Annotated in this window: 39 protein-coding genes (1 of these 39 running past the window's edge); 14 read left to right on the top strand and 25 right to left on the bottom strand. The window is 65.9% G+C overall.

Annotated features, from left to right (window positions below):
- Window positions 1–77: 77 nt before the first annotated feature.
- The 9 genes from KK141_RS09235 to KK141_RS09275 all read right to left on the bottom strand — a co-directional run bounded on the left by KK141_RS09235 (window position 78) and on the right by KK141_RS09275 (window position 6,023).
- Window positions 78–1,430 (bottom strand): hypothetical protein, encoded by a 1,353-nt coding sequence (locus tag KK141_RS09235; protein WP_214570671.1) that lies wholly within the window; start codon window positions 1,428–1,430, stop codon window positions 78–80.
- Between the two features lie 109 nt (window positions 1,431–1,539).
- The gene (locus KK141_RS09240) at window positions 1,540–1,764 is read right to left on the bottom strand and encodes a hypothetical protein (RefSeq protein ID WP_214570670.1); all 225 of its coding nucleotides are present in this window, start codon (window positions 1,762–1,764) and stop codon (window positions 1,540–1,542) included.
- Between the two features lie 278 nt (window positions 1,765–2,042).
- On the bottom strand, window positions 2,043–2,345 hold the full coding sequence (locus KK141_RS09245) for a hypothetical protein (RefSeq protein ID WP_214570669.1): 303 nt from the start codon (window positions 2,343–2,345) through the stop codon (window positions 2,043–2,045).
- On the bottom strand, window positions 2,342–3,415 hold the full coding sequence (locus tag KK141_RS09250) for a hypothetical protein (protein ID WP_214570668.1): 1,074 nt from the start codon (window positions 3,413–3,415) through the stop codon (window positions 2,342–2,344). The genes KK141_RS09245 and KK141_RS09250 overlap by 4 nt, the downstream gene beginning before the upstream one ends.
- Window positions 3,408–3,608 (bottom strand): hypothetical protein, encoded by a 201-nt coding sequence (locus KK141_RS09255; RefSeq protein WP_214570667.1) that lies wholly within the window; start codon window positions 3,606–3,608, stop codon window positions 3,408–3,410. Before KK141_RS09255 ends, KK141_RS09250 begins: the two co-directional genes overlap by 8 nt.
- The gene (locus KK141_RS09260; RefSeq protein ID WP_214570666.1) at window positions 3,592–3,828 is read right to left on the bottom strand and encodes a hypothetical protein; all 237 of its coding nucleotides are present in this window, start codon (window positions 3,826–3,828) and stop codon (window positions 3,592–3,594) included. The genes KK141_RS09255 and KK141_RS09260 overlap by 17 nt, the downstream gene beginning before the upstream one ends.
- 34 nt (window positions 3,829–3,862) lie before the next feature.
- A complete protein-coding gene (locus KK141_RS09265) occupies window positions 3,863–4,012 on the bottom strand; it encodes a hypothetical protein (RefSeq protein ID WP_214570665.1) in 150 nt (49 codons plus the stop codon).
- Window positions 4,012–4,170, bottom strand: coding sequence for a hypothetical protein (locus tag KK141_RS09270; RefSeq protein ID WP_214570664.1), 159 nt, complete (start codon window positions 4,168–4,170; stop codon window positions 4,012–4,014). Before KK141_RS09270 ends, KK141_RS09265 begins: the two co-directional genes overlap by 1 nt.
- Before the next feature lie 1,094 nt (window positions 4,171–5,264).
- A complete protein-coding gene (locus KK141_RS09275; protein ID WP_214570663.1) occupies window positions 5,265–6,023 on the bottom strand; it encodes a hypothetical protein in 759 nt (252 codons plus the stop codon).
- A 672-nt stretch (window positions 6,024–6,695) separates the two neighbouring features.
- Between KK141_RS09275 and KK141_RS09280 the strand changes: the two genes are divergently transcribed.
- From KK141_RS09280 to KK141_RS09325, 10 genes are all read left to right on the top strand, one after another.
- Complete coding sequence (locus KK141_RS09280) at window positions 6,696–6,914, top strand: MbtH family protein (protein WP_214570662.1); 219 nt, start codon at window positions 6,696–6,698, stop codon at window positions 6,912–6,914.
- 94 nt (window positions 6,915–7,008) lie between these two features.
- Window positions 7,009–10,083, top strand: a complete 3,075-nt coding sequence (locus tag KK141_RS09285; RefSeq protein ID WP_214570661.1) for an amino acid adenylation domain-containing protein — start codon at window positions 7,009–7,011, stop codon at window positions 10,081–10,083.
- Between the two features lie 5 nt (window positions 10,084–10,088).
- Window positions 10,089–13,259 (top strand): non-ribosomal peptide synthetase, encoded by a 3,171-nt coding sequence (locus KK141_RS09290; protein ID WP_214570660.1) that lies wholly within the window; start codon window positions 10,089–10,091, stop codon window positions 13,257–13,259.
- Window positions 13,256–18,373, top strand: coding sequence for a non-ribosomal peptide synthetase (locus tag KK141_RS09295; RefSeq protein WP_214570659.1), 5,118 nt, complete (start codon window positions 13,256–13,258; stop codon window positions 18,371–18,373). The genes KK141_RS09290 and KK141_RS09295 overlap by 4 nt, the downstream gene beginning before the upstream one ends.
- Before the next feature lie 104 nt (window positions 18,374–18,477).
- Window positions 18,478–19,365 carry a CoA ester lyase gene (locus KK141_RS09300; RefSeq protein WP_214570658.1) on the top strand — a complete coding sequence of 296 codons (888 nt, stop codon included), beginning with the start codon at window positions 18,478–18,480 and terminating at the stop codon, window positions 19,363–19,365.
- Window positions 19,362–20,690, top strand: coding sequence for an arginine deiminase family protein (locus KK141_RS09305; RefSeq protein WP_214570657.1), 1,329 nt, complete (start codon window positions 19,362–19,364; stop codon window positions 20,688–20,690). Before KK141_RS09300 ends, KK141_RS09305 begins: the two co-directional genes overlap by 4 nt.
- 82 nt (window positions 20,691–20,772) lie before the next feature.
- On the top strand, window positions 20,773–22,005 hold the full coding sequence (locus KK141_RS09310) for an aminotransferase class I/II-fold pyridoxal phosphate-dependent enzyme (protein ID WP_214570656.1): 1,233 nt from the start codon (window positions 20,773–20,775) through the stop codon (window positions 22,003–22,005).
- A 29-nt stretch (window positions 22,006–22,034) separates the two neighbouring features.
- A complete protein-coding gene (locus KK141_RS09315) occupies window positions 22,035–22,568 on the top strand; it encodes a MaoC family dehydratase (protein ID WP_214570655.1) in 534 nt (177 codons plus the stop codon).
- A 13-nt stretch (window positions 22,569–22,581) separates the two neighbouring features.
- The gene (locus KK141_RS09320) at window positions 22,582–23,577 is read left to right on the top strand and encodes an NAD(P)H-quinone oxidoreductase (RefSeq protein ID WP_214570654.1); all 996 of its coding nucleotides are present in this window, start codon (window positions 22,582–22,584) and stop codon (window positions 23,575–23,577) included.
- 82 nt (window positions 23,578–23,659) lie between these two features.
- A complete protein-coding gene (locus KK141_RS09325; RefSeq protein WP_214570653.1) occupies window positions 23,660–25,267 on the top strand; it encodes an MBL fold metallo-hydrolase in 1,608 nt (535 codons plus the stop codon).
- 308 nt (window positions 25,268–25,575) lie between these two features.
- Here KK141_RS09325 and KK141_RS09330 read toward each other — a convergent pair whose 3' ends face one another.
- From KK141_RS09330 to KK141_RS09340, 3 genes are all read right to left on the bottom strand, one after another.
- Window positions 25,576–27,705: a P-loop NTPase fold protein gene (locus KK141_RS09330; protein WP_214570652.1), complete on the bottom strand. Its 2,130-nt coding sequence runs from the start codon at window positions 27,703–27,705 to the stop codon at window positions 25,576–25,578.
- Between the two features lie 193 nt (window positions 27,706–27,898).
- Window positions 27,899–29,482, bottom strand: coding sequence for a Gfo/Idh/MocA family oxidoreductase (locus tag KK141_RS09335; protein ID WP_214570651.1), 1,584 nt, complete (start codon window positions 29,480–29,482; stop codon window positions 27,899–27,901).
- Between the two features lie 95 nt (window positions 29,483–29,577).
- Window positions 29,578–30,117, bottom strand: a complete 540-nt coding sequence (locus KK141_RS09340) for a hypothetical protein (protein ID WP_214570650.1) — start codon at window positions 30,115–30,117, stop codon at window positions 29,578–29,580.
- Window positions 30,118–30,398: 281 nt separating this feature from the next.
- Here KK141_RS09340 and KK141_RS09345 point away from each other — a divergent pair, with 281 nt between their 5' ends.
- Both KK141_RS09345 and KK141_RS09350 read left to right on the top strand, forming a co-directional pair.
- Complete coding sequence (locus tag KK141_RS09345) at window positions 30,399–30,521, top strand: tryptorubin family RiPP precursor (protein WP_214570649.1); 123 nt, start codon at window positions 30,399–30,401, stop codon at window positions 30,519–30,521.
- 122 nt (window positions 30,522–30,643) lie between these two features.
- A complete protein-coding gene (locus KK141_RS09350; RefSeq protein WP_214570648.1) occupies window positions 30,644–31,678 on the top strand; it encodes a cytochrome P450 in 1,035 nt (344 codons plus the stop codon).
- 37 nt (window positions 31,679–31,715) lie between these two features.
- Here the strand turns inward: KK141_RS09350 and KK141_RS09355 are convergent, their stop codons facing one another.
- From KK141_RS09355 to araD1, 13 genes are all read right to left on the bottom strand, one after another.
- The gene (locus KK141_RS09355; protein ID WP_214570687.1) at window positions 31,716–33,233 is read right to left on the bottom strand and encodes a beta-xylosidase; all 1,518 of its coding nucleotides are present in this window, start codon (window positions 33,231–33,233) and stop codon (window positions 31,716–31,718) included.
- Window positions 33,234–33,419: 186 nt separating this feature from the next.
- The gene (locus tag KK141_RS09360) at window positions 33,420–34,976 is read right to left on the bottom strand and encodes a glycoside hydrolase family 27 protein (RefSeq protein WP_214570647.1); all 1,557 of its coding nucleotides are present in this window, start codon (window positions 34,974–34,976) and stop codon (window positions 33,420–33,422) included.
- Window positions 34,977–34,998: 22 nt separating this feature from the next.
- Window positions 34,999–37,392, bottom strand: a complete 2,394-nt coding sequence (locus tag KK141_RS09365; protein ID WP_214570646.1) for a glycoside hydrolase family 127 protein — start codon at window positions 37,390–37,392, stop codon at window positions 34,999–35,001.
- 69 nt (window positions 37,393–37,461) lie between these two features.
- Window positions 37,462–39,003, bottom strand: coding sequence for a family 43 glycosylhydrolase (locus KK141_RS09370; protein ID WP_250901679.1), 1,542 nt, complete (start codon window positions 39,001–39,003; stop codon window positions 37,462–37,464).
- Window positions 39,004–39,043: 40 nt separating this feature from the next.
- Entirely contained in the window at window positions 39,044–43,240 is a 4,197-nt protein-coding gene (locus KK141_RS09375) for an Ig-like domain-containing protein (protein WP_250901680.1), read from the bottom strand.
- Between the two features lie 83 nt (window positions 43,241–43,323).
- On the bottom strand, window positions 43,324–46,101 hold the full coding sequence (locus KK141_RS22940) for a TonB-dependent receptor (protein WP_250901662.1): 2,778 nt from the start codon (window positions 46,099–46,101) through the stop codon (window positions 43,324–43,326).
- A 259-nt stretch (window positions 46,102–46,360) separates the two neighbouring features.
- A complete protein-coding gene (locus tag KK141_RS09380; protein ID WP_214570643.1) occupies window positions 46,361–48,325 on the bottom strand; it encodes a beta-L-arabinofuranosidase domain-containing protein in 1,965 nt (654 codons plus the stop codon).
- A complete protein-coding gene (locus tag KK141_RS09385) occupies window positions 48,322–49,722 on the bottom strand; it encodes an MFS transporter (RefSeq protein WP_214570642.1) in 1,401 nt (466 codons plus the stop codon). Before KK141_RS09385 ends, KK141_RS09380 begins: the two co-directional genes overlap by 4 nt.
- A 4-nt stretch (window positions 49,723–49,726) precedes the next feature.
- On the bottom strand, window positions 49,727–50,698 hold the full coding sequence (yjfF, locus tag KK141_RS09390; protein ID WP_250901681.1) for a galactofuranose ABC transporter, permease protein YjfF: 972 nt from the start codon (window positions 50,696–50,698) through the stop codon (window positions 49,727–49,729).
- Window positions 50,699–50,727: 29 nt separating this feature from the next.
- Window positions 50,728–51,774 (bottom strand): ABC transporter permease, encoded by a 1,047-nt coding sequence (locus KK141_RS09395; protein ID WP_214570686.1) that lies wholly within the window; start codon window positions 51,772–51,774, stop codon window positions 50,728–50,730.
- Window positions 51,775–51,800: 26 nt separating this feature from the next.
- The gene (locus tag KK141_RS09400; protein WP_214570640.1) at window positions 51,801–53,321 is read right to left on the bottom strand and encodes a sugar ABC transporter ATP-binding protein; all 1,521 of its coding nucleotides are present in this window, start codon (window positions 53,319–53,321) and stop codon (window positions 51,801–51,803) included.
- Window positions 53,321–54,280: an ABC transporter substrate-binding protein gene (locus tag KK141_RS09405; protein WP_214570639.1), complete on the bottom strand. Its 960-nt coding sequence runs from the start codon at window positions 54,278–54,280 to the stop codon at window positions 53,321–53,323. The genes KK141_RS09400 and KK141_RS09405 overlap by 1 nt, the downstream gene beginning before the upstream one ends.
- Before the next feature lie 38 nt (window positions 54,281–54,318).
- Window positions 54,319–55,326 (bottom strand): AraD1 family protein, encoded by a 1,008-nt coding sequence (gene araD1 / locus KK141_RS09410; protein ID WP_214570638.1) that lies wholly within the window; start codon window positions 55,324–55,326, stop codon window positions 54,319–54,321.
- A gap of 164 nt (window positions 55,327–55,490) precedes the next feature.
- Here araD1 and KK141_RS09415 point away from each other — a divergent pair, with 164 nt between their 5' ends.
- Together KK141_RS09415 and KK141_RS09420 are read left to right on the top strand one after the other, a co-directional pair.
- Window positions 55,491–56,429, top strand: coding sequence for a LysR family transcriptional regulator (locus KK141_RS09415; RefSeq protein ID WP_250901663.1), 939 nt, complete (start codon window positions 55,491–55,493; stop codon window positions 56,427–56,429).
- 364 nt (window positions 56,430–56,793) lie between these two features.
- A protein-coding gene (locus KK141_RS09420; protein WP_214570637.1) for an IlvD/Edd family dehydratase crosses the window boundary here: on the top strand, window positions 56,794–57,671 show its 5' portion. The gene runs 847 nt beyond the window's last position; the window shows 878 of its 1,725 coding nt (coding positions 1–878); the start codon lies at window positions 56,794–56,796; the stop codon falls past the right edge of the window.

Consider the following 57,671-nt stretch of genomic DNA (forward strand, 5'->3'; position numbering starts at 1 on the left):
TTTCAGCACCCACTGCCCGGCATAGGTTGAGACAAGCCAAAGCAGCATGCGGCCAAGCAAGGCAATAAGCGCAGGCATCATCGACTCCCAAGGGCGAGAATGGTCGCCGCTGCAATCGCACCAAAGACAAGAATCACCGCGCGCACCTTCGCGAGCCACGCGCAAAACAACATCGGATCAGCAGCGGTCCACTGCTGGCCGAACACTTCGGCGGTGCCGATGTCCGGGCACGAATTACCGGCCCAACTGGTTTGATCCACCTTGTCGAGCGTCACGTCCTTATCTTGAAACACGCTGCTCGGGTTGGTGTCCGTCGTGCCATAGCGCTCGCTGTCGGCGTCCGTCACCTCGGTCCAATCGGGCTGGCCATTGCCATTCTTATCAGCCTTGTCAGGCCCGCAGCGCGCAAGCCATTCCTGTCGCGCGATCATCGCGAGCGCAGCGTCGCCAGTCATGGCCGGCGGCGAACCGCAATCGCCGCCACCGGAAGCCGTGTTACTAGGCTTATTGCCCGCACTACTCGCCGGTGCTGGCCCCTTGTCACCGGCCTGCTGGCCGCTAGACGTCGGCGAATCCTGCGCACCGCCCACACCGTACGTGACAACGTTAATCGGGGTGACGATAGGAAGACCGCCACCCGTCGACGTCGTCTGTTGCGTGTAGTGATCGTTGCCCGTGACCTCGGTCGCTGGGTCCGTGATTTGCGTCAGCTGCGGCGGCGTAGGAAGCGGAGGTTTAGGGCCAGCACAGATCGCACCGTCAGCAGTGCCAGTACAACCACCGGGGCCAGTGGCTACAGGGCCGGGAACACACATGCCGTTGCCCGCCCTGTCTTTGGCGCAGACATCACCCGAGCCAGGCTTCATGCAGCTAGCAGTGCCACAAAGATTCGGAGGCTCAGGAGCACCGTCACCAAAGCCAGGAGAGGTACCGCTGCAATGCGCACCGGTGGGCTTCCACTTGCCGCTCATCACGCTCTGACCCTGGCCGTTGCTACTCCCATCACCCTCAATAAGCGCATAAGCGCACTGGCCATCACACGCCTGCGCGGTAGCCGTACCGTCATATTCCACATAGCCATAACGAGGCGCAGCCGTCTTACACGGATCGGGAGGATTAGGCTGCTCACCAGCAGCGCACGCAAACTGAGGGGTGTCACGACCCGCAATGCCCGGCGCAGTGTTGCCGTAGTGGTAATCGAGATAAGCCGTGCAACCACCGCCAGAATCGCATTGTCCACTCACATTGTCGCGGTGGTAATAGGGCCAGCCGGCCTGAATGTTCGCTTCATTGCGGGCAACCGCCTGCATCATGGCCGCGTAGCACGATGCATCATCAGCGCGCGCGCGCGTCGCACCCAAGAGGAACACCAAAAGCAGAAGCGCGCCCATGAGGACGCGCCGCTGAAAAAGTTGGGCGGCGCTGGTCATGACAGCATCAGCCACGCCGCCGGAAGAAACGCAAGCATCACCAGATAGCCTTCCATGTCGCCCTCCCGTTGAAAGAAAACCCGCCCGGTTGCCCAGGCGGGTTTGCACATCACTTCGCCGAACGCTTGGCCATCGCGATCAGCAGTGCGATCGCGCACAGCGTGAGCACGATGCCGCCGATGGTGTACAGCTGGCCCTTGCCGGCCGTCACTTCACCGCTGAACGCGGTGGTCATGTCGGTGGTCTGCGCGAACGCGCTGGAACTGATCGCGCCGAACAGGGCGAGACCGGCGGCGTTGTAGCCGTTGGCCACCTTCGAAATGAACTTCTTCATGTTGTTTCCTCCACAGTTTTTCGCATGCGCCGCACGAGAAAACCGATACCCCACACTCCGATGATGATTCCGGAGATAACGGAGCCTTCGGCCGCAGAAAGGGGCGGCAGTCCCCCCACGTAATTCACCCACTCCACGTGCGAGCAGGTGCCCGTGGTGGCGTCCACGTTCTCAGGTGCACACGTCGCAACAAGATTCGGCATGGCTCACCACCACAGCGGAATGCGTTAGATCAAAGTCGCAGGGGAAACGTCGGTTCCCCCTGCACCCCCCGGTGTTTAAACCTTGGCCTGCGCGGCCGGCGAAGAAGCCGAGGGCTTCACCACCGGAACGACCGGCAGGAGCTTCACGCGCGAAAGCCCGAGGCGGCCGTTGGTCACGGAGAAGCTGCGCGGGTCGATCACCGCCGCACCCGGCGGCAGCGGCTCGTCGCTGGAAAACTCGAACGAGGTGCGCAGACCATCAACCGTCAGCTCCGCCCACTGCGAGTAGTAGTGGCGCACCACGCCATCACGCTCGAACTTCTTGGGCTCCGGCTCGCGCCGCAGAATTTCAATCTGGAAATCGTCTTTGTTGCTCATTGCACTGTCTCCGTTAAGGGCGGCATCTCCCGCCATGCGAACACACGCCCCGATGGCGTGATCGTCACTTTCCACTCGGACCGCACGAACTCGCCTGTCTGCTTGTCCATGTAGCCGCCGAGAACCTTTCGAATGTCAGCTGCACCACCGAGCGCATCGCGCACGAAAACCGGCGCACGCCACCAACGAATCACACGCTTGCCTTCCTCGGTGGGGCCGCACACGCCGTACATGCGTGCGCCCTTAGGCACGCTCATGGCCTGCTGCACGCTGGCCTTGCTCGCGTACTTCGCCATGTAAGAGACCGGCCGGTTGATCGTCACCTTGCTGCTCAAGACGTGCGCGAAACCGTGTGGCCACCAACCGCGCTTGTGCGGGTTGGGAAAGTAGTCGCGGGCGCGCACCCAGATCATGCAGTGGTAGTGCACCGCACCGCGCTTCTGTAGCTCCAACACCCACACCATGCGCATGCGCGTGCCACCGCAGTGGCGCTTGAACCACTTGCGCACGAGACGCGTGAAGTCCCCTATGTGTCCCGGCTTCCAATCCTCAACACGGGCATAGGTCAACGTCACGAACAGTCGGCGCCAACGCACGTTCTGTTCATCGCAGTGCGCGGCACTGTCGAGAATGTGCGCAGAGTTGCGCACAGCTTTTTGAAGGCGCCGGATGCGTGTGGAATAGACGTCTATTTCGAGGACTTCGCGGGGGCGTGGCCCCTTTGTTTTATATGGGTCAAGTTCCGTGGGCGCGCCTGCGGCGCGCCCCTCGCTCGCTGCGCTCGCAAGGTCCACACCGCAGCCGCGCCCGGTGTCTTGGCCCTTGAAAAAGCGCTCACGCGCCATCTGCTGGAACGGGGCATCCATGGCGTTGAGCTGGTCGGCGTATTCGCGCACCTGGCGCGCGCCGATCGCACGAAGCGCCTGCATGGCAGGGCTCGCGTAGGAACGCGTTTTCCACGTCATGCGCGGTGGAGGTAGGTCGAGCGCAGATGAGCCGCGCGCGGCTCCCCTGCCCTCGCCCATCAGCGCGTACAGGTCGCGCTTGCCGTCCAGGGCAGAGTCAAACATCCACCACCCCGAAATCGAAACCGAGCTGGTCGGCATTAAGCTCAATGCCGTCCTCGAACGCCGCCTCAATGAGCATGAGGCGCGAGGCATGCATGGCACCCTCAACGTTGCGCTTGCCAAGAGCGGCCCACTCATCGGCCCAATCGCTGAGCTCCACAATCAGACCACTCAGTTGCTCACTCGCTGTAGGCATGCTCGCGCTCCAGGCAGGCGCGCAACCGCGCTTCCCACCGCTTGAGATAATCGATAAGGCGCTCGCGGCGCTGAAGCGCGGCCACGGCGAGGGAAAGACCGGCCACCACGCCCTCCGCGTACACGGTGGCCGCATGGCGGAGAACCAAGTCTTCGCCCTGCCCCATGCGGCCAGCGTGGTCAGCAAGACGGGCATCGAACGTGCCCGGCGCCTCGGACATCGAACGCACCGGGGCGTGCATGTCGTCGGAGAAATCAGGGGTCATAGCGGCGGCGGCGCAGCCAGACCGAAAACGGCCGCGCGAGAACCAGCGCGGTGCACGCAAGGAAGACGCCCATCGCCATCGGAAACATGAAGGCGTGCAGCAAGTAGTAGATGAAGGAGGCGCGATCGGCGCAGAACATCACAGCAACAACCCGTGCTTGCCGAACTGTTCTTCGAGCGTCTCGCGAAGCTCATCGGTCATGCCCACGTGGTCAGGCCAGCGCAACACCTCAACGAGGCGCGCGGCCTGCTCGGCGGTCAGCGTCAGAATCACGTCGGCTTGCAGAATCCGGTTCATGCCGTCACCCCTTCCAGGCTGCGGCGCTGGCGGGCGGTCAGATCGCGGAGGGTGAAAGCGGCGGCCAGCAGCCAGACGGCCGGGCAAAGCACGCAGAGAGCGGCTAGAGCGAGCATCCTTGGTCCCCTGTCGATGTTGACCACACGGTCAACACGGCGCACCGTATACTCGAGAGGAAACCAGTGTCAACTATGGAGTCAACATGACAGCCGCCGCGGACCTACTTGACAAGTACAAGAAAGCTCGCTCTCTGGCTTCAGACATGGCCGCAGCAGACTCGCTTGGCGTAACGCGAGCACTCGTGTCCAAGTGGAGGAATGGCGGACGCCAGCCGCAGGAGGCGGAAATCGAAACGATGTGCCGCGCAACGGGCGAAGACGAAGGCGTGTGGTTGACGCTTCTCGCAGCCGAGCGCGCCGAAACTCCGGCGGCCCGGACCAGCCTACTCAGGATGGTCGACCTGGCAAAAAAATATGGGCACGCCGCGTGCCTGATTCTGGCGCTCGGCGTGCCCACTCACGACGCTAACGCGCACGCCGTTTCACCAGCTATCACGGCCTCTCACGAAGCTGCGCATGTATACATTATGCGCAATCAAGGGTGGCGGCCGATTGGGCCGCCGCGCTCACATAAGAGATCAGCCTGTTCTTTGCATAGAAAACTCTACCTCCACGGCACAAACCCTAGGCAGATTGCGCTGACAAAGCTCTACAGCGGGGAACGTTGGCATAGAGACTTCCTCACTGCTTGCAGCCATGAAACTCGATCCATATTGGCCGACAACTTGATCCATTCGGGCCAACAAACTTGAGCCAACTGCTCCAACTGCCGAAGAATATGAGCCACTGCGCTCGTTGAGCCAACAAACTTAGGCCATCGATCTGGGCTGTCGCGGTCCTCTTAATTCAGTCGTCTATCTCGGTAATCGTGTGATGCCCGCTTAGTTGGTCATCTTTTGACGCGCGATTGCTTGTCGTTGGGGCGCGCTGGGGTTCTTTTCCTTTTGCTGGGCTCGGATGCCTTGGGCGTCGCTCGTGAGATTCGTTTGGGCGGTGCCGCGGCGTACGCCTCTGAAAGCGCCTTTTCCAAAGCGGTTATCTGGCCCACTTGGCGTGCAACTTCCTGTTCAAGGTGGCGTGCCTCGCTGCTGGTTCCGAGAGCCATTTACGCCCGCCGTTCATATTCTGGTTGACGGATCCTATGTGCCCGCCCGTCAGCAGCACGATGATCTTGTTGCCGAGCGAACCGATGGCGGGCCAGCCGCGGCTTTTCAGTTTCAAGCGAGGCGAGGCGCCTGGCGCACTGTTGATGTAACTCATAAGTTCGGCATAGGTGTAGCGATTCTGCGCTGGGATCGCCTTGCCGATGTACTCATCCAGCATGCCGACTTCGTCGCTCTTCCATGCGCTGGCTGGATCCCAGCTGGCTTTCATGTCCACGAAAACAAGCAGTGGCGTGGTATCGCCTGGATGGCTTGCCTTCCAGGCAAGGATCACATCCAGGCAATCTTTCAAGCGGGTTTGCTGGGCGGTCCCGCAATTGGCTTTCATGGGATTCAAGTCATGGGCCACATACGGGCCGCCAGCCTCGTTTTCCCAATTGCCGCGATCAATCACGTCGATTTCGACAGCGCGATAGCCCGCGTTGAGCCATTCGCTGAAATCCTTGCCGTGCATGTAGGTATTGTGCGGCTGCAAATAATAAAGCTGGTCAACCCGCGTTGCAGGCGTCGACTGTGCAGCTTTCAGGGGTGGTACAAAAGTCGTTTGAGCCGATGCTGGAAGTGCAAGCAGCACACCTAGAACGGCCGCGAACAGCGATGCGATGCGGACAACACGAGTAACGCTTTCCATGCCCCCTCCTTGACCTAGTTACTTCATCCCCATAGCAAGGTTTGTGTATCGACATCTTCCCTGATATGGAACCGTTGGTACTCGTGGCGGCCACTGATAACGCCGCCATGCGCATCTTAGCCGTACGGGGATGCCGGCAAGCTTTCCGGCCACGAAGGAATGACATGGCGAGCCGTCATCTCGATCGTTCTGCGAAGATCGAATTCTTTGGCAAGCGGAGAGGCGTCGCGTGCGGGCATATGCATTGATCGTCATTCCTTAGCTCTTATCGACCTTGCCGGTACCAGTCCATCGATGGCTGGTATCGGCTGGCTTTCTCCCCCGCGTACGACTAGCCGTCATGGCCATTAATGCATTCACGTCCGCACTACGTCGCGCGGTCACATTGATCGCCATTTTCAAACGGATGTATATCGGCGGAGCTACGCCTTTCCCGAAGGGGGCAACTGACGAGTCGACAGTGGTTGTAGGACGCGATCTGCAGATTCCTATTTAGTGGTCTCTCGGCTTCGGCGTATCGATTGACAGTCACATCTTGTCGGTAGATATTCGATCGCTATACCCGAGCACATCCGGGTCTGGGGAAGCGCCCACCGATTTCATATTTTCGTCACGCTGCCTGCAGCGTTTTTGAAGTTGATCGCGGCAAATGGTGCGAGGAGAAGGATTCTCATGAGCAACCCATTCGATGACGACAAGGGCACCTTTCTGGTGCTCGTCAACGACGAAGGCCAGCATTCGCTTTGGCCTGATTTTGCGGCCATTCCGGCGGGCTGGACGACGGCTTTCGGGCCGGAGGCGCGAGCAGCCTGCATGGACTATGTAGATCGCAGCTGGACCGATATGCGGCCCAAGAGCCTCATCGCAGCGATGGAGCATTCGACCGGCTAGCAAACGCAACTGGACGCCGATACCAGCAGCAACGCGTCGGCATACCGATTGAACCAAACCTGCCCGTCCTAGGGCGACAAGAGGTTCATGGGCCATGGAAGGGTTCTCGCTCGATGGCGCTTACATTGACGTGCCGAAGGCCCCGCAACCGGGCCTTCCCGACGTCAGTTTTGCCGCGCTGTTCGAGCGGCAGGTCGACCTGACCCCGCACGCCATTGCGCTGGTCTTTGGCGATGCCCGATTGAGCTATGGCGAGCTGGATACGCGCGCCAACCAGCTGGCCGCATGGCTGTCCGCAAAAGGCGTTCGACCGGAGGATATCGTCGCTATAGCGTTGCCGCGATCCTTCGAATCGATCGTGGCGATTCTGGCGACGCACAAAGTCGGCGCTGCCTACTTGCCGCTCGATCCGGATTATCCCGAGCAGCGGCTGAGCTACATGCTTGAAGAGGCGGCTCCGGCTTGCGTACTCGCTTTCCGGGAGACGGTCTTGAAGACGCCGCCTGCCCTGCCCGCCTATTTTCTGGACGATGCGGACCTTCGAGCCGAGATCGAGGCGCTACCGCCCTCCCACGTCGGGGTTCCGCACGACGCGAAAGCCGCGCAACGCGCCGCCTATGTGATCTACACCTCGGGTTCGACCGGCCAACCCAAAGGCGTGGTGGTGACTCATGCCGGCATCGCCGTGCTTGTCGCCACCTACCGCGAGCGGCTGTGCATCGAGCCGGAAAGCTGCGTATTGCAGTTTGCCTCGCTGTCCTTCGACGCCTCTTTCGCCGAGATCGCCATGGCGCTCGCACTCGGCGCGCGCTTGGTCATGGCGCCATCCGATGAACTGCTGCCCGGCCCGAACTTGACGGCGCTGTGCGAGCGGCAGCGCATCACCCACCTGGCCTTGCCCCCGAGCCTGCTGACATTGATGACGCCAGGCGATCTGCCGGGCGTGGAGACCTTGGTCGTCGGCGGCGAGGCCTGTCCTGCGGAGCTTGCAGTCAAATGGGCTCGCACGCATCGCCTGGTAAATTGCTATGGACCGACCGAGGCTACCGTCGATGCCTTGATTTCGGCGCCCATCGGTACCGAGACGAAGACCGCCGTGCCGATCGGAAGCCCCGTGTCTGGCGCAGCTGCGTATGTTCTCGATGCGACCTTACGGCGCGTGCCGCAAGGTGACGAAGGCGAACTGTATCTGGCTGGCCCCGGCCTGGCGCGCGGCTACTTGCACCGCCCTGGCTTGACGGCGGCCAGCTTTCATCCCGACCCGTTCGGTGCGCCGGGCAGCCGCATGTACCGGACCGGCGACATCGCGCGACAGCTGACGGATGGATCCTTGTGCTTCATCGGCCGCGCCGATCAGCAGGTCAAGCTCCATGGCCTGCGCATCGAACTCGATGAGATCGAAGCCTGGCTGAGGCGCGACACCAGCGTCGCGCAGGCGGCCGTGCTGATGCGCGAGGACCGTACCGGCCATCGGCAACTGGTCGGCTACGTCGTGCCCAAGCACGGGCAGCAGGAGGCGGCGCGGGATGCGAGCTACGAGGCGCAGCAGGTGGCGCAGTGGCAGGTGCTGCACGACGGCCTGTACAGCCAGCATGCGGAGCTGGCGGACGACGAGGATTTCGGCGGCTGGGACAGCAGCTACGATGGCGCTCCGATCCCGCTGGAAGAGATGCGCGAATGGCGGGATGCGATCGTCGGCAAGATCCTGGATCTGCGCCCGCAGCGGCTGTTGGAGATCGGCGTCGGCACCGGCCTGATCCTGTGGAAAGTGGCGCCGCATTGCGCCTTTTATTGCGGCACTGATTTTTCGCTGCCGGTCATCGATTCCCTGAAAGCAAGGATGGCAGGCCATCCGGAGCTGCGGGAGCGCGTGGATCTGCGCTGCCAGCCTGCGCATGAGATCGGCGACCTGCCGCAAGGCGGTTTCGACACCATCGTCATCAATTCGGTCGTGCAGTATTTTCCCGGCGCCGGCTACCTGACCGCGGTGCTGCGGCAGTGCGCAGCGCTGCTGGCCCCTGGCGGACGCGTGCTGATCGGCGATGTGCCCGATTTCCGCCTGATGCGCTGCTTCGCCACATCCGTCGCCTGGCACCGCGCCGGCGGCGGCGATGCGCGCGCCATTCGCCACGTAGCCGAAGAGGAAATGCGGCTGGAAAACGAGATGCTGGTCGATCCAGGCTATTTCTCGGCGCTGCCGCAACAGATCGAAGATCTGGCCGGTGTCGACATCCAGCTCAAGCGGGGACGCGCCCGCAACGAAATGGCGCGCTATCGCTACGACGTCGTGCTGCACAAGCGTGGCACGCGCCTCCGTTCCGCCGCCGCGCTCCCGATCCTGGCGTGGGGCCGCGACGTCGACACGATGGCATCGTTGCGTCAGCGCTTGTTGGCCGCGGGTTCCGAAGGCCTGCGGGTGAGCGCCATCGTCAACGCCCGATTGACGGGCGAGTTCGAGATTTCGCGCCGCGTTTGGGGCGGTCGCGAAGACGCGTCGGCGCCTGCCGTCGACCCCGAGGACTTGAAGACGCTCGGGGCCGAACTCGGCTACCAGGTTGCCGCCACCTGGTCGCCGGACCGCACCGGCCAGCATTTCGATGCCGTGTTCCTGCCCGCGTCCGATACGCATGGCGCCGCGCTCGACGACCTGTATCTCGCGCCGGCCATCGCCGCCGGCTCGCCGCTCTGCCACGACCCTGGCGCCATGCAGGACCATCGCGGCTACGTGGCGGCGCTGCGCGAACGCCTCGCCGAACATCTGCCCGCCTTCATGCTGCCCGGCTCGATCGTCGTTCTCGCCGAGCTGCCGCTTACCGCCAATGGCAAGCTCGATCGCCAGGCCTTGCCGGCGCCGACCGGCGCTGCCGTGCTGCGCCGCGCCTACGAGCCGCCGCAAGGCCAGGTCGAACAGCTGCTGGCGGAGCTGTGGGAGAACCTGCTCGGCGTCTGGCAGGTCGGACGCAGCGATCACTTTTTCGAACTCGGCGGCAATTCGCTGCTGGCGATCCAGCTCGCCAGCCGTATGCGCGATGCGCTCAACGTGGATGTTCCGATCCGCGCTCTGTTCGAGGCTCCCACCCTGTCTGCGCAAGCCGAGCAGCTGGCCCATGCGCGCCATTCCACCCGCCTGCGCTTGCGCCGCATGCAACCACGCGAGTCCGCCCAATGATTCCCATGTCCCTGGCCCAGCAGCGCCTATGGTTCCTGCACAAGCTCGAAGGTCCCAGCACTACCTTCAATGTGCCCTTGGCCTTGCATCTGGAAGGCGAGCTGGACGCGGACGCCTTGCACGCGGCCGTACGGGACGTGATGGTCCGGCACGAGGTTCTGCGCACCATCTTCCGTGAAGCGAACGGTGTGAGCGAACAGGTCGTGCTCGATCCCGCCGCGGTCGAACTGACCTTCGAGCGGATCGATACCTCCCAGGAAGCGTTGGCGCAGTCGGCAAGGGCATTCTCCGAATACCGCTTCGACCTGACCCGCGATATTCCGATACGCGCCGCGCTGTTCCGCGTGGCGCCGCATCGCCACACGCTGGTGCTGCTGGTCCAGCACATCGCCAGCGACGGCTGGTCGTGGGCGCCCTTGATGGAGGACTTGAGCGTCGCCTACACCGCCCGCTTCCGTCGCGAAGCGCCGGATCAACCGCCGTTGCCGGTGCAGTACGCCGACTACTCGCTGTGGCAGCAGGAATGGATGGCGCAGGAATCCGACCCCGACAGCGACATCGCGCGGCAGCTGGCGTTCTGGAAAGACAACCTGGTCGGGCTTCCCGAGCAGATCGGATTGGTGCCGGATCGCCCGCGCCCAGCCAAAACGGCCCACGCCGGCGACAGCGTCGAGGTCGACTTCGGCCCCAACGTGCTGCGCGACCTGCATGAGCTGGCGAGCCGGCACCGCTGCAGCCTGTTCATGGTCTTGCACGCGCTGGTCGCCGCGCTGTTGACCAAGCTGGGCGGCGGCACCGATCTGCCCATCGGCACCTCGGTGGCCGGGCGCCACGACGAGGCCTTGAACAACCTGGTGGGCTTCTTCGTCAACCTGCTGGTATTGCGCACCGACACGTCCGGCGATCCCTCCTTTCATCAACTGCTCGATCGCGTGCGCGAAACCGACCTGGCGATCTATTCGCACCAGGAGGTGCCGTTCGAGCGCCTGGTCAACATGGTCAATCCGTTACGCCAATCGTCGCAGCATCCGTTGTTCCAGGTGGCGATGGTGCTGCAGAACAACCGCAACGCCAGTCTTTCGATGCCGGGTCTGGCGGTGCGCACGGAATTCCTGCCGCTGGGCACCGCCAAGTACGACCTGACGTTCGAATTCGTCGAGCAGTCGGATCCGGACGGAACCCCGCGCGGACTTTCCTGCAACATCGAATACATGGTCGATCTCTACGACCGCGCCACGATCGAGGGCTTCACCGAAAAACTGGCGCGCCTGATCGGAACGGTGACGAAGCAGCCGGACCTGCCCCTGAGCCGTGTCGACCTGCTCGGCGAAGAAGAGCGCGATCGCCTGCTGAACCAGTGGAATGGCACTGCGCGATCCGTGCCGCCAGGCACCCTGCCCGACTTGTTCGCGGCGCAAGCGGCGCGCCATCCGGATGCCGTCGTCGCATCCGACGGCGAGCGCACGCTCAGCTACGGCCAGCTCGATCGCCGCGCCAACCAGCTCGCGCATTATCTGCAGGGCCTGGGCGTCGGTCCGGACGTACTGGTCGGGCTGTGCATGGAGCGCTCGCTTAACCTGCTGGTGGCCATGCTCGCCATCGTCAAGGCAGGCGGAGCCTATCTCTCACTGGACCCGGAACATCCCGCCGAACGGCTCGCCGCCATACTCAACGAAAGCATGGCGCCCATCGTGCTCACCGAGGCGGCGTTTCGCGATCGGCTGCCGGTGCACTGGGGCTTGATGCTGGTCCTGGATGAACAGGTGGCGGAGATCGACGCGCAACCGGACCTGGCGCCGCCGCATGGGCTGCAGGCCGAGCATCTGGCTTACGCCACCTACACCTCGGGATCGACCGGCGCCCCAAAGGGCATCGTTGTCACGCAGCGCAACGTGATCGACCTGGCCTTCGATCACCGCTGGCAGGAAAGCGACCAGCGGCGCCTGCTGCTGCATGCGCCCCTGGCGTTCGACGCTTCCACCTTCGAGATCTGGGTGCCGCTGCTGCGCGGCTGGCGGATCGTGATCGCTCCGCGCGGCAAGATCGGCGCGCGGGAGCTGGCGCACGCAGTCGTGGAAGGCGCGATCACCGATCTATGGGTCACCGCGGGCCTGTTCCACCTGATGGTCGACGATCACGTGGAATCCTTCGCCGGACTGCGGCGGGTCATCTCCGGAGGCGAAGTATTGTCGCCACCGCACGTCGCCAAACTGCTGGCAGCATGCCCGCAACTGACCATGTGCAACGCCTACGGTCCGACCGAAACCACGACCTTCGCCACCCTGCACCCCATGCGCGCCGGATCGCAACCGGCCGGCAGCCTGCCCATCGGCGCGCCGATAGACAACATGCGGGCCTACGTGCTCGACAGCGCCTTGCAACTGGCGTCGGTCGGCCAGGTGGGCGAGTTGTACCTCGGTGGATCCGGCCTGGCCCGCGGCTATCTCTCGCGTCCCGCGCTGACCGCGGAGCGCTTCGTGGCCGATCCGTTCCATGCCGGCGAGCGCCTGTACCGCACCGGCGACCTGGTGCGCTGGCGCGCGGATGGCACGCTGGATTTCGTCGCGCGCGCGGACCGGCAAGTGAAGCTGCGCGGTTTCCGCATCGAACCGGTGGAGATCGAAGCGGCCCTGCTTGCCCAGCCTGATGTGCGGCAGGCGGCGGTGGTCGTGCGGGAGGACCGGCCCGGACAAAAGCAATTGGTGGCCTACCTCGTTGGCGCGCCGGACCGGACACTGGACCCCGTCGCCTTGCGCCGCGTCCTCGGCGAGCGCCTGCCCGTCTACATGGTGCCGGCTGCGATCGTGCCGCTGCCGGCGCTGCCACTCACCGCCAACGGCAAGCTCGATCATCGCGCCCTGCCCGCGCCGGATTTCGACCGCACCCAGGTGCGCGCGCCACGCACGCCGCAGGAACAGGCGCTGGCTGGCCTGTTCGCCGAAGTGCTGGGCCTGAATCAGGTCGGCGTGGACGACAGCTTCTTCGAACTGGGCGGCCACTCTCTGCTGGCGGCGCGCCTGATTTCGCGCATCCGCAGCGTCATGAGCGCCGAGGTCCCGCTGGCCGATATTTTCGACGCGCCGACGGTCGCCGAACTGGCCGCGCGGATGGAGACGGCGCGCCGCCCTGCCCGAGCGCCGCTGCGCCCCATGCGCGCCACGGAATCCCCCTCATGATCCCTCTGTCCTACGCCCAGCAACGGCTCTGGTTCCTGCAGCAGCTGCAAGGCCCGAACACCTTGTTCAATGTGCCGCTGCTGCTGAAGCTGCGCGGCGCGCTGCGCGCAGACGCGCTGCAGGCGGCGCTGGACGACGTGGCGAAGCGGCATGAAAGCCTGCGCACCGTCTTCGCCGACGTCGAGGGTGTGGGCCGGCAGATCGTGCGCGAAGCCGCACAGGCCCGGGTGCCGTTCGAGCTTCGCGAAGTCGATGCCGGCGCGCTGGAAGCCGCACAGCGGGAGGCGTCCGAACACGTCTTCGATCTGGCGGTGGAAATACCCATCCGCGCCACCTTGTTCCGGCTGGGGCCGGATGAGCACGTCCTGTTGCTGTTGCTGCATCACATCGCCAGCGATGGCAGCTCGCTGGCGCCGCTCACCGGCGACCTGGCGACCGCCTACGCGGCGCGCTGCCGCGGTCAGGCGCCGGCCTGGGAACCGCTGCCGGTGCAGTACGCGGATTACAGCCTGTGGCAACGCGAATGGATGAACGAGGAGCGCGATCCGGACAGCAGCGTGGCGCACGAGATCGCCCATTGGACATCGACACTGGCCGGCCTGCCGGAACAGCTGACGATCGCCGCTGATCGGCCGCGTCCCGCGCATGCCAGCCACCGCGGGGCGAGCGTTGTCTTCAAGATTCCCGCGCCGGTGCACCGCCGTCTGCGCGAGCTGGCCCGCGAAACCCAGGCCAGCCTGTTCATGGCTTTGCACGCCGCGGTGGCGGCACTGTTGTCCTTGCATGGCGCGGGCGAGGATCTGCCGATCGGGACTTCCGTCGCCGGCCGCGACGACGAAGCGATGGAGGCGATGGTCGGCCTGTTCGTCAACTTGCTGGTGCTGCGCACGGACACCTCGGGCCAGCCGAGTTTCCGCGAACTGATCCGCCGCACACGCGCCGTCGATCTGGATGCTTTTTCCAACCAGGCGCTGCCCTTCGAGCGCGTCGTCGAGATAGTCAATCCGCAGCGCACCCAGGGCGCGCACCCGTTGTTCCAGGTCGCGCTGGTGCTCAACAACAATGCCGCTGCGGCGAGCGATTTCGCGGACTTGCAGTTGACCCTCGATTTCATGCACGTGGCCGTCGCCAAATACGACCTAGGGTTCGGCTTCGTCGAAGAAGTCGATGCCAATGGAGCGCCCGCGGGACTGGGCTGCGACCTGGAATACGCGCTCGACCTGTATGAGCCGGCTACCGCGCAACGCCTGGTCGACCGGTTTTTGCGGCTGCTCGCGGAAGCGACCGCGCAACCGGATCTGCCGCTGGACCGGATCGACCTGCTCGAAGCATCCGAGCGTCTTCATGTGCTGGAACACTGGAACGCAACGGCGCACGCCGTGCCCGCGGACAATCTGGCCGATGCTTTCGCCGCCGTCGCCACGCGCACGCCCGATGCCATCGCGATGCGCGCCGGCGATCGGACGGTGACGTATGGCGAGCTCGACGCGGACGCCAATCGTCTCGCGCACCATCTGCAGTCGCTGGGCGTAGGGCCGGATGTCCTGGTGGGCTTGTGCCTGGAGCGTTCGCCCGAACTGCTGACGGCCACCCTGGCCATCGTCAAGGCGGGCGCCGCCTATCTGCCGCTGGATCCGGATTACCCCGCCGAGCGCCTGGCGCAGATGCTGAGCGAGACCATGGCGCCGGTGCTGATCACGCAGGCGGATCTGGTCGACCGGCTGCCCACGCACTGGGGCGCCCTGGTCGTGCTGGAGGAAGAAGCCGAGGCGATTGCGCGGCAGCCGCGTACCGCTCCAAAGCACACCTTGCAGCCGGCCCATCTGGCCTATGCGATGTATACCTCCGGCTCGACCGGTTTGCCCAAGGGCATCGCGGTCACGCATCGCAATGTGCTGGATCTGGCCTTGGACCAGCGCTGGCAGGACGAGCGCCAACAGCGTGTGCTGCTGCACTCGCCGCAGGTCTTCGATGCGTCCACCTACGAAATCTGGGTGCCGTTGCTGGCCGGGCGCCAGATCGTGATCGCCCCGCCCGGCAAGACCGATATCGACGCATTGGCGCGAACGATCGTGGACGGACAGGTCACCGCGCTGTTCCTGACCACCGCGCTGTTTCGCCTCATCGCCGACATGCCGGAATGCCTGGCCGGCGTACGCACGTTATGGAGTGGCGGCGAAGCGGCATCGACACAAACCTTCGAGAAAGTGATGAAGGCTTGCCCGAACGCAACGGTCGTACACGTCTACGGTCCGACCGAGACCACGACGTTCGCGACCTGCCATCCGCTGCCGCCACTCTGGCAGGCTGATGGTGGCGTGCCGATCGGCGCTCCGATGGACAACACGCGCGCCTATGTGCTCGATCGCAAGCTGCGCCCGGTTCCGATCGGCGTGCCCGGAGAGCTCTACATCGCCGGCTCGGGGCTCGCGCGCGGCTATCTGCGGCGTCCCGCCTTGACGGCCGAACGCTTCGTGGCCGATCCCTATGGCCCGCCGGGCAGCCGCCTGTACCGCACCGGTGATCTGGTGCGCTGGCGCGCCGATGGCCAGCTCGTTTTCGTGGGCCGCATCGATCAGCAGGTCAAGATCCGCGGTTTCCGGATCGAGCCCGGCGAAATCGAGGCGGCGTTGCGCGAGCAGGCCGGCGTGGCTCAGGCGGTAGTCGTTGCACGCGAAGACCAGCCCGGGCACAAGCGCCTGGTCGGCTACGTGGTGGCCGCTGCGGACCACACTCCCGATCCCGCCGCGCTGCGCCGCCAGCTCGGCGCGCGGCTGCCCGACTACATGGTGCCGGTCGCGATCGTGCTGCTCGAAGCGCTGCCGCTCACCCACAACGGCAAGCTCGATCACAAGTCGCTGCCCGCGCCGGATTTCGTCCCGGCCGGACGCCGCGAGCCGCGCACCGCGCAGGAAGTTCTGCTGGCGCGGCTGTTCGCCGACATCCTGGGCTTGGAACAGGTCGGCATGGACGAAAGCTTCTTCGATCTGGGCGGTGATTCGATTCTGGCGATACAGCTCAAGGCGCGCGCGCAGAACGCGGGCGTCGCCTTCGATCTGGCACATCTTTTCGATCATCAGAGCGTCGCCAAGCTGGCGGCAATCGCCACCTTCTCGGTGGATGGGCGTGCCCGCCCGGTGGAGGCTTTCGAACTCATTGCCGAAGCGGATCGCCAGCTCGTTCCCGAACACATCGAGGACGCTTACCCGCTCAGCCGCGTGCAGGCGGGCATGGTGTTCTACAACCGCTACGACACCGCTTCGTCCCTGTATCACGTGGTCTTCTGCGCATCGATGCGCCTGCCTTTCGAAGAGACGGCGATGCGCGGCGTGCTCGACGATCTGGCCCTGCGTCATGAGGTGCTACGCACCAGCTACGACTTCGATCGCTACAGCGAGCCCCTGCAGCTGGTGCATCGATCCGCCCGCGTGCCTTTGGTGGTCGACGACTTGCGCGGCCTGGCCGAAGCGGAGCGGGAAGCGGCGTTCGACCGGTGGTGCGGACAGGAGGCGCGCAGCCCCTTCGACGTCCACCTGCCTCCCCTGCTGCGCGTCTTCGTGCATCGCATGACCGACGAGGAGTTCCGCTTTACCCTCAGCTTCAATCACGCCGTCCTGGACGGCTGGAGCGATGCCAGCCTGGTGACTGAGTTCATGCAGCGCTACCAGGCCAGGCTCGACGAACGCACGCTGCCCGCCGTGCCTCTGCCCATCAAGTATCGCGACTACATCGCGCTGGAGCAGCAGGCGATTGCATCAGAGGCTACGCAGCGCTTCTGGCGCGACATGCTGGCAGGCTATCGGCCGGCAGAGGCGCACCGCAGTATCTTGCCGGCGCGGGAAGGCGCATCCCACGCGCCGCCGGAACACTACGCCCTGATCGAGATATCGAACCGGACCTTCGAGGGCCTGATCGATCTGGCCCAGCAAAGCCAGGTTCCGCTCAAGACGATTTTGTTGTCCGCCCACATGGCCGCGTTGAGCGCGCTGACGGGAAGCCGCGACGTGGCGACGGCGATCGTCAGCCATGGCCGCCCCGAGGCCGTCGATGCCGAAAAGCTGATCGGCCTGTTCCTCAATGCGGTGTTCCTGCGCATGCGCATCGGCAGCACCAGCTGGCGAGGCCTGATCCGGGACGTGGTGGAGGCGGAGAGCCGCCTGTTCCCCCATCGGCGCTACCCGTTGCCTACGATCTTGCGCGACAGCGGCTTGAAGAACGGGATCGGCGTCATCTTCAACTACATCCACTTCCACGTTTACGACCAGTTGAACGAATTGGGCAAGAAGCTCGACGTAGGCAGCGGCGAGGGGCATTCGGCTTTTCCGCTGGGCATGGATTTCCAGCGCGATACGAACGGCATCACCGCCACGGTCACCGGCCATAGCCATCTCTACGACCCGGCCACGCTGCAGCGCTATGCGGATTGCTATGCCGGGGTACTGAAGACGATGGCCGAGGCGCCGGACGCGCCCGTCGGCGCGCGCAGCCTGCTCGACGACGAGGAGGCCGCCCGCATCCTAGGCGAATGGTCGGCCAACACACGCGCAATTCCCGGCGCTTCGATGCCGCCAGGCTTGCGCGCGGAGAAGGTTCACGCCTACATCCTCGACGGCACACTGCAGCCGGTGGCGGTGGGCGTGACCGGCGCGCTGTATCTCGCCGGAGACGGCATCGAAAGCCATCATGCAGGCTCGCCTGCGCTCGCCGCGCGCAGCTTCATCGCCCATCCGTTCGCCGATGGCCGCCGCCTGTATCGCACCGGCGATCTTGCCTCCTGGTCGGCGGACGGTGCGTTGATGCTCCACGCGCCCGCCGGGCGCTCGACGCAGGGCGCGGATGCCGCCATCGACATCGATCGGGTCGACGCCCTGCTGTGCGCGCATCCCGCGATCGCGCACGCATCGAGCGTGCTGCGCGAGGACGAGCCCGGACGCAAGCAACTGGTGTCGTACGTCATCGCCGGACCTGGCCAGTCCGTGGATGCGGAAGAGCTACGCGGCCACTTGAGTCAACTGCTTCCGGCTTACGTCGCTTCGACCCTCGTCATCACGGGGCCGCAGCAGCCCGCCGCACGTGGAACGCGCCTGGATCAGGAGACCTCCATGCTGTGGTAGCGGCGGCCTGGCGGCGGAGGTCGCAGGATGCGTTCCGGCTCTGCGCATACAGCACGGAGCCGGCATTTCAACTCGGAAAGAGTGTCAGCCGATGGGTGGTGAACATGAAAAAGTTCAGCCGTTATTGCCGATCGATCCTCTTCACGCCTGCGCTGGTGGCTGAGCGATCGGTCAAAGCGGATGCGACGGATGCCGATATCGCCTTGATCGACATCGAAGACTCCGTCGCCGCGATCCATAAGGCCGAGGCCAGGGCGCGCGCCGTGGCGTTCTTCTCCAGGCCGTCGATCACAGCGTGCCGGCGCGCGGTAAGGATCAACAATCTGGGCAGCGCCGATGGCCTGCTCGATCTGCTGGCGCTGTCCGGGTGTCCGTACAAGCCCGACGTGGTGATGGTGCCCAAGGTCGAATCGCCGCGCGATCTGGAGATCGCGAGCAGCCTGCTGGGGGATGGGGTCGAGCTGATGGCGATCATCGAGACGCCGTTGGGCATCGAGAACATCTCCGCCACGGTATCCACGCGGGCACGCCTGACCGCGACGATCTTCGGGGCCGCCGATTTCGCGCTCACCACCGGCATATCGATCGATTGGCAGTCGCAGCACTACGCGCGCTCGCGCCTGGTCACCGCTACGCGCGGCGCCGGTCTGCATCCCCTCGAATCGCCCTGGTTCGACGTGCGCGACACGGACGGCATGGTGACCGCGGCCAGGCGCGCCCGCGAACTTGGCTACGGCGGCATGGCCGCGGTGCATCCGTGCCAGGTGCCGGTCATCAACGAGATTTTCTCGCCGAGCCAGGATGACATCGATCGTGCAAAACGTTTGGTCGCCGCCAGCGCCATCGACGGCAGCGGCATCTGCCTGATCGATGGGGTCGCCGTCGGCGCGCCGTTCATCGAGTCCGCCCGGCGCCTGCTGCAGGAGTTCGACACGCCGCGGCCGATGGCCAAGGACTATCACGCGGAACCCGCGAAAATAGGCCTGGCATGAATCGCCCGATGCACGGGATGCCGTTGGAAGAAGCCGCCGCATCGGCGGTGCCGTATGTGGTTTCCGACATCGCGCCATTGCGGCGTGTGATCGTCAATGCGCCGTCGCCCGCCGATTATCATCTTGAGGTCGCCACCGGCAATTTCCTGCACTACAACCCGCCACCGGTAGAAGCCGCGCGACAGCACGCGCAACTCGAACGCCTGCTGGCGGCCTCCGGGGCGGAAGTGCTCTCGATGGAGCGGCTGCTGGACGAGGCCATCGAGGAGGCCCGCAGCAAAGGACAGTTCGCGACCTGGCTGCGCGCTTCCCTGCCCCGGCTCGCGCCCTGGGCCGGCTCGGCGACCGGTGCAACGCTGCTGGCCCGGGCCGGGCACGTGCAATTCCAGACCGATGCCGAGGGCGTCTACCGCCATATCGTCGACCACCGTCTCGGCCTCACCTTCACCCGCGACCTGGCCGTCATGACGCCGCGCGGATGGATACTCGGCAACTTCATCTCGCCTTCGCGGCGCGGCGAGGCTGCGCTGATGCGCTTCGCGGCGGAATTCTCGCCCTCGCTGCGCGAATACCCAGTGGTATTTGATGCCCTCGAGGCAGGGCTTTGCCTGGTGGGCGGCGACCTGCAGGTCGTCGACGAGCGGACCTTGATGATCGGGGTGGGTCATTGCACGGATCCGCGCGTTGCCCCGCTGCTGGCCAAGCGGCTCGACATGGATGTGATTGCCGTGCGGATGCGCGGCGACAGTACGGTGCGCTGGCAGCCGGACAGCAGCGTTCTGGCGCATATGTTCCTGCACCTGGACACCTGTTTCACCCGCGTGGACGCCAGGCTCGCGATCGCCCTGCCCTATTTCCTCGAAGCCGAATACGCGGACCGGGATCCGCTGACCCGCTTTCTGAAAGGCTTGCTGGTGGAGCCCACCGTGGACGCCAAACAGGCGGACGCCGCCATCGCCAGCCTGGCGGGCATCGGATGGGTGCGCCGCTACCGGGCCGGAAGCGGCGACGTGGATGACAGCTGCGAAGGCATGAAGCTGGTCGACCTGGTCCGCGCATGGGGTTGGCAGGTGGACTTCGTCGGCGGTGCCGCGGACGCACTCGACCTGGAGCATTTCTTCCGCGTCGTGCTCGCCGAGCACGACAAGCAAGCGTCGAATCTGGTGGCCACCGCGCCCGGCCGGGTGCTCGCGTATGCCGGTGCGCCGCGCACCCATGCGGCGCTGCAGGCGCGGGGCGTCGACGTGCAGGCCTTCGACGGCCGCGATCTGTGGCCGTGGTGGGGCGGACCGCACTGCCTGACCTTGCCGCTGGAGCGCGGATGAGCCGTCACGCGCGCCCTCTTTTCCCTTCGCATCGGCGCGCCGTCCGGGCGCATCGCCGACGCCTATCAGCCAGGAGACTCCCATGAACGAGCGCGACCCGAACGACATCGCCGGACCGCATCATTATCGGAATGCCGAAGCCATGCTCGCCCATGGCGAGCGGGTGTGGCTGCGTGCGGCCGACAGCGGATTGCTCAATATCCAGGTCGACCACGAGTCCAACGATCGCCTGATCGTGCGCGATACCGGGCATGAGTTCACCCTGCTGTGCTCGTGCTCCTACCTCGGTCTGAACCACCACCCGAAGATCATCGAGGGCGCGGTGTCCGCGCTGCGCAAGGCCGGGACCACGGGCCTGTCGATCGCGGAAGTGCGAGTCCGGCTGAAGCTGCTGGTCGAGCTGGAGGAAAGCCTGCGCGATCTCTACGGCGCGCCCGCGCTGCCCGGCGTGAGCTGCAGCGTGCTCACTGCCGGGATCCTGCCCCTGATCGCCTCCGGGCATATCGGCGGCGGCAGCGGACCGCGGGTGATGGTGTTCGACCGTTTCTGCCACTTCTCGATGGCCTATATCAAGCCGATCTGCGGCGACGAAGCCCTGGTGCTGAATTGCCCGCACAACGACCTGAACTATCTGGAAGACATCTGCAAGAAATACCCGCGCGTAGCCTATGTCGCCGACGGCGCCTATTCCATGGGCGGACGCACCGTGCTGGAGGGCTTGCTTGAATTGCAGGACCGCTACGGGCTGTTCCTCTATTTCGACGACTCCCACGCACTGTCGATCGACGGCAAGCATGGCGAGGGCTATGTCCGCTCCAGGATCGAAATGAATCCCTTGACCATGATCGTGGGATCGCTGGCCAAGGCGTTCGGTGCGTCGGGCGGCGTCGCCATGCTCGGCAGCGAACGCGATTTCCAGTTCCTCTATCGCAATGCGGGCCCGGTGACCTGGTCGCAAAACATGGACGTGGCCGCGGTAGGCGCCTGCCTGGCGAGCGCGGATCTGCACCGCACTCCTGAACTCGGCCAGCTGCAGGCGAAGCTGCAGCGGAACATCGAGGTCTTCGATCAGCGCTTCCCTACCCGCTTCGCGGGCAACGGCTTGCCGATCCGCCTGATCGACGTGGGCGACGAGGATCTGGCGGTGCGCCTGTCCGAACAACTTTATCTCGCGGGCTACTACTGCTCGGCGGTGTTCTTCCCGATCGTCGCGCGCGGTGCGGCCGGCGTGCGGGTGATGCTGCGTGCCGATCTGGAAGCCGATCGCCTGGATCATTTCTGCGATGCCGTCGAATCGCTGATGGCCAGCGCATGAGTGCCATACCATCAGGAGAGCAGCCGTACATGGATCGAGACGACCGTTTATGGGGTTACCGGGCTGTCGGTGAAAACCGCTATCGCGAAGTCATCGGCTTCTGTTACGACGACTTCCGCCCGGGCGATGTGTTCGAGCACCGTCCGGGACGCACGCTGGGCGAATCGGACAATCTGTTGATGGCCGGGTTCAGCATGAACCCTTCGCCGCTGCACATCGACGCCGAGTACTGCACGCATACGCCCTGGAAACGGCCGCTGATGTCCAGCCTGGTCACCTTCAGCATCGTCTGCGGCATGAGCGTGCGCAGCACCAGCGGCCGCGCGCTCGCCAACCTGGGCTGGGACAAGGTGCGCCTCACCCACCCCGTCTTCGCGGGCGACACCATCTATGCGGAGAGCGAGATCCTGGCCAAGCGGCTTTCGGAAACGCGGCCGGGCGCGGGGATCGTCAGTTGCCGGACGCGGGGGCTGCTGTCCACGGGCGAAGTCTTCCTCACTTTCGAGCGCAGCTTCCTGGTGCCGACGCGCGGCCATGAGACCGAAGACCATGCGGGGTACTGAGCGGATGCTGGCGATGGTTTACGAAGGCGCCGGCGGTCCCGAGGTGATCGCGCGGCGCGAACTACCCATGCCGGCATGCGGGCCGGACATGCTGCTGGTGAAAGTGCATGCCAGTGCCCTCAACCGGGCCGACGTGCTGCAACGCGAAGGGGAATACGAGATACCCGCCGGGCAGTCGACCATTCCCGGCGTGGAAATTGCGGGCACGGTGGAAGCCTGGGGCGACAACGTCTCCGGCTTCTCCCGCGGCCAGCGCGTCTACGGCGTGGTGGAAGGCGGCGGCTGCGCCGAGTTCTGCCTGCTGGACCGCCTTATGGCCAACCCGATTCCCGACGGGATCGGTTTCGAAGAGGCCGCGGCGACGGCCGAATCCTTTCTGACCTGCAACGAAACCCTGTTCGAACTCGGCGGACTGGCGCCGGGCGACAGTGTGCTTATCCATGCCGGTGCCAGCGGTATCGGCACCACCGCGCTGCGGATGGCCTTGCACGCTGGGGCGCGGCCGATCTGCACCGTCGGCTCCCCGGCCAAGGCCGAGGCGCTGCGCGAGCTCGGCGCCGCGGACGTCATCGAATACAGGAAACAGGATTTCCTCGCCGAGGTGCTGCGCCTGACCGGCGACGCGGGCGTGGCGCTGGTGCTGGATTTCGTCGGCGGCGCGTATCTGGACCGCAACCTTCGCGCGCTGCGCCTTGGCGGATGCATGGTGTCGGCGGGACTGCTGGACGGACTGTCCGCTGAAATCGACTTGCTGTTCCTGGTGGAGCGCCGCCTGCAGATCAAGGGTTCGTCGCTGCGGCTGCGCCCGATGGCCGAGAAGCGCGGCGTGAATGCGCGCTTCCGCCAGCGTTGGCTCAAATCCCTGCAGCAGGGCGAGATAAGGCCCGTCATCCACGCCACGTATCCCCTTGCCGATCTCGCGCTGGCCCAAGGCGAGATGGAGGAGAACCGGAACATCGGCAAGATCGTGCTGGCGGTGCGCGATACGGAAGGAACATCGCTGCTGTGAGTCACGCCATCCGTCGCACCCGATCCCGGCCTGCCGTTCGCCGCGCCCCTGCCTGCGATCCGATTTCTGTCATGGAGAAAGCATGAACGCCACCGACGCCGAACACGACCTGGTTTACCTTGCACCCGATACCAAGCTCGAGCCGCTGGTCTTCCGCTGGTATGCCTGGGGCCATCTGGTCGCGCCGGTGCAATTGGCCTTGTCGCTGGCCTTCCGCCATCTGCCGATGCTGAAATCGTTTATCGCCAATCCGGCGGTGCACGAGGCGGCGAGAAAGAACCCGAAAATGCTCGGCGGCTCTTTTCTGGAACTGAGCCAGCGTGACGTACCGGCCGTGCGCGCCTTGCAGCAGGACATCGCAACGCGCGGAGCGGAACTGCTCGGTTTCGCCGAAGACCTGATCAAGCTGGATCGCCAGCTGCAGAAGAGCGAAACCGGCTTCAGCCTCGACCACCATTACGACGCGCTGCCCGCATCGCTCGCGGGCCTGGTGGAGGCCAGCTACGACCTCAATCACCATCCTTCGCTGCGCGTGCTCGAAGAACTGATCTACCAGGGCGAACTGGCCGGCACCGCGGCGCAGGAGATCGCCTTCTGCAAGATGCCGGATGCGGAGCGCAACTTCTTTATCAATACGCCGCGGCTGGACGGCGAGGATCGCTTCGTCGTGCCGCTGCCGTTCGACAGCGCCTCGTACGATCTCGTCTCCCAAAGCCGGCTCTCGCCGGTCCCGTTCGGCGCCATCGCCGATGCACTGGGTGTCGCCGACGATGCCGCGCGCGCAAGGCTGCGCGGCTATTTCGCGCAAACGCCGCCGCCGCGCAACGAACCGAATTTCGCCGGCGAAGGCGTGCGCGTGCGCTACTTCGGACACGCCTGCGTGCTGCTGCAGAGTGCCGAGGTGTCGGTGCTGATCGATCCTTTCCTGGCCTGGGACGACGGCGACGACGGCCGGCTTACGTTCCACGACCTGCCGGACCGCATCGACTATGTGTTCCTTACCCACAACCACCAGGACCATTTCAGCGTCGAGACGCTGCTGCAGCTGCGCGGCCGTATCGGCACGATCCTGGTGCCACGCAATAACGCCAACAGCCTGGCCGACCCGTCGATGAAACTCGCGCTGCAGGCGATCGGCCAGCCGCGCGTGCAGGTGCTCGACGCGATGGAGCGCGTGGCGATTCCCGGCGGCCACCTTACCGCCTTGCCGTTCTACGGCGAGCACGCCGATCTGAGCATTGCCAGCAAGCACGGCTTGCACGTGGATCTGCAGGGCCGGACGCTGATGTTCCTGGCGGATTCCGATGGCAAGGATCGCGCGCTTTATCGGCGCATCGTGCAGCGGCTAGGCAAGGTCGATACTTTGTTTATTGGCATGGAGTGCGATGGCGCACCGCTCACCTGGCTCTACGGCCCTTATCTGAGCCAGCCGATCAGCCGCAAGGATGACGATTCGCGGCGTTTGTCAGGATCCGGCAGCGAGAATGCCTGGAGGATCGTGGAGGAAATTGGGTGCAGGACGGCTTATGTCTACGCTATGGGGCAGGAACCCTGGCTGCGATTCGTTGCTGGATTGGAATACACGCCGCAGAGCAAGCAGATTGTTGAGTCGGACAAGTTTATTGGTCGCTGCAGGGAGGCTGGGCTGGCGGCGGAGCGGCTGTGTGGGTCACGGACGATGCGGGTGTGAGAGCCGTCGACCAGGAAATGGCGATCCATATCGAGGCAAGTCGAACAGGGGCGCCATCGTCCAGGCAAGGCAAAGGGGCCCTCCCTGACCGAGCTATGAGGCGAGTGTTAGTTACCTTGCGTGCGTTCGTTGGTGATGAGTTGAGTACGCATTGTGTCGCTGTCTGCGCGGGAATCTCCGCGATAGTGCGCTCACTGCAGGGATCCCTCCCCGGCAATTGGCGTACACGCAATCTATTCAAATCATAGATTTAGTAAATTTATGTTTCGGTGCCAAGAACAAATCTTCTGCACAAACAGATCACGTGGCTACATCCTGGCGTCCGATCCATCCTTGCCATATAGGGCCTTTTCATCGACGACGGACCGCCATGCCGCACGCAATGGATACCCAACATCCGGATCGCTCAGCCGCTTCTTGGCGTGCTTGATCAGGGTCGCCACGCTCACGAAATTCCTCACTGCGGGATCGTCGGGGAGCGCGTAGCTCCGCCCACCATTGGAGCTGAATCCATGCCTCAGGAACGCGAGGGCGAACTCATCGAGATTCGGATTGCCCTTTTTGACCTCGGCAAATACTGACTTAGCTGAGCTGGGGGCAGCCCGCATAATTGTCCAAAGTATTCTGGCTGGATTGGCGCGCCCCCAGAATATCGAACCTTTTAAGGCAGCCCGGCTATTCTCGGCCAGCTTCCTGCCAGCCATCTTCTGCTTGGACTTGTCGCAGATGATCGCCCCCGGCTCATGGGCGCTCTGCAGGCCGTCCGTGAGGATTTCCGACGCAACAGTGAGCGAATCGGCATCGGTCGTGACCTTGTAGGCGATGACTTTTGCTTGGCTCGGTGCGCATGATGCGACAAGCCGACTAATTGCCTTGACGGCCAGAGTCTCCACCGGAATCACGAAAAATTGCCGTTGCATGTCAGAAGGCGAAATTGGAGCCTTATCCACCAGCCGTGCGATGGCTAGGCAAAGCCCCTCAAGATCTCCGACCTCACCGGTGGTAAGCGTATCGGCGACCTCCCCCAACATTTCCAGAAACCCGAGGCCGTTCTCGACACTGAGCTTGGCCTCAACCACCTCCCGCCGCGTAGGCTCAAGGATGTAGCGCTTGGCGTCCACGATGCTGACATCCGTCGCGCCGATCGCCATGCTCAGCGCAATGTTCAGGCGACTAGGTGCGGCAATATGACCTTGGACATCGACTTGTCCTCCGAGCGCAAATTTATTGCCTGCTTTAGCAGTGCTTGGGAACAAGAAGTGCACTAGCTCGCGAACCGCGTCTGGATTCTGAGTCCTGGCGTATATCCGTTCGAGCCTCTCTCGATGATTCTTCCTTTCGTCGTCATCGCCTGGCATCACCCCCTTGAAAGTTCTTGTGAAAAGCGACGGATTCCTGCGCAGTTCGCCATACACCCTGGGCGCACGCACCATCAAGCACGCAAGTCCGAGGATGTCCGCTAACACGATCTCGCCACGTAAGCCCGGCTCGATGACGGCCAATGTGTTGATCACGCGGGTTATGTCCCGTGGCTGCTCAAGCAATTCACGCAAGCCATGAAAGTATAGCGATTGCAGCCGTTCATCCTGCTTTGGGAAATGGCTGGCTAGCGCCTCTTCCGGCAACGAAACAATCGCGTCATTTAGTAGTTTCAAGCGCGAGTTCGTCGAAATTGCCGGAAGGGGGAGACGGACCTGGACAATCTTGTCGATGTAGGTCGAGGCACGCGGCACTGCGGCCGACTTCAAGGCGCGGCGTATGTATTCCGAATCCCAGGCAACGATGTAACCGATGTTTGGCAGTTGCCCAACCGCCTTGACGATCCGCACCATCTCAAAGACTTCCAATGGAAATAGGCGGTCGATGTCATCAATGAAAACAAAGATCTTTCTATCGAACTTCCGCAGCGCCTTCTCGAGTCGCTCTTTCTGGCCTTCGATATCCCTTTCCTTCTGATCGGCAACACCACCAGCCGCCTTGCCGGCGGATTCCATAACCCCCTTGACGATGCTGGCCCAGGGTTCCGCGCCTGGCACCCACTTTACGAAATCGAACACTCGGACGTAGTTTTGGATTTCCTTCGCGACCTTCTTCGCGTTGCCGGCATGATCTGTCAGCTCGATGGCGGATGCGATCGCGCCAAGGAACTGCCGCACTAGGGAATCCCGATCGCCAACTAGCCACGGATTGAAATGGACAATGATCGAACGATTGCTGTCCCCAGCGCGTATTAGCTGCTCCATCATCGATAGCGTGGACGTTTTCCCGCTGCCCCAAGGCCCCTCGATCGATAAGACGAAACCCGTTGTGGTTGAAACACGCTGCAAGGCGGCTACAGAGGCGGATGCGAGCCCCATTCGTTGCAGTTTGTCCTGCTTGATTGACTCATCCCCGGTCAACGGCTGATCGGGACTGATCGTGGGCACATCTTTAGTCATCGGCTGATCCTCTATCATTACGCCTCACGACATTATTTCCTTGGGGAATCGAGTCCTTTTAGGAAATCGCTCGCACGTCAACGAAGTGAGCAGCCCTAGCCCGAGCAAAGTGAGCAACCGTAATAAGCTCACGGCCAGTAGAGGATCACGACGTGCCGATCACCTGCGCTAGATCAGGGGCTGTTATATCGCTCTAGAGAACCCACCCCTTCCGATATTCACGCCGCAGAAACGCATTGGCTTCCGGCCTGTTGGTGACGCGCATATTCGCCGCGTCGTACTCGATCCTGCCGCCCGCGCGAAGAGACACAACACCCAACAACATGACCTCTGTCAGCTGGGCAGCGTACGGGAATGGCGACGACGCCTCCGCCCTGCCCTTGCAGGCGTCCACCCAGTTCATCTCGTGCGAGGTCTTGATGCGCGCGTACTTCTGCGGCGGCGTCCCCACCGAATCGTGCAAGGACTGCGGCAGCAGGCGCGGGTTCGCGCCGTAGGTTTCGTGGATCAGCGCGCCTTTGTCCCCGACGTACAGAACCCCGCCGTCCTTGCTTATCTGCACTGCCCCCAAGGCTTTCACCGCTGGCGGCAGCAAGGCGCCGTCGTACCAGGTGAGCTTCACCGGTGGCCTGCTGCCGCGTGCGGGGAAGTCGTAATAGGTCATCGTCGCCATGGGATACGAGGCCTCGTTGAATGGCGTCGAGACCGTCTCCACGGAGGTCGGAAAACCCAGGTCCAGCGACCAGAACGGGGAATCGATCAGATGCGCGCCCATGTCGCCGATGGCGCCCACGCCCCAATCCACCCAGCCGCGCCAGTTGAACGGGTGATACAGCGGGTGGTAGTCGACGTCGGGGCCGGGGCCAAGGAAAAGATCCCAGGCCAGCCCTTCCGGCTTCGGATAGTTGCCGGCCATGGCATTGGCGAGGCGGTCCATCACCGCGTCCTCGTTCCAGCTTGTATCGTCCGGTCGCGGCCTGGTCTGCGGGCGTGGAATGCCCTGCGGCCAGTAGGCCAGCGGGCGATTGGTCCAGGCGTGGACTTCGCGGACATCGCCGATCGCCCCGGCCGCGATGTACTCATTGATCAGGCGGGCATCGTCGCTCGAATGCCCCTGGTTGCCCATCTGCGTGGCGAGCTTGGGATTTTCCTTCGCTTTCCTGGACAGTTCGCGGGCTTCATAGATCGACCAGGTGAGCGGCTTCTGCAGATACACGTGCTTGCCGTGGCTCATCGCCGCGCTGGCGATCACCGCATGCAAATGATCTGGCGTTGCGATGACGACCGCGTCGATGTCCTTCTGCTGTTCGAGCATCCGGCGATAGTCGGTATAGCGCTTGGCCGCATTGAACTTGCCGGAAAGCAGCCGGGTCTGCTCGATTTCGTTCTGCAGCTCCAGGCGTTCCTTGGCGGTCCGGGCCTTGTCGAGGCGCGCCTGCACTTTTCCCAGGCCGCCGACCATCCCGTGAAAAGACTTCTCCGTATAAGCCCAGTCCACATCGCACAGCGCGACGATGTTCTCGCCGGCCAGGGCGCGCATATTGTGCAGGCCCATGCCGCCGACACCGATGCCGGCAATGTTCAGTCGATCGCTGGGCGCTATATGGCCGGGTCCGCCTAATACGTGGCGAGGCACGATCATCAGCCCGGCGGCGGCCATGGCTGTGCCTGCAAGGAATTCGCGGCGGGACATCTTGCCGCTCGCTTCCGCATTTGCGGAGCTTCCCCCGGTGCGGGAGTCCTGCTGCTCTTTCGCGACTTTCGATTCATCCGTCATGGGTGCTGCAACCCCGCGTGATATCGATATCCGATCCACAGCATTCTGGCTGCAACGCGATCAGAGGATCAAGGACGCACCGCACCCTTTGGCCATTACTGGCTTCGCCTGGCGTAATCCCCCGCCGCCGGACACGCATGCTGGACCACTTCGAGCCGCACGATGTCGTTACGTGCCAGCACCTCGTCGCGGACATAGCCGACCTTGACCCTGGAATCGGCATGGACGATGCCGCCGCCAGGTTCGGTCGCGTGATAGCCCAGCCGGATTTCGTCCGGCCCGTAATCGAACAGCTGCCCGCCCACGAACCATTGCTCTATGCCGAAATCGGCTTCGCTCGAGGAGGCCAGCCCTGGATGAAACTGGTCGAGGCAACCCTCGACGGTGGCATAGCGGCCGCTGAGCACCAGCGCCTTCACCGCGGCGGCATAGCGCACCTCGTGCAGCAGCTCCCAGCACGCGCCCACCGTGATGGCCAGGGTAATCAGGAGATAGAACCACGCGCCTTTTCGTCCGCTGCGGATCAGATACAGCATGAAGCAGCTGCCGCCTATACCCGCCACCACGAAGAGGAGGAAGAAGAAATAGGCCGGGCTGATCCGGTCGGGATGTTGGGCTAGATCGAAAACGTCCACGGACACGTCCTCTGTGCAGCGCCACACCATGACCGGACCGGGGCGAATCCGCAATGGCATCGGATCGGTCGAGCACCGCTACGGGTCATGCGATGGCCGTCCGGATGTTCGACTTATTCACGCGCTCGACACCCTGAGGTCACCGTTTTTCCGGCCCGGCCTCAAAAGACCAGAATCCCGGCCCCAAACCACATCCGCGCTTCACCCGACTGACATAGCTTCCCCGACGGCCGTCGATCTTCCCGATCTGCGGCCGCGCAAGGAACGCCATCATCGAATGGATGCCTATCGTCTGGATCCTCACTGAAAAGGTAGCTGACATGAAGAAGAGCCTCTTTGCCATCAAGAACCTGTTCGAGCGTGAGAAGAGCCTGAAGGACTACGCCTGGTACATCTGGTTCTGAAGGGCCGCGCTGCCTCGGTGCCGTAGCGAGCGCAGCGTCGTTTGATCCACCCGCGTCCGGCGGCGCCTCGGCACATCGGGGCGCCGCCGGATGCTCCGCCGACCATCGAGGCTCCCGACCGCATGTCACCGACCGCCAGGCACGTCCGCCCCACCGTCTTCGCTCCACGCCTCCAGGCACTGCTGCGCGATCACGCCGGCGACGATCTCTTCCGGCTGGATGCGAACACCGTCGGCGTCGCCGGTCCGGAGCTGATGGACCGCATCCTGAAGGCCAGGCCCGCGACCGAATCCGAGCGGCCGACCTTCAAGCCCTTGCTCGGACGTTCCATTGCGCGTCCGGATGCCTTGAAGTCGATGCAGGCGATCGGGCGCGACGTGCGCGCCGCGTTGAAGAAACCCGTGCCGGACGGTGTGGACCTCCGCGGCCCGTGGCCACACGTCGGGCATGTCTATCTGCGCGACCTGATCCTCGGCGGCGATCCGCGCCGCCTGCGCTTCCTGATGGATCGCATCCTGGAGCTGACGCCCAAGCTGACCTGGGCGGTGATTACCGCCGGTGCGCTGTGGCCGTTGCGCGCGGGGCCGCAAGCCTCAGCCATCGCCGCGGCGACGGCCGCGGCCGCCAGCTACCACGAACGCCGCCATGCCATGGGCATGTACCGGCGCACGGCGGCGCCGGTGTGCTTCACCATCTCGACCCTGGTCGCCAATGCGCTCTGGCTGGGCGCGCCGTTCGACGATGCGGTATCGAACCGGCATGTGCTGTACGAAGCGCTGCGGCTGCTGCCGCCGTCGTGGAACATCCTGCGCAAGGCCTCGCCCGAGTATCCGGCGATCGATGCACGCATCGGCCCCGATGACGACGTGCTCATCCTGCCGCTGGTCAGCCATCGCGCTCCCGCCCTGTGGAGCGATCCGGACGAGTTCCTGCCGGAGCGCTGGGAGCATCTGAATCCCGACGACCTGCCCGGCTATCTGCCGTTCGGCCACAAGTCCGAGCGGTGCTGGGGACAGCATATGGTGCTGCCGCTGGCCGAGATGTTCCTGGACACGCTGCGCAGGCAAGGTGCGACCGTCAGCCCGCAGCAGACGGCCGCCCACGTGCCGCTGGCTGGCCTGCTCGGTGTCGCCGAGGTCCAGGTCACGTCCATGTAGCGCCAATGCGCAGCCTCGATGGCGCAGAGGCGTGCGCTCAATCGCCGGGCGAAAGCTCGACCAGCACCACGTCGTTGTCGTGCATCGGAATCGCCAGCCTGCCCGTGCCGGCCTTGCCGACGTGCAAGGCGCTCATGGCCGGCCGGTCCGCGGTAAGGTCCCGCAGCTTCTGCAGCTGGGGCGCGTCCAGCGTCGGCGGCGCGCCCATGCGCAGATAGGCCGTGTAAGCATCGTTGGCGTCGAAACCGGTGCGGCGGATCGCCACGCGGTAATGGCCCGCACGCAGCCCTTTGAGATCGAGCTGGATCGTGGCCGCCGGCGCGGCGGGCTGGACGCGCCCGTAGAAGGAACGATTGCTCTGCGGCTGTTCCGGCAGATGCAACTGCCATATCAGCGCCTTGAGCGTGCTGCCGTCCCAGGTGGCGATGGTCTGGGCATCGCCGGTGGCGAGCTCCCGCTCGCCGAGCCGATGCAGGTATTTGTAGGCGAAGTAGGCGGGCTTGCGGATGCCCTGCGGATTGAGCAGGCCGAAACCGCCTTGGAACGGCGCGGTGGGCGGGCCGGGTTCTTCGAACAGGTCGCTGAAGGTCCAGTAGCTCATGCCCTGCGCCAGGCCATCCACCGCCTTGAGCTTGCCCAGGATGTAGGCCGCGCTCAGATAGGCATCGTGCACCGCGTCGCGGGGCGTGTAGCTGGTGCTCCACTCGGTGAAATACAGCGGCAGGCCAGGACGCGCGGAGGCCTGGATCTGCTGCCGCACGCGGCGTACGTCGCCGACGATGGCGTCGGGGGAGCGCGACAGCTTGGTGTCTTCCTTGCCCTGCTCGTCGAGAAAGCCGCCGTCGACGCCGTAGGTGTGCGTGGTGATGAAATCCAGCGGCACGTCGTCCTTGGCGGCGTGCGCGATGAACTCGGGCACCCAGGCTGCACCGGCCGTTGCCGGGCCGCCTACCCGCAGTTGCGGGTCCACCTGCTTGAGCGCACGGGCGGTGGCGTCGTACAGCGCGACATAGGCCGCCTGGTCCGCGCCTTCCCAGAAGCCGGCCAGATTGGGTTCGTTCCAGACCTCGAAGTACCAGCGACGGATCTCCTCGCGCCCATAGCGCTGTTCCAGGTGGCGCGTGAAAGCGTCGATCAACGCGCTCCACTTCGCCGGATCCGGATGCGAGGTGTTGCCCTTCCAGTAAAAGATGTGCTGGTCCGAGGTCTTCATCGCTTCGGGCGTGAAGCCCAGCTCGACGAAGGGGCGGATGCCCATGGCCAGCAGCCGGTCGTACAGCGCGTCGATCTTGGTCCAGTCGTAGCGCGGCTTGCCGCCTTCTTCGCGATACGTGCCGAGCACGTCGTGGAAGATGGCGTGGAAGCGGATATAGCGGAAACCCAGTTCGTCGCGGACGGTCCTGAGCTGGGACAGGCTGTCGTCGCGCAGCAAGGTGCCAGGATAGTCCGAGCCGATGGAGAAGGTTTCAAAGCCGCTGCGCGGCGTGGTCGGCCCCGCGACGTCGATGGCGATCGAGCGGACCGGTGTCTGCGCGTGCAGTGCGCCATGCAGCATCAGCACGATCGCCGCCGCGCATGCGATACGGCGCTTGCTCCATCCCGGCACGGGCCTTCTCCTCTTCGGCAGCGGTTCGCCGCATCCTATCGGCGCAGTGCGGAAACGAGAGGGAAAGCGGGCCCGGTCTGCCGCAAAACGTAATCTTCCGCGGCGGATATCGCAAAGCGGATCGGCGTGCCGATACTAAGGCGCCCCCTTGCCGGACAGGCGCAGCAGCACGACGCCATGAGGCGGCACCTTGAACGAACGCGTCGCCTGAACTGGTGTGCCGCGCCAGATATCGCGGACCGCGGCATCATCCGGCAGTCCCGCTTCCGCTGGCGAAAAGGCGATCTCTCGCTGCTCGGCGGTGCGATTGAACAAACCCACCGCCACCGCACCGCCGGCCAGCGGCTTGATCCAGACCTCGGCCGCGCCATCCTTGCGCACGGCCTTGCCCTGCCGTCCCAGCGCATCCTGGTCGATGGCGATGACCTCGCGGTTCAGCAGCAAGGCCAGGGTTCCGCCCGACATGCTGCGCACGTCGTTGCCGAGCAGCAGCGGGGCCGCCGACAAGGCCCATAGCGACATATGCGTGCGGTATTCGTCCTCGCTCATGCCGCCGTTGCCCACTTCGAGCATGTCCGCATCGTTCCAGCCGCCTGGGCCGGCATGCGCGGGATTGCCGTTCTTGTCGAAGCCGATGCGCGCCATCACCTCGTACTTGTCTTCGATATCGCCGGTGGTCCGCCACAGATGTCCGCCGACCTCGCGCCCCCAGCTGCCGACGTCGTCGCGGCCGTACTGGCACAGGCTGTAGACGATGCGCCGGCCGGTGGCGCGCAGCGCCTGCCCCATCTGCTGGTAGGCCAGCCGGACTTCCTGCGGCTGGCGGAAGATGCCCTCGCCCGAGCACAGGTCGTACTTCAGGTAATCGATGCCCCATGCGGCCCAGGTCCGCGCATCCTGTTCGACATGGCCGTAGCTGCCCTCGTAGCCTGCGCAGGTGCGCGGGCCCGGCGAGCTGTAGATGCCGAGCTTCAGACCCCTGGCGTGGACGTAGTCCGCGAGCGCCTTCATATCGGGAAAGCGCGGATTGGGCTGCAGCACGCCGGCGGCGTCGCGCCGGCCCTGCCAGCCGTCGTCGATATTGACGTAGACATAGCCCGCATCGCGCAGGCCGGACGACACCAATGCATCGGCGATACCGCGGATGGTCTGGTCGTCGATGTGCTCGGCGAACTTGTTCCAGCTGCTCCAGCCCATCGGCGGCGTCGGCGCCTGCCCATCCGGCTGCAGCTGCTGCGGCGGCGGCAGCGGCGCCGTCCTGAAGGCCAGGCGCCGTGCGTCGGCTTCGCTGCCGCGATGGCCCTGGATGTCTACATGGGTAGACCAGATGTCGCCGACCACCCGCAGCTTGCCGCCGACCAAGGTGGCGGTCCATGGCTTGGGCTGCAGCCGGGGATTGCCGTTGTCGATCTCGAAATGCACGGTCTGGCTATCGAGGCGAAGCTTGTTCATCGGCAGGTCGCCGTACCAGTCCGTGGTCAGTGCGCCCTGGAGCTGTCCGCCGCTGCCGGTGATGCGCAGATAGCGCGGGCCCGGAAAGGAAGGGCCGCCGTTGAATACCCAGATGCCTTCGACGGAGCCGGCCGTTGCTTTGGCCTGCGCTTGCGCATGCACCGCAAGGCCAGGCCACGCCAGCGCGGCCATCCAGCACACGATCGAGCTGAGGCGCACCAAGGCTTTCGCGATGCTCATATCGGAGTCCCCGTAACGCCGCTCAGGCCGGAATCAGCCATCCGCCGAACAGCGGCCCGGCGGTGTCGCCATGCTGCGGCTCGATGCGGAACTTCAGGGTTCCGCCGCGCGTCAGCGCGGGCGGCAAGGGGTAGTCGCGATCCACGAAATCGATCACGTTGCCGCGCTCCACCTTCACCTCTACCGCCAGCTTGCCGTCGACCAGGATATTGAAGCGCCCCTTGTCGCTGCCCCAGAAACGCAGGCGCAAGGCCAGCGGCCGCTCGCTGCCCTTCATCTCGAACTCGACGAAGCCCTTGCCGCGCACGTCGCGGCACTCCTTGCGCCGGTAGGCGCCGCCGAACGAGGTATCGCTGGCCAGCTTGTGCGCTTTCTCGGAGGCCTCGTTGCCGAACTGGATCATGTCCACCGCCCTGCTCTGCAGCGCATCCTGGTCCGCCTTCGCCCGCTCCCGCCGCGCCGCCTCCTGCGTCCATTGCCCGGAATCCATGCGCTTGAAGTACAGCGCGCTGCGGCGCTCGTACTGCGCAAAGAACGGCACGAAGGTCAGCCCTTGCGGGCGCGTGGTGCTGGCCAGAAAGCGCCCGGGCTGCGGCAAGGGAGCGAAGCCGGACAAGGGCGATGCATCCGCCACCAGCGCGGGGTCGGGCTGGTCGTAAGGCTCGCTGACCGGGCCCAGATCCGCTGCCAGGGCCAATGGGCCGCGCATCACCACGATGCTGTTCTCGTCGCCCGCGGCATGTTCCAGCCGCAGCGGCATGTCGAACTCGACGTCGACCACGTCGCCGGCCTTCCAGGTGCGCGCCAGGACCAGATAGCCCTGCTCTGCTTTAGCGTGCTGCTCATGGCCGTTCACGCGCAGCTTGAAGCGCCCTTCGCTCCATGCCGGCACGCGCAGCAACAGCCGCTTGGGCGCGGCGGCATCCGCCCGGTCGATCTGCAGCCGCACCTTGCCGTTGTCCGGCACGCCGCTGTCCAGCTGCAGCGCGATGCCGCCTTCCTTCCAGTCCAGCGCGGAGGAAATATACAGATTGACGTAGAGCGAGCGCTCGTCGTGCCAGTAGATCGAATCGCCGAACTGCGCATGCGCTTCCAGCCCGGTGCCGACGCAGCACCAGAACGAATCGAACTTGTCGGAGAAGCCGCGCTCGCCGCCGGTGATCATCGGCATCATGTAGGCGAACATGCCGGTCTCGGCATGCTGGGCCGCCATGGTGTGGTTGTGCAGGGTGCGCTCGTAGTAATCGAAGTAGCGGGCCTGCGGCGTCCACTGGTACAGGTGCCGGGTGAGCTTGAGCATGTTGTAGCTGTTGCAGTGCTCGCAGGTCTGCTCGGTAAGGAAGGACGAGATCGTGTCCGGCTGCTGGAAATACTCGCGGTCGGCATTGCCGCCGATCACGTAGCTGTAGTGCGTGACCACGGTTTCCCAGAAGAAGCGCGCCGCCGCCGCCGAATCGACATCGCCGGCGACCTCGAACTGGCGCGCCTCGCCGATGAACTTGGGCACCTGGGTATTGGCGTGCCGGTGCGGCAGGTCGTCCTTGCCGGCGATGGCGGGGTCGACCACCTTCTCGTGGCGAAGCCGCTTGCCGATCGCGATCCAGCGCGGGTTGCCGGTGCGCGCGCCCAGCTCGATATACGACTCGTTGAAGCCGCCGAACTCGCTGTCCAGCAGCTGCTGGAGCTGGGTGTGGTCCAGCGCGTCGAAGACGCCGGCGAAATAAGCGGCCGCCTTCTCCAGCACCTCCAGCGCCTGCCGGCTGCCCGCCAGCGCATGCGCATCGAGCAGGCCGGCGAACAGCTTGTGCTCGGTATAGAGCGGCGACCAGCTGCCATTGAGGTTGAAGGCGCTGCCCTTGATGATGCCGCGGCGCACTTCCTCGAACACGACTTTGCCGCCGTCGATCCGGCCCTGCTCGTCCTTGCGCGTGAAGCCGCCGACGTAGCCGTCCCGGTCCTGCGCCTGGGCCCGCGCCAGTTCGGACACGATGTAGTCGATGCGCTTCTTCGCTTCCGCATCGCCGGTCTGCGCATGTAGCAAGGCCAGCGCGCTCAGGTAATGGCCCAGCGTGTGGCCGGCGATGGTATCGCCTTCCCAGCCGCCATAAACCGCGCCCTTAGGCGTCAGGCCGGCGTACTGCAGGAAGTTGTGCAGCAGGCGGTCCGGTTCCAGTTCGAACAGATAGCGCCGGTTGGTGGCCAGCGAATCCAGGAACAGCGACGGCTTCAGCCGCACCGCCTGCAGGGGAACCGCAGCCACCCGGCCCGGCGTGGAGGCCGCGGCTTCCAGCGGGAATTTCAGGAAGCCGGCGGCCACGGCCAGCGCGCTCCATTGCATGAAGCGGCGGCGCGAGGGGTCCGTCGCCGAAGGTACGGCGTGATGCTGTGCTCCAGCGGAAAGCGGCTTCCTGGTCATGCGGCAACTCCGGAATACGGTGAAGCGGAATGGCGGACTATCGAATGGATCGCCAGCGGCGTCTTGACCTTATTGCGCATCGCAGCGCTCGTCGGCGCCGGCCGCAGCGGGCGGCAGGCGCTGCGGCGCGGTGGCCAGCACCTCCCACTCCTGTACCGCCAGCGCAGCGTGGTGCGCGCCGGCGCCGGACGCTTCAAACACGGCGCGCAGGCAGCGCGTGGTCACCGGCGCGAAGGCGACCTGCTCGAAAACATCGGGTTTCAGGCCATATCTGCCGGCCTTCGGCACCGGCCGCCATGCGCCATCGCGGCGGTATTCCAGATGCCAGGACCGCGGCGGCGCTGTGCCGATATCCGCACCGGCGGGATGATCGGCCCAGAACACGATGCGGGATCCGTCGACGGTCACCGGCCGGTCCCAGCTGTACTGGATCCACTGCCGCGGCGGGTTGTGCGGCGTCCAGCTGCCCCACATGTCCGGCGGCAGCGGCGACTTTCTCACCACGCCGTCGTTGAGTGCGCGGATCCAGTACTGCACGGGAATATCCGGCCCGTTGGAGGCGCTGGCCAGCGCGGCCGGCGCGATATTGCGCTGCGGCGGGGGCGCGGCCTTCGGCGCATGCGTCGGCACCACGCGCAGCATGCGCGCGGGCGTCGTGCGGTCGTCCCATTCGACCTTGTCGATCGCCACGCTGCGGCGGAAATGGCCGCCGCCCTTGGCATCCGCGGTGTGATAAGTGATGTACCACTGCCCCTTGTACTGGACGATGCCGGGGTGCGAGGTGGTGGACGACACCGGGGCGAGGATGACGCCGCGATACGTCCATGGACCCAGCGGCGAATCTGCCGTGCCGTAGGCGATGCAGGCGTGATAGAGGGTTGGCGTGCACTTGGAGGTGCGCCCGGCGCGGTTGCCGGCGTAGACCATGTAATACGTGCCCTTGCGCTTGAACAGCCATGGCGCTTCGAAATAGCCGTCCAGCGTGGTGACGCTCACCACCTTGCCCTTCGGCGTCACCATGTCGCGCTCCAGCTCGACGCCGCGCAACTTGCCGAAGGTGCCCCAGTACAGATACACGCGGCCGTCGTCATCGACCATCGCGGTAGGGTCGATGTTCTGGATGCCGTTCTGCTCCGGCACGGATTGCGACACGATCGGGCCCTGCGGATGCGCGTCGCGCCACGGCCCGAGCGGGCTGTCGGCCACAGCCACGCCGATGGCGAACTTGTCCGGGCTGGCCGAATCGCGTTCCTCGACCGGTGCGTAGAGGTAATAGCGTCCATCCGTGGCACGCACGATCTGCCCGGCATAGGCGCGCCCGGCGGCGGCCCAGGCGAATACCTGTTCGGGGCGCAGCAGCGACGGATAGTGCGTCCACTCGCCGCTAGCCACGTCGTCGGTGGCCAGCAGCTGCCACTCCTTCATGATGAAGTCGTTGACGTCCGGCGGCGCTTCATCGCGCCCGGCCAGGATGTAGAGCCTGCCATCGGCCACCAGCGGCGCCGGGTCGGCCGAGTAGTAGTCGCCGTCGGCCAGGATGGGATTGCCCGCAGAATGAATCCGGCGCGGTGCCGGCGTCTGCGCCGCCGCATTCAAGGCGGCCATCAGCATGCAGATGGCGGGAACGATCCATGGTTTCACGCCCATGCCTTCATTCCCCCGACACCACGACCTGGACCTTGACCGGCAGGCGGCCGCTGCTGCCGCGCCCGCTCACTTCGCCCGTCACGGCGAAGCGGCCGGCGTGCGCATAGTCGGTGGCCGCCACGGGCGGCCATTCGACCGGCCGGCGTTCGCGCGAACCATCGTTGTACTGCACGGTGGCGAAGGCCGGCAGTGACGGTGCCTCGCCGGCAGCCGTGACGACATCGGCAAGCGCATCGACGGTATTGACCTGCCCCGGTTCGGTCGCGCGCACCCAGATCGTGGCGGCCACCGGCGCACCGCCATCGGCGATGCCGTGCAGGTCGACACGCCCTTCGCCGCTCAGGCGGGACGGATCGAGCTGCGGCCAGCTCACGCCCGCCTCGATGCTGCGATGGTCCGCATACCACGCGGTGACCGTGGCGGGCAGCGCGGGAGGCTGGCCGATGCCGGTGCGCACGTCGATCGATTCCAGCCACTCGGGCATCTCGGCGCTTACCTGCCATTCGTCCACGCCGAGCGCCGCATGTCCGCCGCTCTTTTCGGCGGAGGTGAGCACCGCGCGCAAGGCCGTGGTGATCACCGGTGCGAACCGGGCGCGGCTCGCCTGCCCCATGCCGGCCACCGGATAAGCGGCCGCCGGCGCGATATCGGTCCACTGCCCGTTGCGGCGGTACTGCAGCCGCCACGCCTGCGGCAAGGCCACGCCGCCCTCGGGCTGGTCGTCCCAGAAGTACATCGTGCTGGAGGAGATCCGCACCGGGTGGCGCCATTCGTACTGCAGCCACACCGTCGTTGGCTGCGCGCGTCCCCAGCTGCCCCAACGGCGGTCGGCCGGCACCTCGCTGTCGGGCGCCGGCACGAAGCCATCGTTGAGCGCCTGCAGCCGATGGTGTCCGGCGGTGTATTGCGCCGTGGCCACCGCATCGCCCTGCACTTCCACGCCGGCGCCGGACAGCTGCGCCGGCGCGCTTACGCGCACGTCGGCGTGCGCCTGCAGTGCGCCATCGTCCGCGAGCAGGCGCAGCACGTAGTCGCCGGGCCGGGTGAAGCGCACCGATGTGTCCGGCGACGCGGCATCTTCGAACACGGCATCGCCGTCCTTCGGCGCCTGCTGCACGGACCAGCGCAGGCTCAGCCGCCCCTGCGGCAAGGCATCGTCGCCGACCCGGCCCGAGACGCGGATGGCGCCGGCACGCGCGCCGCCATCTTCCTGCCAGGCCTCGACCCAGGGCGGCTGGTTGGCCGGCGTGCCGGCGGCTTTTGCGCCGCGGGCATAGAGCTGGATTTCCTTGATGCCGGTGCGCAGCTTGCCCGCATGCGTCACCACCACGCGCACCCGCTGCGCGGTGATCGCCGGAAAGCGCACGCGGTTGACGTTGCCCTGCGCGACCGGCGTATCGCGCCGCTGGCCGGCCACGTTCTTCCATGCACGGCCGTCGAAATACTGCAGCACATACATCCACGGCGGCGCATAACCGGCGCGGGTGCCCGAAGGAAAGCCGTGCTGTTCGCCGGCCGGCGCGGAGCTTCGATAGAAATACACCTGCACTTCGTCGAATGTCTTTGGCGCGGCCAGGTCCAGGGCGATCCAGTCGCTGGCCGAGGGCGAGCCCGCGGTACCCCAGAACGGCTCGTTCGCCGTGCTGCCGTCGACGGCGGCATCCGGTGCAAAGCCGGCAGCGGAAAAGCTCGCGCTGGTGCTGGCGCCGAACGCCAGGTCGCTGGCTCCCGGCGGCAGCGACAGATCGACGCCGGCCTTCGCCAGCACCTCGGCCACGCGTGCATCGGCGGCCATCGCCACCTGCTCGGAACGCGGCATGGCGGCCCGGTGGGCGACGACGACGTGCGCTGCGGCTGGATTGACCGCATCCGCGGCCGCCTCGACGCGGCCGCTGGCCGGGTCGTACAGCACGTGGGCCAGGCGGTCGACGCAGAACGCCAGCTGGCCGTCGATAAAGACCGAATAGCCCTGCGGCACCTTGGCGCCATAGCGCCCGCCATCCCGGTCCCAGAAGATCGACAGGTCATGGCCGTGATAGCGCAGGTTGTCCGCGGCGAAATGAATCCAGCCGATATCGATCGGATACAGCTCGATCAGCCCGTCGCCGCGCGGACGCAGGCCGATCGCGTCCTCGATCACGGTGAAGTTGGTGGCGCCAAGCTGGGTGTGGTGGATCCACGAGCGGTAGCCGATGCTGCCGCCGTCGGCGGCATCGCCCTTGGCCCAGAATTCGTTCTGGTCCGGATAGCGGTTGTCGCCGTCGATATCGTGCGCCCAGGCATTCCAGTACAGCAGCTTGCGATACCACTGCGCATCGAGGTACGGGCTGGGGTAGTCGCGCAGTGCCGAGGCCAGCAGGCGGAACATCACGGTGGCGTTGATCACCGAAAAGTTATTGCTGCCGCCTTCGCCGCGTGCCCGCTGGTCAGCCTGGTTGGCGGTATAGAACGGGAACACCGGGTATTGATCGGCGTCGGCGAACAGGCGCAGGGCCTCGATATATTTCGGGTCGCGATCCGGGTCGCCGGCCTTCGGCATCAGGCCGACGCTGAAGGGGTAGTAGTTATTGGTCTCTTTCCAGTCCACCGGCAGCCCGGGGGCGGCGGCCTGGCGCTGCTTGAGCAGCTTGCCTTTCAGGCCCGCGCCGTCGGGCTGCTCGCTGGCATCCACCCATAGCGTGTCCAGCACGGAACGGCGTATCCGCGCGGCCGTGTCGCGCATCTGCCGCGCGGTGGCAGCGTCGCCGGACAGTTGCGCCGCCTCGGCCGCCGCCAGCGCATTGGCATAGACATAAGCGCTTTCGGTGCGGTCCATGCGCGGCTGGCCGTGCTGCCTGGCCCAGTCGAACGACACGGCATCCGCGTCGTTGCCGGTCATGGCGGCCCAGTCGTATTCGATCAGGCCATTGCCATTGCGGTCGTAGGCCTGCAGCAGGCCGAGCACGTCGTCGCGGCCGTAGCGCGCGAGCTTGCCGGCGATCGGCGCCGGGCCGCCGTGGACCTGGTAGGAACGCCACGCCGCTGCGGTGAGGTACTGGGCGTACGAACTGGACCAGTGCTCCGGCGAGCCGGGATTGTCGACGTACTTGCCGCCACCGGCGACTTCGCCCGCGCCGATCCACGAGCCATACGCGTAGACCGGATCGCGCAGGTATTTCAGGTCGTCGATAAACATGCCGGTGGTCAGCACGATGGCGTTGTCGTAGCCGAGCACGCCTTCGATCGCCACGGGAAACTGGTAGTCGTTGCCGGGCACGCCGGCATCGAGGAAGTTGAAGCGCAGCAGCCACCAGCGATAGAACAGCGTCTTGTCGATGTTCTCTTCGGGCGTGTTCAGATACGGGATGTTGTCCGCCCACCAGCGGTTGTAGGCGGCGACGTGGCGGCGATAAGCCTGCGCGGGCGACTCGCCGCGAATGCGGCGATATTCGGCAAGCGACGACGGCAGTTCGCGCGTCGTCAGGCCTAGCTGCACTTTGATGGCCTGTGTCTCGCCCGTGGCCGGCACCTGCACGCGGCGCAGCAGCGACGCGCCGTCGACCTTGAAGCCATCGCCGGAAAGACGCGGAAACACCGTGGTGATGTCGTTATGCGCCTGGAACGCGCCGGTCAGCTCATCGCCCTCGGCATGCGTGGCCATCGGCGAGAGCGCCTTCAAGCTCAGCGCATGTGCCTTGCCGTCGAGCGAGGACAGCGTGGCCTGCGCCACCGCCACATTCTCCTGGGTGATGAACTTGACCAGGCGCAGCCGCACGCCCGCCGCGGCGTCCTCGAACACGGTGGAGAAATAGCTCGGCGTCTGCCGCCTTGCGGCGGCGGCTTCCTTCCATGGCAGCGGCTTGCCGTCGATCTCCGCCTGCAGGCGGAACAGCGCGTCGTGCCCGGTCTTGAAACCGTAGGCGGCATCGCCGACGAAGCCGGGCTCCTCGGGCTTGTGCGTATACATATAGGCCGCACGGCCGCGTGTGAACAGCCAGTTGTTGCTGTCGCCGAAACCACCGCCGGTGCCGGCGCGCGCCAGCATGCGGTCGATCCAGAAATCCTTGCCCGGCGCGCTGCCGGCGCCTTGCGCCAGGTCGCTGGCGAACACTTTCTCCAGGTAGCCGCCCGGCGCGAAGGCAACGCCGGTGGCTGGCATGGGATGCGGGTCGCCTTTGAAGCGCGGGTAGCCGATATCCGCATTGCGATGCGCCTGCGCCATGGCGCCCGACGACGCCAGGAGCAAGACCAGCGACAACGCCAACCGCCCATGCAGCCGGCGGTTGGCATCCCCTGCATGTGCCGTCAGAACTCCCACCGCAACCTCGCCCAGTAATAGCGCCCGACCGTGTCGTAGGTGGAAGCGTCGGTATTGGAGGCGTTGGAGTAATAGCCGTAGTAGATCGGCGGCTTCTTGTCGAACACGTTGTCCACGCCCAGCGAGGCGGTGAGATGCCAGGCCGGGATCTTGCGGTTCACCGAAAGCCCGTGGATCACATAAGCCGGCACCCTGAAATAAACGCATTTGCCGCTGGCGTCGGTGTTGAAGCAGTAGTTGTCGTAGGCGCTGCCGACCGTGCTGGCGCCGACGTAACGGGCGGTCCAGTTCGCGTGCCAGTCGTGGTAATCCCAGCCGACATTGAAGTTGGCGCGCAGGCGCGGCAGGTTGCCCTGGCTGGAGGTTTCGCCCACGTAGTTGTGGCTGGCGCCGTCGACCAGGTACTTGGTCATCAGCGTGGTATCCAGCGCGAACTGGAAGCGCCCCCAGCGTCCCGCGTCGTGCTGGTAGTTCAGGCCCATGTCGTAACCGCGGATCTCGATCTTGTCGTAGTTGATCGCGTAGGGCACGGTCACGCCGAGCAACTGCCCGGTGGCGCCGCGCGACACCAGCGAGCAGAACGCCGCGCTGCCCTGGTAGCACTGGCTCAGCACATAGGTGTAGTCGGTGCCCGAGATCATGTGGTTCATCTCGACGCGCCAGGCATCCACGCTGGCCGAGAAGCCCGGCAGCCAGTCCGGATCGTAGACCGCGCCCAGGTCGTAGGAGTGGCCGGACTCCGGCTTCAGGTTGAAGTGCGCATTGGCGCTGCCGGTGACCAGCACCGTCATCGCACCCTTGTTGGTGAAGCTGCCGTCGGTGGGCACGTTCTGGCAGCCGCCCGCGCTGGCGCCGCCGGTGTAGTGCTCGCAGGGGTCGCTATAGGTGCCCACGTCGTTGATGCCCTGGTACGGCGAGCCGTACAGGTCGCCCAGCGCCGGCGCGCGGAACACCTGCGCCGCGGTGCCGCGCACCAGCAGGTCGGAGACCGGGCGCCATTCCAGCGCCACCGAACTGTTGGTGGTATTGCCCCAGGCGCTGTACTTGGAATAACGGCTGCCGATATTCAGATTCAGCGAATGCGCCAGCGGCAGGTCGCTCAGCAGCGGCACCAGCACTTCGGCATAGGCCTCCTTGATGGATTCGCCATGCCCCTGCCGCAGGATGCAGCCGTCCATGTAGTTGCACATGCCGAACGCATCGGCCGCGGCCACCGAGCTGTGCGTGCCCTGCTTGAAATCGTTGCGGCGGTAGTCCAGGCCGAAGGCGGCCTTCACTTCGCCGGCCGGCAAGGTGAACAGCGTGCCGTTGGTGCCAAGGTTGACGCTCTTGGTGGTGCTCTGGTCGGACAGGTCGACGGGCAGCAAGGTCGAGCGCAGCGTGGCGATGGTCGCCGGATCGTTCGGATTGAACACGTTGGCGGTCTCGAAGGCCTTGGCCAGCTCCGAGGTCACCGCGAAGCCGTAGCGCACCAGGCTGTCCTTGTAGCGGGCATAGCCGGCGCTGACATCCCAATGCCAGCTCGAATCGCCGAACGCACCGCGCAGGCCGGCCACGGTATTGAGCTGGGTCATCGACGACACGTAGCGGCGGGTAAACACCGGCGAGCGCAGGTAGTAGCCGGTCAGGTCCGTGCCGAACGGGTTGTACGGATTCTTGCTGATGTCGGCGCCGGTGCTGCCCGGGTCGATGCCGTAGGGCTGCAGCATCGAAGTGGTCGAGCTGCGCGTCCACATCAGGTCCAGATAGGCCTGGGTGTTCTCGGTCACCTTGTAGGTGCCGCGCAGCGACAGATTGCTGCGGTCGCCGGGCGTCATCATGTACTGCGGCGCGTAGTAGTTGTAGCGGTCGCCGGCGGCGCTGCCGAACGCATGGTAGTCGGCCGGCGTCAGCTGGCCCGGGCCCACGCCGCTGTTGGGCGAGACCACCGAACCACTGGCCAGGACGGCGCGCGTGTTGCTGCCGGTCATGAAGCCGATTACGCCGTTGTTGTAGCTGAGCTGGTGCACGGCGAAGCTGCGGTCGGCGTTGTAGAAGGCGTTCTGCGAACTGTGGCCGGCCGCCACCATCAGGCTGCCCTTGTCCCAGGTCTTGCCCCACTCCGCCGCATAGTTGCGGCGCATGTCGTCGCCATGGCCGCTGATGCCGTAGCCGGCTTCGAGCGCGCCGCCGTCATAGCCGTCCTTGAGGATGATGTTGACCACGCCGGCAATCGCGTCCGAGCCGTAGATCGCCGAGGCGCCGGCGGTCAGGATCTCGACGTGGTCGACCATCGAGGCGGGAATCGAATTGAGGTCCACGCCCGGCGCCGCCGCGACGCTGCTCGCCGGCCCGGTCATGCGATGGCCGTTCAGCAGCACCAGGGTGCGCTCCGGCCCGAGGCCGCGCATCGACACCAGCGCGCGGCCGTGGCTGAAGCCGCTGTTCAACGAGGTATTGGCCTGGAAACCGGCCATCACCGGCATGCTCTGCAGCAGGTCGCCGATGGTGGTCTTGCCGGTGTCTTCGATGCGCTGCCGGTCGATGGTGATCACGGGGCTGGCCGTTTCGACGTCCACGCGCCGGATATGCGAGCCGGTGACGACGACACTCTCCAGCGTCTTGGCTTTCTTGTCCGCGCTCTTGTCCGTACCGGTATCCGGCGCGGCGTCCTGCGCCCACAAGGGCGCACAGGCCAGCACCATCAGGACGGCCAGCGCCAGCGGCCGCGGACGGGCGGGCGGACGGCGGGTGGCAGCGGGCGCGCAATGGCCGTGGCTCGGCATGAATGACTCCCCCTTTCGATTCGGCGACATGGATGAATCCCCTCTTGTGAATGGATACGGCTCAACGCGCAGCCGGAACGGTTCGTTCCGGTGCGCAACCGCGGCGGAGCCCCAACTCCCGCCGCTGTGCCGGCACGTGGGTGACGGCATGACTTACCCAGCGCCGTCCATGCCTCCCCGGCCTGGACACGCCTTGCTCGATGGCTCCTTGGTTCCAGCGACGCGCGGCGTCCTTCAGCGATGCCGCGGTCCTACACGATCAACAGGTATCGACCCACACGCGCATCTCTCCTTCGCCGCGGTTGGCCCAGCAGAAATACGGCACGAACACCAGCTCCTGGCGCTGCGGCGCGGGCAAGCCTGCGTCGTAGCGATACAGCGCATCGCTGTCGGCGGGCGCGCGGCGCACGCCTTCGGCATGGATCACCAGCTTGTCGCCGAACCCGCCCTCGCCCGGCCGCACGCGCAGCGCTGCAGCGTCGGGCAGCGCCAGCTGATGCAGGTCCGCGCCGTTGTCGGCCTGCTCCAGGCAATAGACCAGCGGCCCGCGCTGCAGCGCCACCTTGCCGGCGGCCTGGCGCAGCGATGGATGCGCGCTCACTCTGCGCACCGGCATCGGCAGCTCGAGCGCGATGCGATCGCCCGGATGCCAGCGCCGCGCAAGATGCGCATAACCCTTGCTGGCCACGAGCTGCACCGCCTCGCCGTTGATCTGCAGGCGCGGCTGCGCGCACCAGTCCGGCAGGCGCAAGGCCAGCGTGGTCTCGAAGGGATGCTCGGCGCGCACTTCCAGCTCGACGCGCTCGCCCCACGGATAATCGCCGCTCTGATGCAGCGCGAAACACGCACCGCCGCGCTCGAACGACGCCTCGCTGCCCAGATACAGATTCACGTACAGCGCATCCTCGCGCTGCGTATAGATGTAATGCCCGATCGAGGCCAGCAGGCGCGCGATGTTCGGCGGACAGCAGGCGCAGGCGAACCAGCGCTGGCGCACCGGCTTGACGTGATCGTAGAGATGGTTGCCGGGCATCGCCCGCGGCACCGTCTCCAGCGGATTGACGTAGAAGAAGCGCGTGCCGTCCAGCGACATCCCAGCCAGCACGGTGTTGTACAGCGCGCGCTCCATCGCATCGGCGAAACGGCCCTCGCCTTCCATCTGCAGCATGCGGCGGGCGAACATCATCAGCCCGATCGATGCGCAGCTCTCGGTATAGGCGCTGTCATTGGGCAGGTCGTAGGCACTGGTGAAGGACTCGCCCCAGCCTTGCGCGCCGATGCCGCCGGTGACGTACATCTGCCGCCGCGCCATGTCGTCCCACAGGCGCAGGCAGGCCTGGCGCTTGGCTTCGTCGCCGCTCAGCTGTGCCAGGTGCGCCACGCCGGTCAGCAGGTAGGCGAAGCGTACCGCGTGACCGGTGGCGGCGGTCTGCTCGGCGATGGGCAGGTGCGCCTGGCTGTAGGCCTTGTCGCGCACCATCCAGTCGCGGCCATGGTTGTCCCAGTAGGAGGTGCGGCCGCGCTGCTCGTACTCGATATCGTAGAAGTGCGGCCAGCTGCCGCGCTGTTCGATGAAATAGCGCGCCAGCGCCCGGTAGCGCGGCTCGCCGGTGGCCTCGTGCAGGCGCAGCAGGGCCAGCTCCACTTCGGGGTGGCCGGGGTAGCCGTGCAGTTGCTCCGCTGCCGGTCCGAACACCGTGTCGATGTGATCGGCGAAGCGGCGGCACACGTCCAGCAGGCGCGGCTTGCCGGTGGCCTGCGCATAGGCCACGCCGGCTTCGAACAGATGCCCGGCGCAATACAGCTCGTGGCATTCGGTCAGGTTGGTCCAGCGTTCCCGCGGCGCCTTCAGGATGAAATAAGTATTGAGATAACCGTCGGCCTGCTGCGCGGCCGCGATCAGTTCGATCGCCTCGTCGGCGGCGCGTTCGAGCGCTTCGTCCGGCTCGCGGCACAGCAGATAGGCCACCGCTTCCAGCCATTTGTAGACGTCGCTGTCCTGGAACACCATGCCCTGGAACGCGCCCTGCGCGCGTCCCGCCGCGATGCGGAAATTGGCGATCGCATGGCTGGGCTCCGCATCCTGGATGCGATCGTTCAGCGCCTCCCATTGATAAGGCACGACCACGTCGCGCACCAGCGCCTGGTAGCGCGCCCAGAACGGCGAGGTCAGGCGGATGCGCTTGAGGTCGGGTGCCGGGGCGTGCGGCGTGGGCGTGGTCATTCGGGTCGTTCCGCGTTGCGTTGTTGCAGGTCGTGTCCGATGCGCTTCATCGTCGCGTCGTCCAGCCGGCAGAAGCCGAGGGTGAAGGCGAGCAGCAGATGGATGGCCGCGGGGATCAGGGTCTGGAGCGCGGTGATGCCGCCGAGCGCCGCGGGCGTCTGCGCGGCGCCGGCCCGGTACGCGGCCAGGTACAGCACCAGCGCGATGATGCCGGCGCCGGACGCCCAGGCCAGCTTGATGAAGACCAGGTTGAAGGCGAAGTTCATGCCGGAGGCGCGCACGCCGGTCTTCCACTGGCCGTAGTCGTCGGCAAAGGCCATCACCGAGAAATGCAGCGGCAGGCACAGGCCCAGCACGATGCCGCTGCCGAACATCGCCAGCAGCCAGGCGGACTGCCCGTCCGCGCCGCCGGGAATGAACCACATCGACGCCGACAGCGCCGCCAGCACCAGGTTGACCCGGCGATAGAAACGCACCGTATCCATCCAGCGCGACAGCGGCCCGACCAGCAGGGCGCCGAGGATCGCCGCCAGCGCCACGGCGCCGAAGAACAGCGAGGTGTAGCGCGCATCGCCCTTCAGCACATAGGTGATGAAGTACAGATAGCCGCCGCCGCGCACGTTGAGGATGGTGATCAGCAGGAACGACATCACCAGCATCAGCTGCAGCTGGTCGTTGCGGCGCAGCCCGTCCGCCAGCCGGCGCAGCGAGAACGCTTCGTCGCGCAGCGGCACGCGCTCGCGCACCCACAGGAAGCAGCACAGGAACATCGCCACCGCCACGGCGCACATCGCCGCCACGCTGCGCTGGTAGCCCTGCGCCGGCCCGCCCTGCCCGCTCCACTGCCCGACCAGCCACGGCAGCGCCACGGAGACCAGCAGCGCGGCCGCGCCGCACAGCGCGAAGCGCCACGACTGGCAGGACACCACGTCCCGCCGCGACACCGTCATCGCATTGATCATCGCGCAGTACGGCACGTTGATCGCGGTATAGCCCAGCGACAGCAGCAGATAGGTAACGCAGGCCCAGGCGATGCGCGCCTCGCCCTGCAGCGGCGGCACCGTGAAGGCCAGCACCGCGACGATGCCCAGCGGCAGCGCGACCCACAGCTGCCACGGCCGGTAGCGGCCCCAGCGGCTGCGCGTGTGGTCCGCCAGCAGGCCCATCACCGGATCGGCGAAGGCGTCGAACACGCGCACCGCCAGGAACATCAGGCCCACCGTGGCCGGGCTGATGCCGTACACGTCGGTGTAGAAGAAGTTCAGGAAATTCATGGCCAGCACGATGACCACGTTGCCGCCGGCATCGCCCAGGCCGTAGCCGATCTTCTCGCGCAGGCTCAGCCGCGCCGCTATGGCCGCGGGCGGTGTCAGCGAGGTTTCGAGCAGGACGGTCATCGCTTCATCTCCTGGCCCGGAACAGGCGCTGCAGCAGGCAGAACGCCAGCAGCAGCGCGCCGATGACGATGCGCGTCCACCATGAGCTCAGCTGGCCGTCGAACACCACCAGGGTCTGGATCAGCCCCAGCACCAGCACGCCGAGCAGCGTGCCGAGCACATAGCCGCTGCCGCCGGCCAGCACGGTGCCGCCGATCACCACCGCGGCGATCGCGTCCAGTTCCAGGCCCAGCGCGTGCTGGCTGTAGCCGGACAACATGTAGAGCGTATACACCACGCCGGCCAGCGCCGCGCAGAAGCCGCTCAGTGCGTAGACGCGCACCACCGTCGCATCCACCGGCAGGCCCATCATGCGCGCCGACGACTCGCTGCCGCCGATCGCATACACCGTGCGGCCGAACGGCGTGGCGCCCGCCAGCAGCGCGCCTGCGGCCACCACCAGCAGCGCCACCAGCGCGCCCACCGACAGCGTGTTGCCGCCGCCGACCGCGATGCGCAGGTTCGCTGCCGCGGCGAGCCACGGCTGCCCGATGTCGATCGAATCCACGCTGATCAGCGTCGCCGTGCCGCGCGCCAGGAACATGCCCGCCAGCGTCACCACGAAGGGCTGCAGGCGGAAGCGCTGGATCAGCACGCCCATCCCCGCGCCGAAGCCCGTGCCCAGCGCGAGCACCAGCGCGATGGCCGCCAGCGGAGGCCAGCCGTGGCGCTGCACCAGCTCGGCCACCAGCACCGTGCTGAGCGCCACCACGGCGCCCACCGACAGGTCGATGCCGCCGGCCAGGATCACGAAGGTCATGCCCACCGCGACGATGCACAGAAAGGCATTGTCGATCAGCAGATTGAGGAATACCTGCGGCGTCAGGAAGCCGTGATAGAGCACGCCGCCCGCCCCCGCCATGGCGACGAACAGCACCAGCGTGGCCAGCAGCGAGACCTGAGCGGGACGGCGCCACCACGGCCGCGGGCCGCTCATGCCGGACACGGCGGCAGGCGCGATGGCACTCATGCGTGCCGCTCCGCATCGCGCCGCAGCAGCGCGCGCAGCTGTGCGCGGCACGCCGGCGACTGCAGCAGCATCACCGCGAACACCAGCACCGCCTTCACCGCCAGGTTGACCTGCGGCGGCACGCCGATGGCGTAGATGGTGGTGGTGAGCGCCTGGATGATCAGCGCGCCCAGCAGGCTGCCCGCCAGGCTGAAGCGGCCGCCGCCGAGCAGGCTGCCGCCCAGCGCCACCGCCAGGATCGCGTCCAGCTCCAGCAGCAGGCCGGCATTGTTGGCATCGGCGCTGCTGACGTTGGAACTGACCAGCAGGCCGGCCATCGACGCGGTGACGCCGCAGCACACATAGGCGCCCAGCGTGATCGCCCTGGCCCGCACGCCGGCCACGTGCGCCGCCGCCGGGTTGTGGCCGATGGCGCGCACGAACAGGCCCAGCGCGCTCTTGCGCAAGGCCAGCTGCAGCAGCGCGAACACGCCCGCCACCACGAACAGCGAGAACGGCAGGCCGAACAAAAAGCCGTTGCCCAGGAAGGCATACGGCGCGTAGTACAGGGTGAGAATCTGGCCGCCGCTGATCGCCTGCGCGATGCCGCGCCCCGCCACCATCAGGATCAGCGTCGCCACGATCGGCTGCATGCCGGCGCCGAGCACCAGCCAGCCGTTCCACAGGCCGCACAAGGCGCCCGTCGCCAGCGCCGCCGCGATGGCCAGCGCCAGCGGCAGCAGGCCGTCGTTGGCCAGGTGACCGATCGTCCACGCGGCGACCGTCGCCGCGATCGCCAGCACCGCGCCGACGGAAATATCCAGCCCGCGCAGCGCGATCACCAGGGTCATGCCCAGCGACACCAGCGCCAGCGGCGCGGCGCGATGGGCGATGTCGACGAGGTTGCCGTACAGATGTCCGTCGCGCCATTGCAGGGCGAGGAAACCGGGATGGAACAGGCCATTGCCGGCCAGCAGCAGGAGCAAGGCCAGCAGCGGCCAGAACAGCGGATGCGCCAGGCATGCGCGCAGCCAGCGCCAGGCGGATGCGGAGGAAGCGGCCATCGTCCCGGTCGTTTCGGCCATGGCGCTCAACTCCCCGCGATCATCGCGAGCACCTGCGCCCCGGCGCTGCCGCCCGGCAGTTCGCCGGCCTTGCGCCGTTCGCGCATCACCGCGATGCGGTCGCACCAGCGGGTCAGTTCGTCGAGCTCGGCCGAGATGAACAGTACGGCCATGCCTGCGCGCGCACGCCGCGCCACTTCGGCCATCAGCTCCTGCTTGGCGGCCACGTCGATGCCGCGCGTGGGTTCGTCGAGGATCAGCAGCCGCGGCTCGGTGAGCAGCCAGCGCGCCAGCACCACTTTCTGCTGATTGCCGCCGGAGAGCTGGCCTACCGGCGTTTCGATATCGGCGGTCTTGATTCCCAGCGCCTGCACCAGCTGCCGCGCCAGCTCGTCCTGCCTGGCGCGCGGCAGGCCGCGGCGCCAGCCCTGGCGCGCCTGCAGCGCCAGCACGATGTTCTCGCGCACCGACAGCTCCGCGACGATGCCGTCGCTCTTGCGTTCTTCCGGACACAGCGCCAGTCCGCGCGCCACCGCATCCGCGGGATGGCGCAGCGCCACCGGTGCGCCGCCGATGCGCAGCTCGCCGGCTTCGGCGCGGTCCAGGCCGAACAGCAGCCGCGCCAGTTCGGTGCGTCCCGAACCCAGCAGGCCGCCCAGCCCGAGCACTTCGCCGCGGCGCACGTGCAGGTCGACCGGATGCAGCTTGCCGCGGCAGGCCAGGCCTTGCGCGTCGATGGCCAGCGGCGCGTCGGCCGGCGGTGCGGGCGACGCCAGGGCGCCATCCGCGTCCAGCAGATCGCGGCCCACCATCGCGGTCACCAGGGCCGGTGCCGGCAGTTCAGTGGCTGCGTATTCGCCGACGCGGCGGCCGTCGCGCAGCACCGTGATGCAGTCGCTGACGGCATAGACCTGGTCCAGGAAATGCGTCACGAACAGAATGGCCATGCCGCGCTCGCGCAGCTGCGCGATCACCCGGAACAGCTCCCGCACTTCGCCTTCGTCCAGGCTGGACGTCGGCTCGTCGAGAATCAGCACGCGCGCCGACACGCCCAGCGCACGCGCGATGGCGACCATCTGCCGGATCGCCACCGGATAGCTGCCCAGCGGCGCATCGACGTCCAGCTCCAGATGCAACTGCTGCAGCAGCGTGCGCGCGCCGGCGCGCACCTGCCGCCAGTCGATGCTGCGCGTCCAGCGCCGGCGCGGATAACGCCCGGCGTACAGGTTCTCGGCCACCGACAGGTTCGGGCAGAGGTTCACTTCCTGGTACACCGTGCCGATGCCGTCGCGCTGCGCCTCGGCCGGCGTGGACGGCGCGATGGCGCGGCCGTCGAGCTGCACGCTGCCGCGATCGGGACGCTCCGCGCCGGTCAGCAGCTTGATCAGGGTGGACTTGCCGGCGCCGTTCTGGCCCATCAGGGCGTGCACTTCGCCGGCGCGCAGCACCAGGTCGACTTCGTCGAGCGCCAGCGTGGCGCCGAAGCGCTTGCTCAGGCCGCGCGCCTGCAGCACCACCGGGCGGCTGGCGGGCGGCGCTTGCACCATCAGTACTTGCGTCCCGGCAAGGCGCTGGCCGCCTGGTCCTGGGTGAACACGCCCTCTTCCACCACGATCCGCCGCGGCACCGGCTTGCCGGCGTGCACGTCGCGGATCAGCTGCGCCAGCCGCGGGCCGAACAAGGGATTGCACTCGACAGTGGCGTTGAGCTTGCCCGCCTTCATGGCCTCGAAGGCGCCGCGCACGCCGTCGATGGAGACGATGCGGATGTCCTTGCCGGGCTTGAGTCCAGCCTCTTCGATGGCCTGGATCGCGCCGATCGCCATGTCGTCGTTATGCGCGAACAGCACGTCGATATGGCCGCCTTCGGCCTTGAGGAAAGCCTCCATCACTTCCTTGCCCTTGGCGCGGGTGAAATCGCCGCTCTGCGAGCGCACCAGCTGGAAGCGCGGGTCGGTATCGAGGATCTCGTGGAAGCCCTTCATGCGATCGATCGCCGGCGCCGAGCCGACCGTGCCCTGCAGTTCGGCCACGCGGATCGGGCCCGTCTTGCCCTCACTGTCCTTGAGCAGCCAGCGCCCGGCCTTGCGGCCTTCCTCGATGAAATCCGAGCCGATGAAGGTGGCATACAGCGAGTCGTCGGGGACCTTCACCGCGCGATCGGTCAGCACCACCGGAATGTGCGCCGCCTTGGCTTCGCGCAGCACCGGCTCCCAGCCGGATTCGACCACCGGCGAGAAGGCGATCACGTCGACCCGTTGCGCGATGAAGGAGCGCAGCGCCTTGATCTGGTTCTCCTGCTTCTGCTGTGCATCGGAGAACTTCAGCTCGAAGTCCGGCGCCGCCAGCGCCGCCTTCACCGACGCGGTATTGGCGGTGCGCCACTCGCTTTCGGCGCCGACCTGGCTGAAGCCCACCGTGATCTGCCCTGCCTGCCTGCCCGCATCGCGCGAACAGCCGGCCAGCGCCAGCACCAGCATCGCGCCCAGCACGCATGCCTTCTTCATGAAGCCTCCTTTGCCCTTGCAGCCGCGGCCGCCCGGAATCACAGCGGACGTACCCCGTGCAGCGCGAAACCGCCCGCCGCGCTGCGCAGCGGATTGCGCAGCGGCGCGCCCAGCGCCGGCAGCTCGATCTCGAAGATGTCGCCGGGCTGTGCGCGCACGTCGTCGGCGAAGCTCAGCGTGGCGGTGCCGAAGAAATGCAGATGGACGTCGCCCGGACGGCGGTGCGCGGCGTACTTGAAGTGGTGGTATTCGAGATTGGCCAGCGAGTGGCACATATTCGCCTCGCCGGTGAGAAAGGGCTTTTCCCACAGCACGCGCTCGCCGCGGCGGATGCGGCTGGAGCCGCGCAGGTCGGCCGGCAGTTCGCCGGTGCGCAGCTCCGGCCCGACCGCGCAGGCGCGCAGCTTGGAATGCGCCAGATAAAGATAATTCTGGCGTTCGGTGACGTGGTCGGAGAACTCGTTGCCGATGGCGTAGCCCAGGCGATGCGGCGTGCCGTCCGGGCCGATCAGGTACAGCCCGACCAGTTCCGGTTCCTCGCCGCCGTCGAGCGCGAAGTCCGGCGACGCCAGCGCCTGGCCCGGCGCGGCCACGATGCTGCCGTCGCCCTTGTAGAACCATTCCGGCTGTGCGCCCGGCATGTCGCCTGGCGGCATGCCGCCTTCGACGCCCCACTGGAACATCCGCATCGAATCGGTCAGCGCGCCGGCCTCGGCCTTCTGCTTGAGGTTCTGGTGCATGGCGTCGCGCGCGGCGGCGCTGCCCAGGTGGGTGAGGCCGGTGCCGGTGACGCGGCAGTGCGCGGGGTCCAGATGATGCAGCGGGGTGAGTACGCGGCCCTGTGCCAGCAGCGGCGCGTATTCGAGCCGCGTCTCGCCGCGGTGCGTCGCGGCCTGTGCGTCGAGGCTGCGTCCGCTCTGAATCGCCAGGGTCGCCAGCGCATAGGTCGAATCCACGCCATCCAGCAGACGAACCTGCGAACCCTGCACATCGACCACGCCCACTCGCGCGGCGCCGGCATCGTCAAGCAACTGGATCAAGCGCATCGTGTCGCATCCCCGCCGACGGAAAGCCGGCCCCAATAGACCTTGGACCCGCACGCTCCCCAGCGCGCCGGGCCCTGACCGTTCTGATCGTGCATGTGAAATCGATATACGACAAATAGAAATTTCGTCGTAACCTATATGAAATCCATTATCGAAAGCCCGCCATGCGCCCCACTCCCTGGTTCGTCCGTGCGCGCCTGAAGACCCGCCAGCTGATGCTGCTGGTCGCGATCGAGGAGGAAGGCAATATCCATCGCGCCGCCGAGGTGCTGAACATGTCCCAGCCGGCGGCATCCAAGCTGCTGAAGGATCTGGAAGACATGCTGGGCGTGTCGCTGTTCGAACGGCTGCCCCGCGGCATGCGGCCGTCCTGGTACGGCGAAAGCATGATCCGCCACGCCCGCATCGCGCTGGCCGGCCTGAGTGCGGCCGGCACCGAGATCGAGTCGCTGAAGGCCGGACGCGCCGGCGCCGTCGCCATCGGCGCGATCGCCGGCGCGGCGGTCAGCCTGCTGCCCAAGGCGCTGGCGCGGATCTCGCAGGCACATCCGGACCTGCGCGTGTCCCTGCTGGTGGAGAGCAGCGACGTGCTGCTGGAGCGGCTGGAGCAGAACCGGCTGGACCTGATGGTGGGGCGCCTGTTCGCCGGCCACGACAATCGCAACCTGCATTACCAGGCGCTGGCCGAAGAAGAAGTCTGCGCCATCGCGCGGCCGCAGCATCCGATCTTCGAGCTGCCCGCTCCCAACCTCGAAGACCTGGCCAGGGCGGCCTGGATCGTGCCGCCGGAAGGCAGCGTGCTGCGCCACCGTTTCGAGCTGATGTTCCGCAGCGCGGGCCTGCCGGCGCCGGCGCGGGTGATCGGCACCGCCGCCGTGCTGTTCCTGACCAAGATGCTGCAGGAAAGCGACTACCTGGCAGTGGTGCCGCAAGACGTCGCCCGGCATTACGCCGAGCACGGCATGGTGCGAATCGTGCCGCTGGAGCTGTCGTGCCGGATGGATTCGTTCGGGATCATCACGCGCACCGATTGGCTGCTGTCGCCGGGGGCGAGGACAGTGCTGCAGGCGCTAGGCGAGGTGGCGGCGGAGGTTTATGGCTAGTCGCGAAGCACCGCACTTCTCCCTCTCCCCGCTGGGGAGAGGGCGGGGTGAGGGGTGGGTGCTCGCGGCGGTGCTTATAGATACGAAAGTGCGTGCACCAGCTCGCATGGAAAGTCGATGGCGCCTGGCTGGCGTCGGATTGGCGGTTTCGCTCCGTAGGGCCCCTCACCCCGGTCCTCTCCCCGGAGGGGAGAGGGGGAAGTGATGTTGTGCCGCACATCGATACATATACACATATCGAAATAGTGAATATTGTTATTTTTGCAATATCGCTACGCCCGTTACGATCCTGGCCGTCAAGCCATCCGGCCCACGCCGCAGCGCGTCGCCGCCCGCTCAACCGCCAAGGATTCCCACGCCACCCATGGGCTCTCCCAAGAAGCCGCTCAGGCGCAGCCAGGAATGGTTCGGGCGCGAAGGCAAGCAGGGTTTCTATTACCGCAGCTGGCTCAAGGGGCTGGGCCTGCCCAACGATATGTTCGACGGGCGGCCGGTCATCGGCATCTGCAATACCTGGTCGGAACTGACGCCTTGCAACAGCTCGTTCCGCGAGCTGGCCGAGCACGTCAAGCGCGGCGTCTACGAGGCCGGCGGCTTTCCACTGGAATTCCCGGTGATGTCGCTGGGCGAAACCCAGATGCGCCCCACCGCGATGCTGTTCCGCAACCTGGCCAGCATGGATGTGGAAGAGTCGATCCGCGCCAATCCCATCGACGGCGTGGTGCTGCTGATGGGCTGCGACAAGACCACGCCCGCGCTGATGATGGGCGCGGCCAGCGTGAACCTGCCGACCATCGGCGTGTCGGGTGGGCCCTCGTTGTCAGGCAACTGGCGCGGCCAGCCGATCGGTTCGGGCACCGGCGTGATCCGCATGTCGGAAATGGTGCGCGCCGGTGAGCTGGCGCAAGAAGAGTTTGTCGAGGCCGAAGCCTGCATGCAGCGCTCCAAGGGCAGCTGCATGACGATGGGCACCGCCTCGACCATGGCCAGCATGGTCGAAGCCTTAGGGTTGTCGCTACCGGAAAACGCGGCCATTCCCGCGGTGGATTCGCGCCGCTTCCGCCTGGCGCACCTGTCGGGCCGGCGCATCGTGGAGATGGTGCACGAGGATCAGCGCATGTCGAAGATCCTCACCCGCGCCGCCTTCGAAAACGCCATCCGCGCAAATGCCGCGATCGGTGGTTCGACCAATGCGGTGATTCACTTGCTGGCGCTGGCCGGCCGCCTCGGCGTCGAGCTGAA

Source organism: Dyella sp. LX-66 (genome assembly GCF_018599165.1).
GTDB classification, from domain to species: Bacteria; Pseudomonadota; Gammaproteobacteria; order Xanthomonadales; family Rhodanobacteraceae; genus Dyella_D; species Dyella_D marensis.

Excerpts from the sequence above, each read along its gene's own strand:
- KK141_RS09235 (WP_214570671.1), bottom strand. The coding sequence starts at position 1,430 with ATGACCAGCGCCGCCCAACTTTTTCAGCGGCGCGTCCTCATGGGCGCG.
- KK141_RS09290 (WP_214570660.1), top strand. The coding sequence starts at position 10,089 with ATGTCCCTGGCCCAGCAGCGCCTATGGTTCCTGCACAAGCTCGAAGGT.
- KK141_RS09395 (WP_214570686.1), bottom strand. The coding sequence starts at position 51,774 with ATGGCCGCTTCCTCCGCATCCGCCTGGCGCTGGCTGCGCGCATGCCTG.
- KK141_RS09370 (WP_250901679.1), bottom strand. The coding sequence starts at position 39,003 with ATGCTGATGGCCGCCTTGAATGCGGCGGCGCAGACGCCGGCACCGCGC.
- KK141_RS09300 (WP_214570658.1), top strand. The coding sequence starts at position 18,478 with ATGAAAAAGTTCAGCCGTTATTGCCGATCGATCCTCTTCACGCCTGCG.
- KK141_RS09380 (WP_214570643.1), bottom strand. The coding sequence starts at position 48,325 with ATGACCACGCCCACGCCGCACGCCCCGGCACCCGACCTCAAGCGCATC.
- KK141_RS09385 (WP_214570642.1), bottom strand. The coding sequence starts at position 49,722 with ATGACCGTCCTGCTCGAAACCTCGCTGACACCGCCCGCGGCCATAGCG.
- KK141_RS09285 (WP_214570661.1), top strand. The coding sequence starts at position 7,009 with ATGGAAGGGTTCTCGCTCGATGGCGCTTACATTGACGTGCCGAAGGCC.
- KK141_RS09270 (WP_214570664.1), bottom strand. The coding sequence starts at position 4,170 with ATGAACCGGATTCTGCAAGCCGACGTGATTCTGACGCTGACCGCCGAG.
- KK141_RS09260 (WP_214570666.1), bottom strand. The coding sequence starts at position 3,828 with ATGTCCGAGGCGCCGGGCACGTTCGATGCCCGTCTTGCTGACCACGCT.
- KK141_RS09335 (WP_214570651.1), bottom strand. The coding sequence starts at position 29,482 with ATGACGGATGAATCGAAAGTCGCGAAAGAGCAGCAGGACTCCCGCACC.
- KK141_RS09250 (WP_214570668.1), bottom strand. The coding sequence starts at position 3,415 with ATGTTTGACTCTGCCCTGGACGGCAAGCGCGACCTGTACGCGCTGATG.
- KK141_RS09245 (WP_214570669.1), bottom strand. The coding sequence starts at position 2,345 with ATGAGCAACAAAGACGATTTCCAGATTGAAATTCTGCGGCGCGAGCCG.
- KK141_RS09305 (WP_214570657.1), top strand. The coding sequence starts at position 19,362 with ATGAATCGCCCGATGCACGGGATGCCGTTGGAAGAAGCCGCCGCATCG.
- KK141_RS09280 (WP_214570662.1), top strand. The coding sequence starts at position 6,696 with ATGAGCAACCCATTCGATGACGACAAGGGCACCTTTCTGGTGCTCGTC.
- KK141_RS09240 (WP_214570670.1), bottom strand. The coding sequence starts at position 1,764 with ATGAAGAAGTTCATTTCGAAGGTGGCCAACGGCTACAACGCCGCCGGT.
- KK141_RS09360 (WP_214570647.1), bottom strand. The coding sequence starts at position 34,976 with ATGAGCATCGCGAAAGCCTTGGTGCGCCTCAGCTCGATCGTGTGCTGG.
- KK141_RS09295 (WP_214570659.1), top strand. The coding sequence starts at position 13,256 with ATGATCCCTCTGTCCTACGCCCAGCAACGGCTCTGGTTCCTGCAGCAG.
- KK141_RS09375 (WP_250901680.1), bottom strand. The coding sequence starts at position 43,240 with ATGGCGCAGGCGCATCGCAATGCGGATATCGGCTACCCGCGCTTCAAA.
- KK141_RS09345 (WP_214570649.1), top strand. The coding sequence starts at position 30,399 with ATGCCTATCGTCTGGATCCTCACTGAAAAGGTAGCTGACATGAAGAAG.
- KK141_RS09350 (WP_214570648.1), top strand. The coding sequence starts at position 30,644 with ATGTCACCGACCGCCAGGCACGTCCGCCCCACCGTCTTCGCTCCACGC.
- KK141_RS09405 (WP_214570639.1), bottom strand. The coding sequence starts at position 54,280 with ATGAAGAAGGCATGCGTGCTGGGCGCGATGCTGGTGCTGGCGCTGGCC.
- KK141_RS09310 (WP_214570656.1), top strand. The coding sequence starts at position 20,773 with ATGAACGAGCGCGACCCGAACGACATCGCCGGACCGCATCATTATCGG.
- KK141_RS09400 (WP_214570640.1), bottom strand. The coding sequence starts at position 53,321 with ATGGTGCAAGCGCCGCCCGCCAGCCGCCCGGTGGTGCTGCAGGCGCGC.
- araD1 (WP_214570638.1), bottom strand. The coding sequence starts at position 55,326 with ATGCGCTTGATCCAGTTGCTTGACGATGCCGGCGCCGCGCGAGTGGGC.
- KK141_RS09275 (WP_214570663.1), bottom strand. The coding sequence starts at position 6,023 with ATGGAAAGCGTTACTCGTGTTGTCCGCATCGCATCGCTGTTCGCGGCC.
- KK141_RS09255 (WP_214570667.1), bottom strand. The coding sequence starts at position 3,608 with ATGCCTACAGCGAGTGAGCAACTGAGTGGTCTGATTGTGGAGCTCAGC.
- KK141_RS09355 (WP_214570687.1), bottom strand. The coding sequence starts at position 33,233 with ATGCTGCATGGCGCACTGCACGCGCAGACACCGGTCCGCTCGATCGCC.
- KK141_RS09265 (WP_214570665.1), bottom strand. The coding sequence starts at position 4,012 with ATGTTCTGCGCCGATCGCGCCTCCTTCATCTACTACTTGCTGCACGCC.
- KK141_RS09330 (WP_214570652.1), bottom strand. The coding sequence starts at position 27,705 with ATGACTAAAGATGTGCCCACGATCAGTCCCGATCAGCCGTTGACCGGG.
- KK141_RS09315 (WP_214570655.1), top strand. The coding sequence starts at position 22,035 with ATGGATCGAGACGACCGTTTATGGGGTTACCGGGCTGTCGGTGAAAAC.
- KK141_RS22940 (WP_250901662.1), bottom strand. The coding sequence starts at position 46,101 with ATGCCGAGCCACGGCCATTGCGCGCCCGCTGCCACCCGCCGTCCGCCC.
- KK141_RS09415 (WP_250901663.1), top strand. The coding sequence starts at position 55,491 with ATGCGCCCCACTCCCTGGTTCGTCCGTGCGCGCCTGAAGACCCGCCAG.
- KK141_RS09325 (WP_214570653.1), top strand. The coding sequence starts at position 23,660 with ATGAACGCCACCGACGCCGAACACGACCTGGTTTACCTTGCACCCGAT.
- KK141_RS09365 (WP_214570646.1), bottom strand. The coding sequence starts at position 37,392 with ATGACCAGGAAGCCGCTTTCCGCTGGAGCACAGCATCACGCCGTACCT.
- yjfF (WP_250901681.1), bottom strand. The coding sequence starts at position 50,698 with ATGAGCGGCCCGCGGCCGTGGTGGCGCCGTCCCGCTCAGGTCTCGCTG.
- KK141_RS09320 (WP_214570654.1), top strand. The coding sequence starts at position 22,582 with ATGGTTTACGAAGGCGCCGGCGGTCCCGAGGTGATCGCGCGGCGCGAA.